The following is a 54,703-nucleotide window of genomic DNA, read 5'->3' as shown; positions in this document are numbered from 1 at the left end:
GGCCAGGGCCGCCTCGTTCAGGGCGAGGACCTCGGGGTCGCGGCTCCCCACGAGCAGCAGCGTCGGAGCCCGCACGCGGGCCAGGGTCGCGCCCGCCAGGTCGGGGCGGCCGCCGCGCGACACGATCGCCCCGACCTGATCCGGCTCGGCGGCGGCCGCAACCAGCGCGGCCGCAGCCCCGGTGCTCGCGCCGAAATAGCCCCGCGGGAGCCGCCGCAGATCCCGCTGGCCGGAGAGCCACGCGGCCACGGAGCGCAGCCGCCCGGCCAGGAACGGGATGTCGAAACGCAGCTGGCCGGTCCGGCGGTCGGCCGTCTCTTCGCTCGGGGTCAGAAGGTCCGCCAGCACCGTCGCGAAGCCCACCGCATTGAGCGCCTGCGCGACGCTGCGGTTGCGCGGACTGAAGCGGCCGCTTCCGGACCCGTGCGCGAACAGGATGACGCCGCGGGGCGTGCGCGGAACGTGCAGGTCGGCCGCCAGGAACGCCGCGGCGGCCGGAATCCGGATCTGCTGCTCGCGCGGAGCGAGGATTTCGTCCATGGCCAGCTCCTCCGCTGGGGAGAGGATCGCACCGGCGGCTCAGAGGCCGACCGGGAAGGTTTCCGGCACCTCGCCCGCATCCCACTCGGCCGTCCGCTCCAGGGGCGTCACCGCGCGTGTCTCGTCGAAGTGGAGGATCGCGTCGAACTGCTCCGGAAGGCAGGCTCGGGCATAATGGCTCTGCAGCTCCGTATCGGGCCGGTAGATGACGCCGATCGCCCGCTCGATCCGGTCGGCCCGGAGGATTTGCTCCGCCTCCCCGCCGAGGGTGAGGGGCAGCAGGAAGCGGCCTATGCCGAGGGCGTGGAACAAGGCCTCGTAGCTGTCGGGTCGCGCTGGACGCACGCGCTTGCGCTCGGCCGGCTGATCCCAGTCGGAGGCGGCCGTCACGGTCCCCACGTAGGTGGTGAAGCCGACGCTCACCACGGCGCGGCCGTGGCGCTCCCGCAGCAGCTGCCCCAGGTTCAGTTCGCCCCGCTCGCCCATCGCAGTGGCGCGGGCGTCGCCGAGATGGGAGTTGTGCGCCCAGACGGCGATCTTCACCGGGCCGGGCCGGCGCTCCAGATGCGCCACCAGCCGCTCCAGGCTGTCGGCCATGTGGCGGTCCCGCAGGTTCCAGGAGGAGACCTCCGCCAGGAACATCGTGCGGTAATAGGCTTCGGCGCTCTTGACGACGCGTGCGTTCTGCTCGGCGTTGAAGAGTTCCTCGCCATCGGCGCTGCCGCTCCAGGACAGGGTATCGGCCGTGCGCCGCTGCAGCGCCAGGAGCTGGGCGACGGCCTGCTCCTGGCAGGATCCGATGCCCTTCAGCCCGGTCATGAAGCCGTAGGCCTGGCCGCTGTCGCCGAACCGGTCGAAGCAGGCGTAGCGCGTACGCGCCACCGCGGCGGCGGCCGGGTCGACGGCTTCCAGGCAGCGGAGCACCGCCTTCATCGAGGCGCGCAGGCTGTAGAGATCGATGCCGTACACGCCCACCCGCGCCTGCGCCGGCAGGCCCTGGTTGTGGATGCGCAGCCACTCGACGAACTCGACCATCTCGGTGTTGCGCCACATCCAGGTGGGGAAGCGGCGGAAGCCGGCGAGCGCCTCGACGGCGTCGAGGTCGTCGCTGTCGCCGCGGACGTAGCGGTTCACCCGCCAGGCATCCGGCCAGTCGGCCTCGACGGCCACGGCCCCGAAGCCCTTGTCGGTGATCAGCCGCCGGGTGATCTCCGCCCGTTCCCGGTAGAACTCGTGCGTCCCGTGGGAGGCCTCGCCGAGGAGCGCGAAGCGCGCGTCGCCGATCAGCGCCAGCAGCGGATCGTAGTCGTCGGGGCCGCCTTCCAGGGGGATCGCCGCCGCGCGCAGGCGGCGGAGGACCGTGGGATCCGGCGCGTCGTCGGCGTGCGCCGCGTCGGGATCGGCCGCGCCCGCGGCCTGCGCGCGCCCGAGCAGCCGGCGCACCTCGTCGTCGCTCGTCTGCGTGAAATCCCGGTACGCGGCGCCCACCGCCCAGAACGGTTCGGGCAGGTCGGCGCAGACGACCGCATCCGCCTCGTGTTTCAGCCGCTCGACCGTCTCGCGGGAGGCGGTGGGCACGGCCACGACCACCTCCTTCGGCTGGCGCTGCCGGATCGCCCGGATGGCGGCCTGCATCGAGGCGCCGGTGGCCAGGCCATCGTCCACCAGGATGACGGTGCGCCCGCGGACATCGGCGGGCGCGCGCCCGCCGCGATAGACGCGCTCGCGCCGCAGGAGCTCCTCTTGCTCCTGCGCGGTGACCGCGTCGATCAGGTAGGGGGGGACCTTCAGGGACGCGACGATGTCCTGGTTGAGAACCCGCACACCGCCGCTGGCGATGGCGCCCATCGCGAGTTCCTCGTAGCCCGGCACGCCGAGCTTGCGCACGATGAACACGTCGAGGGGCGCGTGCAGCGCGTCGGCCACCGCGGCCGCCACCGGAACGCCGCCGCGCGGCAGCGCCAGGATCACGACGTCGGAGCGCCCGGCGAAGGCGGCGAGTCCCTTGACGAGTTCCCGGCCCGCTTCGGCGCGGTCGCGAAAGATGCGCTCGGCCATCGCCACCCTCCCGCTGCGCGGATCCCGGAACAGGATCGTCGTTCTCCGGGGCGGGCGACCCGACGCGTCGGGCCCGCCCCGGGCTCGCGTTCGAATGCCGGCTACGCGGCCTGAACGGCGATCGTCTTCTCGGCCTTCGCCTCCGCGGTCTTCGGCAGCGTCACCGTCAGCACGCCGTTCTTGAGGACCGCCTCGATCTTGCCCGCGTCGACGCCCGGCGGCATGCGGAAGGCCCGCTCGATGGCGCCGAACCGGCGCTCGGACAGGTAGAAGCCCTCGCCCTTGCGTTCCTGGTCTTGCCGCTTCTCCCCCTTGATCATCAGCATGCCGTCGGTGACTTTGACCTCGACATGCTTCTCATCGATCCCGGGAAGCTCGGCCGTGACTTCGTAGCAGGTCGGCTTGTTCTGTATGTCGGCCACGGGAGACAGTTGCCACAGCGCGCCGCCGGTGAACGGCGTGGTGGCCGCCCCGAGGAAATCGAAGGGCACGCGCTTCAGGCTGCGCGCCAGGTCGTCGATGAGATGATCGATGTCCCGGCGCACATTCTCGAACGGACGCCATTCGGCCGGTGCGGACGCGCGCTCCGACCCGTCGCTGCTGACCGACACTTTTGTATCGGACTCGGCCATGGGGAATGCCTCCTCTCAAGAAGTGGTCCGCATCGGTAGGGCCAGCACCCCGATGCGGCACTGATCCACCTCAAGATCAACCGCGCCCGAAGACACGAAAATAAACTATAATCAGAGCACGAATATTAGGAAAAACGACGACATCAACAAGACATCGAGACAGCCCCAGGCTGTCCACGCAGGATCTCCATCCGCACCGCAGGCGCGCGCGGGCGGCCGGGATCCAGCCGTCGGTCCCAGGGCGGCCTGCCCGCGCGCCTTCGTCAGCGATGATGCGCGGAGACGGCGCGCAGAACCTCGCCCGACAGCCCGGCGCCGACCTTGTGGGAGATGTCCCCGAGGCTCACCATGCCGACGAGCTTCTGGTCGGCGTCGATGACCGGAAGGCGGCGGACCCGCTTGTTCTCCATGATCTTGATCGCCAGAGCGAGATCGTCATCCGGAGCGCAGCAGGCGACCCGGGTGGTCATCACGTCGGTCGCGGTCATCGTCTGCGGGTCCTTGCCGTCCGCCAGGGCGCGGCACGCGATGTCCCGGTCGGTGACGATGCCGACCAAGTGGCCGTCCGACTTGACGGGCAGCGCGCCCACATCGGCATCCCGCATCTGCCGCGCAATCACGTCGACGCGCGTCTCGGCCGAGACGAAAGTCGCACCTTTGTGCATGACGTCACGGACTTTCATGAGCTTGGCCTCGTGCTGATGGTTTCGGATCCGCCCCGGAATCGCCTCCGCGCAGATTCTGTCGGAAACCCTCTTCCGGCTGGAATGACCGGCATTGATGCAGGTCAACGGAAGTTTCGTTCAGCTCAAGACTTCGTCCGAAGCTCTTGCCCGAAGCACAGGCGTTCCGCGGGCCCCGGCGACCGGTGCGCGAAACCTTCCGCGGCTCAGTGCGCCATCAGGGTCGGCACCGTTATCCTGCGGAGGAGGTCGCGGCTCGCCCCGCCGAGGAAGACCTCGCGCAGGCGGGAATGGCCGTAGGCCCCCATCACGAGAAGGTCGACGCCGGCCTGGGCGACCTCCGCCAGCAGGGTTTCGCCGACGGTGGTGCCGCTGATGATCGCGCGGTAATCGGCGGCGATGCCGTGGCGACCCAGATGCTTCACCACGCGGGCGCCGCCCTCGCTGACGCCGGCCACCGCCTCCGTCTGCACCGTGAGGACGCGCACGCGCTCGGCCCGGCTCAGGAGCGGCAGCGCATCGGCCAGCGCCCGTGCGGCCGCGGCGCTGCCGTCCCAGGCCACCGTGACGGCGCCGAACCGCGCCGGCCGGCCCCACCGCGCCGGCACCACGAGGATCGGCCGGCCCGCTCCGAGGAGAAGGTCTTCGATATAGGCATCCGCCGGCTTGTCGCGGCCCGGATCGGCCCGCTCGACCACGATGAGATCGGCGAGGCGGGCCCGATCCAGCAGGCGGCTCCGGATGTCGCCCGCGCTCCCGCTCAGGGTTTCCATCTCCATCGGCACGTCGGCGGTTCTGGCGGCGTAGGAAGGGTCGTCGGCGGCATCGCGCACCACCGCGAGGGCGGCCTCACGGGCCGAGAGGGCGAAGCCGTAGGGCAGCTCCGCCAGGGGGGCCTCATCGCCGCCCTCCGGCTGGAGGTACAGGCATCCGGCCGCGGCCCCGACCTCCCGGGCTAGGGACAGCGCGTAGGGCCCGGCGGCCTCTCCGACCGCGTCCGCGACGATGAGCAGATCCTTGATCATGGCGCGCATCCTGTGAGGGCGAACCGGAGGACGATCCGCGTTCCGGTCCAGGCCGCCAGGGTGCGCCGATGGGCACGGCGAGCCTTGATTCATCGCAAAGAGGCCGGACGACCGGCCTTTGATGTCCCTCAATGCCGCGCCCGGGCCCGAGGCGGATCCTGGCGGCTCACTCGGGCACGCGGAGGCGGGCGATGCGTGACGTCCTGGTCGTCTATTATTCGCGCTCGGGCACGACCGATGTGGTGGCCCGGGCGCTCGCGACCGCGCTCGGCGCCGACCTCGATCGGATCACGCCTGCGGTCTCCTATGCGGGGGCGGCGGGATTCGTGAGAGGCCTGTGGCATGCGCTCCGTCGGATCGGGCCGCCGATCCGGAAGCGCTTCGATCCGGCGCCGTTCAAGACGGTCGTCCTGTGCTCACCCGTCTGGGCCGGCCGGCTTCCCGGGCCGGTGCGGACCTACCTCCAGGAGGCCGGGGCGCCGCCGCACCTGCTCGGCGTCGCCGTCTCGGGCTCGGGGGGCGCGCAGGCCGCCTTCTTCCGCGATCTGGAGCAGATCAGCGGCTGCGCCGGCATGCCCACCCTCTCGTTGACCCAACGCCAGGTCCTGACCGGCGCGTATCGCCCGTCCCTGGACGCGTTTGCCCAGACCGCGCGTCGCGGCTTGAGCGACGCGGCCCCGGCCCGGCCCCGCGCGGACGGCAACGCGCCGGATCGGTCCGGTCCGGACGGCCTTCCGGGCGGCGGACTCATCGCCTGAAGGCGGGCAGCAGGGGAAGGAACGTGATCGCGATCTCGAGGGCGATCAGCAGGACGACCACGATCTCCAGGCGCAACGAGCGGTTCGTGTGCATCAGGTCGGTGAGCGCGGTCGCCGTCGCGCCGATCACGGTGAGCTTGCGATTCAGCGTGGCCGTCCGCTCCCGCAGCTCGTACTCGTCCTCGAGGCGCGCGTAGAGGCGTTCCAGGCCGGGCTGATCCCACAGCACCTCGGGCTTCTCCTCGACCGCCACGCGCCCCGACACCCTGTGCTGGACGAGCAGCGTGCTGCCGACATGCTTCAGGACGGCCCGACGGCCGCCCGATGCGCGCCCCGTCTCGGCCAGGCGCCGCGCTAAGGGCTCGATCACGTCGAAGACAGCCGCGACCTCGATCTCGTTCTGCGCCAGCGCCGTGCTCTTGGCGAGGATGTCGGCGATGACGATCAGGCGCCCGGGCGTCAGCTGGCGGATGGCGATCCGGCCGCCGGGCACGACCTGATCGTCGTGATCCGGCCCGATCTCGATCGAGGCGGTCTCCTCTTCCGGCCGCGTCACGGGACCGCGGACGCGCGACAGCAGGCCTGCCGCCATCGCCTCCTCCTCGCTCGGGGACAGCCCGACCGTCACCACGACCCCGTAGCGGAAGACCACCGCGAAACCGCACCCGACCCGCAAGGCGAGCGGGTTGATCGCGAGCGTGTCGTTGCGTTCGAGACCCGCCGTATCGATGCGGTCGCCGAGGATCCGGGCGCGGGCGATCAGGCGTTGCGGTTCGACCGGCAGCGTGTCCTGGCTCAGCGGAACCCCCGACCGCGTCGATCCGATGCCCGGCCGCGAGAGGGACCCGGCGCCCGGTTTGATCCAACGCAAGGTGTCCCGTCGCCCCGCGCAATACGGTCCCGGGCACGGCGGCGACACGCGCGCCGGACCCGTTGAGGGAGCGGATGATGCGCACCATCGACAATCAATCGCAGGACATCTTCCTGAACGGATTGAGTCTCCTGCTGGGCATCGGCCTGATCGCGGCGCCCTGGTATTTCGGATTCGCGTCCGAGACCGCCGCGGCTTGGAACGCCTGGATCTTCGGCACCACGGTCGCGATCCTCGCCGTGCTGGCGCTGATGCAGACCTACGACTGGGAGGTCTACGCCATCGCGGCAGCGGGACTCTGGGTCTGCCTGGCCCCTTGGGCGCTCGGCTTCCAGGAGGCCACGGTGGCGACGTGGGCGCATGTGAGCTTCGGCATCGCGCTGATCATCTCGGCGAGTTCCGAAGTCTGGCGCCTGCGCGAATCCCCGTCGGCCTACGAGGTCTGAGCCGGCGCCGCCCCCCTGGCCCGCACCCCCGCCGTGCCGCGGCCTGCCTCGTCCTCCGGGGGGCAGCCGTTCCGGCCATCGTCGGATCCGGCCCTGGAGGCGTGGCGCCCGCGCCGATGCGCTGGAGCCCCCGTCGGGGATCGACCGTGCGGGAGCGCGGGTCCGCACTCGGTCCGTGGAGGGCCGTGAAGCCATCGTGGTCGTGACGCTCGTAACGCTGCCGTGGCCCCTCGGGGCGCATTCGAGGCGCGGCGCGCCGGCGTTCCCCCCGCTGAGCATCGGATCCATCAGGGCGTCCCGGAGCGGTGGGCGAAGAGCTGCGCCAGGGCGCAGGAGGCCAGCCGCACCTCCGGGCTGTCGGAGCGGCTCGTCAGGATGATCGGGACACGGGCGCCGAGCAGCAGACCGGCGGCGTCGGCGCCCGCGAGATGGATCAGCTGCTTGGCGAGCATGTTGCCCGACACGAGGTCCGGCACCACGAGGATGTCGGCCTCGCCCGCGACCGGCGACACGAGGGCCTTCGCGGCGGCGGCGGCGCGGGAGATGGCGGTGTCGAAGGCCAGCGGCCCGTCGACGAGGCCGTCCATGATCTGCCCGCGCCCGGCCATCTTGCACAGGGCCGCCGCGTCGAGGGTCGAGCCGAGCTTCGTGGAGACCGTCTCGACGGCCGAGAGGATCGCCACCTTGGGCTGCGCGATGCCGAGCGCGCGGGCGAGGTCGATGGCGTTCTGCACGATGTCGCGCTTCTCCTCCAGGCTCGGCGCGATGTTGACGGCGGCATCGGTCAGGAACAGGGGCTTGGGGTAGCTCGGCACGTCGAGGGCGTAGACGTGGCTCATGCGCCGCTCGGTCCGCAGGCCCGTCGCCCGGGCGATGGCGGCCGCCAGGATCTCGTCGGTGTGGAGCGCGCCCTTCATCAGCGCCGTCACCCGGCCGGCGCGGGCGAGGGAGACCGCCTTCTCCGCCGCGGCGTGGCTGTGGGGCGCGTCGACGATCTCGATGCCGTCGAGGACGAGGCCGGCCGCGCGCGCCGCGGCCTCGATCTTCGGCCGCGGCCCCACCAGAACCGGCACGATCAGCCCGGCCTCGCGCGCGGCGCGCGCGCCCTCGAGCGAGACCGCATCGCAGGGATGGACGACGGCCGTCAGCGCCGGGGCGAAGCGGCGCGCCGCCGCAATCATGGGTTTCCAATGCACGCCCCGCTCGTGCAGGTGGACCTCCGGCAGCAGGACGCGCGGCCGGCGCACCTTGTCGGCGGGGGCCAGCACCTCGGCCTCGCCGGTGATGACCGTCTCGCCCTGCGCATTCAGGCAGACGCAGTCGAGGCGAACCCGCTGATCGGCGGCCTCCTTGGCGCGCACGGTGACGCGCGCCGTCACCGTGTCGCCGATCCGGACCGGATGCAGGAACCGCAGGGACTGGCTGAGATAGACCGTGCCGGGCCCGGGCAGCTCGGTGCCGAGCACCGCCGAGATCAGCGACCCGCCCCAGAGCCCGTGCGCGATCACACCGTGGAACCGGTCCGTGGCGGCATAATCCCGATCGAGATGGGCCGGGTTCACGTCGCCGGAGGCCAGGGCGAACAGGCTGATGTCCTGCGCCTGCAGAGTGCGAGTCAGGCTGGCAGTGTCGCCCACCGCGATCTCGTCGAAGGTGCGGTTCTCGATGAAGCGGGGCGGTTCCATCGGGCCACCCGCTCAGGCTTCCAGCACGTAGGCGCCGGGCGCGTCCCCGAGCACCGCGTAGCCCGAGGCCGGTGCGCCCATCGCGGGCGGCGGGGCGGGCGGCCCCGACCGCTCGGCGAGCCAGGCGACCCAGGCGGGCCACCAGGACCCTTCGCACTGCGGCGTCTGCCCGATCCAGGTGTCGGGATCGCGGTAACGGTCGGTCGCCCGCGTGGTGCGGATCCGATGATGGGCCTGCTTCCGCCCCGGCGGCGCGACGATCCCGGCATTGTGGCCGCCGCTGGCGAGGACGAAGGTGACGTCGGTATCGGCGAGGGGGTGGATCTTGAACACCGAACGCCAGGGCGCGACGTGATCGCGCTCCGTGGCCGCCGCGAAGACCGGGACGCGGATGTCGCTGATGGAGACCGGCCGGTCTCCGGCCTGGAAACGCCCCTCCGCGAGATCGTTGTCGAGGAACAGGCCACGCAGATATTCGGCGTGCATCCGCGCCGGCAGGCGCGTCGCGTCCGCGTTCCAGGCCGTCAGGTCTGTCATCGGCTGTCGCCGCCCCAGGAGATAGTCGCGGACGATCCGGGACCAGATCAGGTCGTTCGAACGCAGGAGCTGGAAGGCGCCGGCCATCTGCCGGGCATCGAGGGTGCCCTGGCTGCGCATCAGGCTCTCCAGGAAGCTGATCTGGCTCTCGCCGATGAACAGCGTCAGCTCTCCGGCCTCGGTGAAGTCGAGCTGCGCGGCGAACAGGCTGAGTGAGGCGAGGCGCGCGTCGCCGTCCCGGCTCATCGCGGCGGCCGCGATGGCGAGCAACGTGCCGCCCAGGCAATACCCGGCCGCGTGGATCGGATGGCCGGGAACGATGGCCGAGACGGCCTCGAGGGCCGCCATCACGCCGAGCCGGCGATAATCGTCGAAGGACACGTCCCGGTCCTCCGGACCGGGATTGCGCCAGGAGATCATGAAGACGGTGTGGCCCTGGCCCGTGAGATACCGGACCAGGGAGTTCTCGGGCGACAGATCGAGGATGTAGAACTTCATGATCCAGGCCGGGACGATCAGCACCGGCTCCGGCCGGACCGCGGGCACGGTGGGGGCATACTGGATCAGCTCGATCAGCCGGTTGCGGAACACAACCTTGCCGGGCGAGACTGCCACCGCGCCGCCGACCGGGAAGGCGTCGGCGCCGACCGGCTTCAGACCGTCGGCCGCGCGCAGGGCGTCCTCGGCGGCATTGAGCAGGCCCGTGACGAGGTTCGCGCCGCCGGTCCGCACGGTCTTCGCCCAGCACGACCGGATTGGTCCAGGGCAGGTTCGAGGGCGCGGCGGCATCGAGGACTTGGCGCGCCGCGAAGGCGACCATGGTCTCGTGGGCGCGGCACACGCCGGGCACGCCGGTCGTGGCGTTGTGCCACCATTGCTGGGTCAGCAGGAACGACTGGCAGGCGAGGCTGAAGGGCCAGACCTGCCAGGCCGGATCGTCGAAGCGGTGGTCCTGGGGCAGCGGATCGATGCACGGCGCAGCGTGACCCTGCAGGACGGCGCTGCGGGCGGCGAACTGCGCGAGGCGCACCTGCTTCCGCAGGAGCTTCATCACCAATGTGGCCTGCTTGCCGGGCGAGAAGGCCGCGTGGATGGCCCAGTCGAACCACGCCTCGGCGAGGGCCGCGGGGGAGAGGCCGGCCGTCATCCAGGCGACGGACGCGTGCACGCTCTGATCGATCGCGCGCCGGACCGGCGCCAGATCGTCCTCGTCCTCGGGGGGATCGGGCCGGGATGCCGGGCTGGGGACCTCCGGGATCGGGCGCAGACGCAACCCGGGCCGCGGCGGCTCAGCGGCCGTCTCGGCCCGGTCTCTCACCTCAGCGTCGAGCATGCACGGTCTCCTGCGACGCCGTGCAGGGTACGGCAGGCGCAGCCGCCGTCCCGTGATTCAGATCAAGGTGCGGCGGACGGCCCCCGGCCGCGGTCCCCCGATGTCACGAGAGGGCGACCGTCTTGCGGAACCGCAGGATCGCCGCGACGACGAACACGGCGCCGATCGCGCTCACCAGCACGATGCGGGGCCAGACCGCGTCGAGACCGGCGCCCCGGTAGAGGATCGCCTGCGCGAAGGCCACGAAATGGACCGTGGGGGAGGCCTGGAGGAGCGTGGCGAGCCAGGGCGGCATGCTCTCCAGCGGCGTGTTGCTCCCGGACAGCATGGCGAGCGGCAGGTAGACCAGGAGGTAGATCAGGCCGAGCTGCGGCATCGAGCGCGCGAGGGTGCCCAGGAACAGGCCGATCGCCGTCGCGAAGAACAGGTACGCCGCCGTCCCGACCAGAAACAGCGGGATGGAGCCGATGATCGGCACGTGCAGCAGGCCCCGCACGACGAGGACGAGGGACAGGCCCACGGCCACCAGGATGACGAGGCCGTTGGACCAGACCTTCGCCATGGCGATCTCGAAGGGCGTGACTGGCATCACCAGCAGGTGTTCCAGCGTCCCCCGCTCGCGCTCCCGCACCACCGCCGCACCGGCCAGGATGATGGCCAGCATCGTCACGCTGTTGAGGATCCCCATCACGCTCGTGAACCACGCCGTCTCGGCATTGGGGTTGAAGGCGATGCGCGCGACGAGTGCCACCGGCGCCGGCGCCGCCCCCCCTGCGCGGCTGACGAAGCGGGCGACCTCGTCGGCCACGATCTGCTGCGCGTAGGCTGCGCCGAGGCCGGCCTGCACCATCGCGGTGGCGTCGATGTCGAGCTGGAGCCGGGCTGGCTTCAGACCGAGCAGGTCGGCCTGGAAGCGCGGCGGGATGTCGAGCACGAACGTGTGGGTGCCCGCGTTCAGCGCCGGGACGATGTCCCGTTCGGCGAGGGCGACGGGCGGCTTGAAATGGGGGGGCAGGAAGGCCTGCATGATCTGCCGGGACAGCGTCGAGCGGTCCTCGTCGACGATGGCGATCGCGGCGTTGTGCAGTTCCTGCGAGCTGCTCTGCGCCTGCGCCAGGATGGCGAGGGAGAAGCTGTAGACGACGAGGCCCAGCAGGACGTAGTCGCGCCCGAAGCTGCGCAGCTCCTTGGTCCCGAGCCAGACGATGTTCGCGAGGGTGGCCACGGCGCAGTCCCGTCCGCGATCAGGATTCCTGCCGGGGCATCGCCAGGCAGGCCGCCGCGGTCAGGACGGGGACGAATACAGCCAGGATGGCGAGGCTGCCGGCGAGGTCGGCCCAGCCGAGGCCCTTGGTGAAGGCCCCGAGGCTCACCGGCAGGTAATAGGTCATGGGGAAGAGCCGCCCCAGGATGCGCCCCAGGCCCGACAGGGAGGCCACGGGGACGAGCATCCCGGCGAACATGGTGGCGGGCAGCACGGTCAGGATGGCGGTGCCGAACAGGGCCGCGATCTGGGTCCGCGCGAAGGTCGAGACCAGCATCCCGTAGGCCGTCGTCGCCGTCACGTAGATCAGCGTGCCGACGACCAGGACCGAGGCGCTCCCCTTCAGCGGGACCCCGAAGACGAACCGCGCCAGCAGGACCATCAGCGCGAAATTGACGAGCGCCAAGCCGATATAGGGGAGCTGCTTGCCCAGCAGGAATTCCAGGCGCGTCAGGGGTGTCACGTAGAGATTGGTGATCGAGCCGAGCTCCTTCTCGCGCACCACCGCCAGCGCCATCATGATCGCCGGGATCAGGGCGAGCTGGAGGGCGATCTGCGCCGGCACCATCGCGAAGATGCTGTCGAAATCCTGGTTGTACTTGAAGCGGACCGCGATCTCGGCCTGGGGAGCTGGATCGGCCTTGGCAGGAAATCGCCGCGGATCGGACAGATAGCGCTGGTGCACCCCCGACAGGTAGCCCCGGATGGTCTGCGCGAAGAACGGCCGGGCTCCGTCGATCCAGGCCGCCACCTGCGTCGGCCGCCCGCGGGCCACATCCCGGCCGAAGCCCGGCGGGATCTCGATCGCGGCCGCGATGTCCCCCCGGGCGAGCCGCCGCTCGAGATCGCCGAACCCCGACAGGGGCGGGGTCTCCACGAAATAGCGCGAGCCGCCCATTTCCTCGAGATAGGCGCGGCTCGCGTGGCTCCGGTCGTGATCGAGCACCGCGAAGGCGACGCTGTTCACGTCGGTGGAAATGCCGAAGCCGAAGACCAGCATCAGGAAGGTCGTGCCCAGGACCGCGAAGGCGAGGCGGACCCGGTCGCGCGCCAGTTCCAGCGCCTCGCGACGTGCGCAGGCGAGGAGCCGGCGCGGGCTGAACGGGATGATGCCGTCCGTCCGGGGGCCGGACGGGGGAAGCCGCGCCTCCGTGATCGCGGGCGTCTGCGGGGGCGCTCCGGTGCCGCCGGCTCCGGCCCGTTCGAGGAGGGCGACGAAGGCGTCCTCCAGGGTGGCGGCCCCGCAGCGCGCCACCAGTCCCGCGGGGGTGTCGATGGCCAGGACCCGCCCGGAATCCATCAGCGCGAGGCGGTCGCAGCGTTCGGCCTCGGCCATGAAGTGGGTCGATACGAAGATCGTCACGCCCTGGCGGCGCGCGAGATCGAGCAGGAGAGCCCAGAAGCGGTCGCGTGCCGGCGGATCCACCCCGGAGGTCGGCTCGTCGAGGATGAGGAGTTCGGGCCCGTGGACGACGGCCACCGCCAGGGACAGGCGCTGCCGGATGCCGAGCGGCAGGTCCTCGGCACGCTGATCGACATGGCGGGCGAGGTCGAACTGCGCGACGAGTTCGGCCACCCGGGCGCGCCTGGCCTCGGGGCTGAGCCGGAACAGGCGGGCATGCAGGGCAAGGTTCTGCCGGACGGTCAGCTCGGCATAGAGCGAGAAGGCCTGCGACATGTAGCCGACCCGTCGGCGCGCCGCGATGCCGCCCGCGGCGACCGGCTGCCCGAACAGGAGCGCCTCGCCCTCGCTCGGCGGCAGGAGGCCGGTCAGGACCTTCATGGTCGTGGTCTTGCCGCAGCCGTTCGAGCCGACGAACCCGAAGATCTCCCCGGGCAGGATGTCGAAGCTGACGCGGTCCACCGCCGTGAAGGCGCCGAACCGCCGTGTCAGGTCGCGGGCGGTGATGATCGGCCGGTCGCGCCCGGGGGCGGCCCTGGGCGGCACCGGCGCCCGGGACGGGGGCGCGTCCGCCTGCGGCAGCAGGGCCGTGAAGGCGGCCTCGACGCCGGCCGCGCCGGTCCGCCGCCGCAGCCCCTCCGGGGAGCCCGTGGCGACCACCCGGCCGTCGTTCATGGCGACGAGCCAGTCGAAGGCCTCCGCCTCCTGCATGTAGGCCGTGGCGACCAGCACCGACATGGCCGGGCGCCGCGCCCGGATGCGCCCGATCAGCTCCCAGAACTGCCGGCGCGAAAGCGGATCGACCCCGGTGGTCGGCTCGTCGAGGATCAGCAGGTCGGGATCGTGGATCAGGGCGCAGCAGAGGCCGAGCTTCTGGCGCATGCCGCCGGACAGCTTCCCGGCCGGGCGGTCCGCGAAGGGCGCGAGCCCCGTGGCGGCCAGGAGTTCGGCGATCCGCGCGTCCCGCTCCGCCGGCTCCTGCCCGAACAGGCGGCCGAAGACGTCGACGTTCTCGCGCACGCTGAGGCTGGCGTAGAGATTGCGCCCGAGTCCCTGCGGCATGTAGGCGATCCGCGGACACGCGGCCGCCCGGTGCCGAGCCTGCGCGATGTCGCCGTCGAGCACCGTGGCGCGGCCCGCCTGAACCCGCCGGGCCCCCGCGAGTATCGCGAGCAGCGACGACTTCCCGACGCCGTCCGGCCCGATCAGGCCCACGAGCCGGCCGCCGGGGATCGCCAGCGTCACGTCGTCGAGTGCGACGGTCCGGCCGTAGCGGTGCGTGAGATGCTCGACCCGGGCGACGGTGAGATCCGGCGGCCCCATCACGCGTCTCAGGGCGCCGTGGGGATCGGCGCGGGAGCCGGTGCAGCCGGGGGCGGGCTCGGGAGGAGCGAGGCCGGCCAAGCGGCCGTCTCGTCGGTCCGCACATAGGCGATCCCGGGCAACCCGCTGCGGATGAGGCGCTCGCGTCCACGGAGGCGCTCCGGGTCGATCCGCACCCGGATCCGGAACATCAGCTTGTCGCGCTCGTCACGGGTCTCCACGGTCTTCGGCGTGAACTGCGCCTGGCTCGAGACGAAGACCACCCGCGCCGGGATGACATGCCGAGGATAGGCGTCGAGCACGATGCGCGCCTCCGCGCCGATCCGGACACGGCCCGCCTCCGGCGTCGGCAGGTAGACATCCATGCGGACATCGGCGGCGTCGAGCATCGTGAAGACCTTGCCGCCGGCGCCCAGGACCTCGCCGACATTGGCGACGCGATACTCGATGGGCCCGTCGCGCGGCGCGACGAGGGAATTGTCGGCGATGTTGACCCGGATAAAGGCGGCGCTCTGCGACTGGGCTTCGAGGGCGTGCCGGGCCGCGCCGACCCGCGCGGCCGCCGCCTCCCGGGCGGCCTGCGCCGCGTCGGCGTTCTTCCGCGCGACCTCCAGCGCATGTTCGCCGCCGCCGAACCGCGCCTCGGCCGCGCTCAGCGCCGCGGCCGCCTCGTCCGCCGCCTGCCGGCGCGTGTCGAGCTGCTCGGCGGACGCGTAGCCCCGCGCCGTGAGATAGGTCGAGCGGCTCAGCTCCTGCTGGGTGAGCTTCACGTGGCTCTGCCGCTCCTGGATGTTGGCGCGGGCCTCCGCGACGGCGCGCTCGGCCTGGCTGACCGCCGCCTGGGTGGCGAGAACCTGGGCCTGCTGCTGGACGAGGGTCCGCTCCGCCTCCTCAACGCCCTTCTGGGCCTGGCGGATCTGCGCCTCCGCCTGGCTCAGCTGCGCCTCCAGATCCCGCGTATCCATCACGGCGACGACCTGCCCGGCCCACACCAGGTCGCCCTCTTCGACGAGAAGACGCGCGATACGGCCGGCGAACTTGGTCTCGATGTCGATCACGTTCGCTTCGAGCCGGCCATTCCCGGAGGCGAAGCCCGGCGGCAGCAACGGGCGGTGGGCCTTCCACCATCCGTAGCCGCCCCCGGCGAGAATCAGCAGCACGATGGCGGCCGTGAGCCACAGGCCGCGTGATCGCCGATCCGGCCCGGCGGGGGGGCATGGCGCGGGAGACGGGACGCTGGCCCCGGGCGCGGGGACGACCTTGTCACGAAGCACCTCCGCCGTCCGGTTGCGGGCGCTGACGGAGGGCAGGACGGTGTCCACGCTCATGGGGACGCGCCCCCGATCCGTACGGCGCTGTCGGCAGGCGTGGCGGGATGCGTGGCGGGATGCGTGGCGGGATGCGGTGCGGCGGAATCCTCCGCCCGGGCGTCGTCTGGACCCGGCAGGACCGTGCCGGTGATCGGCTCGACCCACGTCAGATGGTCGCGCAGGGCGACGACGCCCGGAACGCCGTCGACGGCGGCGCGCACCGCGCCCCTTTCCCGCTCGTCGGCGATCCAGCCGTGGAGCTCGACCGTTCCGTGCCGGACGGCGACCGCGATGGTGGCCTTCGGGATGCAGACGGCTTGGTCGAAGGCCGCGAGGATGTCCTGACGGATCTCGACATCACTGCGGTGGCCCGCAGTCCCGTCCGCGTCCAAGGCGGCGCCGAGAGCCCGGACGACATCCGCCCGGCTCACGATCCCGACGACGGCGTGCCCGCGCAGGACCGGCACCCGCTTGATCCGAGCCCGTATCAGGGTCTCGACGATCGCCTTCAGGGGCGTGTCCTCCGTCACGGTGGTCACGGGGCTGGACATCACCGCCTCGACCCGCCGGCCGTGCGCGTGGACATAATCCTCGGCGAGCCGGCCGGGGCTGCGCAGATACGCGATCCAGCGCGACATGCGGTGTTCGGTGCCGAGTTCGACCCGGCGGAGCAGATCGCCCTCCGTCACCATGCCGACGAGCGCGCCCTGCGCATCGATGACCGGCAGGCCGCTGATCTCGGCGTCGAGCATGAGAACGATCGCGCGCCGCAGGGCCGTGTCGGGGCAGACGCTGACGACGGGCGCCGACATGATCTGCCGGGCGCACAGGGGATGCAGCCTCAGGGGCGACCGGTCGCCCGCGGACGGCGACGGGGCATCGGGCCCTGGGGCCTGATCCGGAACGGGGGTGAGCGCTGGCATTCACAACCTCCCCGGCTTGGGATCGGGGCATCGATCAACCGGCATCGGCAGGGCGGCCGGCCACGGAGCAGGGTGCGCAGCCCAACCTTCGGCCCGCCTTGCGCTGGATCAAGCCCGGTCGGACGGAGGGCCCGCCGCGGCCCGGAATCACGTCTGAGCGGGCGTGCCCCGCTCGTCCGGTTTCAGCCGCAGCACCGGTCCCGGCGAGGCCTGCCGGTCCATCACGGACTGGTCGATATCGCGCGCGGCATTCGCGTAGATCTCGAACCGCCGCTGGAGGACGGCCCGCTTGATGCGGTTCTTGCACTTGACCATGGCCGCGCGCGCCTTGTCGGCCCGCCGCCGCAGCTTGAGCGCCAGTTTCTCGTAGGATTTGTCGATGCGGGCGCCGACCCGTTCGGTCTCTTCGCTCAGGTTCGTAGCGAGATCGCGTTTCATGGCTTCACCTCTTCGCAGGTCTGCCATTCATCGCTGTCGGCGCAGCCTGGGCGTTGATCCAGCGCAACGTGCGGGCCGACGGGACGGCGCAGCCGCCGGGGTAAGGCGACAGGCGGCGCCCTCCCCCGTGCGGGACCGGGGTCCCGCGCGCAGGCCGGTGCCGCAGGCTTCGGCCCGGCGGGCCGTGAAACGGCGTCAAGCCATCCGTTCGCTGCTGTGGCTCATCCGGCGCGCGACGTAATCCGTGCGGTGCCAATGCTGGCCGAAGATCAGCCATGCCAGCCCGAAGCCGACGCCGCCGGCGGCGAGCAGCGCCGCCACTGCGGCCGGATCGTGGCCGTTGGCCACCCGGCGGCTCAGCGCGTGTTCGTGCGGTCCCAGATGGATCGCCTGCCGCAGCGCTTCGGGGCTCTTCAGGATGTCCTGCAGGGCCCGTCTCACGTGTTCGCCGATGCGGCCGGCAAGCCGCTCATCCGGATGGGCGCCCTCCCCGCCCCGGCCCTCATGCTCGACGACCTCGTGTGCGTGGCTGTCCGTCATAGCGCGTCTCCATGGCTGGCTGCGGGTTCACGGGCGATCCGGTCTGCCGCTGCCCGGCCGTTCCGTCCAGACGAGAGCGACGATGCGGTCCTCGACGGCCCGGATGCGGGGCGCGGACCCGCGGCAAACTCTGCCCGCCCCCGGCCGGCGAGCCTTGATCTAGCGCAACGGCGACCGGGCCAATGACGACGAGCCCGGCGCCGCACGCGGGCCGAGCCTTGCGATAGGTCAATGCGGGGAACCCGGATCGGTCTGTGATGCCGTCACACGCTCTACCTCTACGGCGGAGGCGGCCATGCGGTATCCTCTCGTTCTCGGATGTTCGATCGCTCTTGCGGTGGTCTCGTCGGCTCTGGTCCGGGCCGGCGACAGGCCGGATTCGATGGATGTTGCGGCCAACCGAAGCGACTACATCGCCAAGAGCGGTGCGACCGTGCCGAAACCGGACAAGGTCGACGTCGACGAGAGCAGCCAGATCCAGCGGCGCACGCCGGAGCAGATCCGCGACGACGCCATCACCCGCGGCATCTGCGTCGGCTGCACCCGGTGACCTCCGGCCGGGCGCGGACGACCCCGGCGCGGATCGGCCCGAACCGCGGCTCCGCCCCCCTCTCGCGCCGAGCCGGTCCCCCTTCGGGCGGGCGGTGCCCTAATACGTCGCGAACAGCCGCGCCACCGCCTCCGGCTCCGTCGTGACGGTCAGCGCCAGGGCCAGCAGGATCCTGGCCTTCTGCGGGGTGAGGTTGTCGGCGCTGAGGATGCCGCGGGTGCGCAGCCGGGTGGTGAGCGGGACGACGCCGCTGCCGGCCCGGGTCGACATCACCACCACGATCCCGGCGGCAGCCGCCGCCTCCAGGGCCTCGGCCTCGGCCGGCGGGGTCATGCCCGGGGCAAGACCGGCCGCGACGAGGCCGCGCGCGCCCGCCGACAGGAAGGCCCGGACCGCGGTGCCGTCCGCGTCGGCGTAGCCATAGACGATATCGACCCGCGGCAGCGCGGGCAGGCTGCGGATGTCGAAGGGCGTGCCCGGTGCGTGCGCCCGCTCGGAGCGGCGATAGTAGCGGACGCTGTCGCCGTCGACATGGCCGAGCACGCCGAAATCCGGCGTCCGGAAGGTCTGAAGCCGGGCCACCGAGGTCTTGGTCACCTCGCGCGCCGCCTGGATCTCGTCGTTGAGCACCACTAGCACGCCGCGCCCGCGGGAGGCCGGCGCCGCGGCGGTGCGGATCGCGGCCACGAGATTGAGCTTGGCGTCGGTGGAGAGGGCGCTCATCGGCCGCTGCGAGCCGACCAGCACCACCGGCAGGTCGATCGTCAGGGTCAGGCTCAGGGCGTAGGCGGTCTCCTCCAGGGTGGCGGTACCGTGCCCGATGACGATTCCCGCGAGATCCGCATGCTCGGCCGCGAGGCGCTCGCACAGGCGCACGAGGTCGCGCCACTCGGCAAATCCGATCGCCGGGCTCGGGACCGCCTGGAACGGGACCGGCACCACCGTGGCGACGGTGGCGAGTTCCGGGACCGCCTCCAGGATGCCGCCGGCTTCGAGGCGCCGGTCGGTGGCGGTGTAGTCGAGGATGTCGAGGGTGTCGCGCCCGAGGGACGAGATCGTCCCGCCCGTGCCGATGAACGCGACCTTGGGCAATCCGGTCCCCGATCCTGCCGCCATGCCGTGCCTCCCGACCCTGTCCGGTCGCGCGAATGCGATGGCGGAGTGATGCCGCGTCGCGCGGCCGAGGTCGACCCCGGCCGCGCGCAGGCGGGCGATGCGTCGGGCGGGCGGCCCCCCTCGGCCGGCCACGCCGGCACCGCCGGCTCAGCTCTGGAAGTCGACCAGAAGGGCCGAGAGGCTGCTGCTGCTGTTGGTGGTGCCGTTGGCGCCATAGCCGGCGCCGACCGACTGGCTGCTCTGGAGCTGCTGCATGAAGGTCGAGAGGAGGTCGTTCGTCGACTGCGTCACCGACGTGGAGGACGAGGTCCCGCTGCCGGTGCTGCCGGAGGCGGCGCTCCCCGGCGGCGGACCGGGCGGGGGGCCGGGCGGCGGACCGTCCGGCCCGGACACGTCGCCGGTGGCGTCCGCGCTCTGAATGCTCTGGCCGTGGCTGGAAAACAGGTTCTTCAGCTCCGTGGCCTGGTCGGCGGTGAGGCTGCCGCTGCTGACCTGATCGGCGATCAGGCCGTCGATCCGATCCTTCATGGAGGACGGGTCGAGCTTGGACCGGGTCGTGGTGCTGCCCGAGGCGGAGCTGTCCGACGACAGGCTCGAATCGATGCTGCTCAGGGCGCTGGTGAGCGCCGTCGCGTCGGTGCTGCTGATCGTGCCGGCCGACAGCGCGCTGCTGATCGTGTCGGACATCTGGGTCTTGGGCGACGGAGGCGGCAACCATCGCTGCGCGGAGAGCTGCGATGTCGCGGTGGATGAGACGGTACTCATGACGGGACTCGGGTCACGGATGAGCCGGATTCGCCCGGCGGCGGGTCCGTGTGCAAATTACCCACGCGAGTCTTAAGGCCGCGTTTCCGGAACCGCCCGGATCCCCGTCGCGGTGCCGGGGGCTGGGATAGCCCGGAGCCGGGGCGCGACCGGGAACCCCGATCGCTGAATTCAGAGGCTCGCGGCCATGCGCAGCGGCGGCGCCTCGGCCGGGCGCGCCGCGGCCTCGGAATGGCCGTAGAGGCCGCGGTGCTTCGGGTTGGGCGACAGCCGGTCGGTGAGGCCGATCACCGTCTCGGCGGCCCCCAGCAGGAGCGCGCCCTCCGGTGCGAGCTGCGCAGCGAGCCGCGCCAGCACGTCCGACTTCGTCGGCGCGTCGAAGTAGATCAGCACGTTGCGGCAGTAGATCACGTCGAACTGGCCCAGCGAGGCGAAGCTGTGCAGCAGGTTGAGCTGGCGGTAATCCACCATGCTGCGCAGGCTCTGGGCGATCTGCCACTGCTCGCCGACCTGGGTGAAGTACTTGATCAGCCACTGCACCGGCAGGCCGCGCTGGACCTCGAAATGGCTGTAGAGCCCGAGCTTGGCCTTCTCGATCACCTCGGTGGACAGGTCGGTGGCGACGATCTCGACCTGCCAGCCGGCGAGCCGCGGCGCCGCCTCCTGGAGCAGCATGGCCAGCGAGTAGGGCTCCTGCCCGGTGGAGGCCGCTGCGCACCAGATCCGCAGCCGGCGGCGGCTGGCATTGCGCGCCAGCACGTCCGGCAGGAGCGTGTCGCGGAACAGGTCGAAGGGGATCCGGTCGCGGAAGAAGAAGGTCTCGTTCGTGGTCATGGCCTCGACCACGGCCCGCTCGATCGTTCCGTTCTGGGCGAGCTTGAGGGCGCCGATCAGGTCGCCCAGGCTCGCAAGCCCGAAGCGGCGGCAGACCGGGGTCAGCCGACTCTCCACGAGGTAGCGCTTCTCCGGCGTCAGCGCGAGGCCGGAGCGCTGCTTCAGGAAGCTGCGCAGGAATTCGAACTCGAGTTCGGTCATGCCGGCTGCCCCGTGATCATGGCGCGGAGCGCCGTCGCGAGTTCGGGCAAGGGCAGCACGGCCTCGGCGAGCCCGGCCCGCGCGACGCTGCCCGGCATGCCCCAGACCGTGCTGGTGGCCTCGTCCTGGGCCAGAACCGGGCCGCCGGCCTCGGTGAGGGCCCGGGCGCCGTTGGTGCCGTCCGAGCCCATGCCGGTGAGGATCACGGTCGCGGTGGCAGCGCCGAACACGACCGCCGCGTCCTTGAACAGGACGTCGACCGCGGGGCGGCAGAAGTTCACCGGCGGGCCGTCGGTGAGCTTGATGATCGGGCCGCCGGCCGCCGCGGCCAGTCCCATGTGGCGGCCGCCCGGGGCCACGTAGATGCGGCCCGGTTCGACCCGCTCGTCGGCCTTGCCCTCGGCTGCGGGCAGCCCGGTACGGGTGGCGAGGTGTTCGGCGAAGACCGCGGTGAAGATCGGCGGCATGTGCTGGACGATCAGGACCGGCAGACGGCGCAGGGCGGCCGAACCGATTCCCTCCAGCATCTCGCCCACCGCCCGCGGGCCGCCCGTGGAGGAGCCGATCAGCAGGGCCCGGGGCTGCGTCCGGTTGCGGACCTTCGGCCGCAGCGTGAAGGGGGTCGCGGGGCGCGCGGCGGCCGGCGCCGGATGCGCCACGACCGCGGGTGCGTGGTGCCCGACCGCAGGCCCGGCGGGGGCGTGCGGGGTGGCCGGCACATGGCCGAAGGCGGGGCGCCGGCTCCGCGCGCGGGCGGAGCCGAACACGCGGACGCGCTCGATCAGCTCGACCCGGAACGTGTCCGAGGTGGTGACGCCACGGCTGCTCTCGGGCTTGGCGATGTAGTCCACCGCCCCGAGGGCGAGGCATTTCAACGAGATGTCGGCGTTGCGCGTGGTCAGCGTCGACATCATCACGACCTGCACGCTCGGGCTCATGGCCAGCATGCGCGGCAGCGCGGTCGTGCCGTCGAGTTCCGGCATCTCGATGTCGAGCAGGACCACGTCCGGGTCGTGCTTGGCCATCAGCTCGAGGGCGATCCGGCCGTTCGAGGCCGTGCCGACGAGCTCGAATCCGGCCTCGCCGATCCAGCGGGCCACGAGGCCGCGCACCACGGCGGAATCATCGGCCACCAGAACCCGGATCGTGGTGGCGGATGCGGTCGTGCTCGGGGTGGTGGGTGTACGGAGCGGAGCAACCGCGGGACTCAGGGCCATGATGCTTGCCTCGGGTACAGGTCGCGGGTGCAGGGGCGTCGGAGCCGAATCGTGCGGTCAGGCCGCGTCGGCGACGAGACCGACCTGTTCGAGCTTGGCCGTCAGGATGTCGCGGTCGAAGGGCTTCATGATGTATTCGTCGGCCCCCGCCCGGAGGGCGCGGGCGATCGCCCCGACATCGTTCTCGGTGGTGCAGAACAGGACCTTCGGCACGCCCCCGCCCTCGCTCTGGCGCAGGGCCTGGAGGAAGGCGTAGCCGTCCATGTTCGGCATGTTCCAGTCGAGCAGGATCGCGTCCGGCATGCTGGCGGCACAGGCTTCCAGGGCGGCGCTGCCATCCTCGGCCTCGCTCACGTTCATGCCGAGATCCTCGATGATCCGCCGGGCGACCTTCCGGATCACCGCGGAATCGTCCACCACCAGGCAGGTGGTCTCGTGGGGCGCCTTCATCGACCTCTCCCTCAAGCCGCCTTGGCGCCGGCGGGCGTGAAGCCGAGGAGTGCGTCCACGTCGAGGATCACCAGGAGCCGCCCGTCGAGGCGATGGACGCAGGTGGCGAGATCGCGGAAGCGCGGATCCAGGTTGATCGGCACCGCCTCGCGGCTGTCGGCCCCGAGCTTCAGCACCTCGCCGACGCCGTCGACCACCAGCGCGAAGGTCTCGCCGGCCTGCTCCAGGCCGATCGCCATCTTCGGGCTGGCCTTGGTGCCGTCCGCCTGGGCCTCCGCGTCGGGCAGGCCCAGCCGCCGGCGCAGGCTCATGGCCGTCACCACGCGGCCGCGCAGGTTCAGGAGGCCGACGATCTCGGCCGGCGCCAGGGGAACCGGCGTCACGCCCGAGGGGACGAAGACGTCGTGCACCCGCTCGATCGCCAGGCCGAACAGCGTCTCGCCGACATAGACCGTGACGAAGTCGTCGGTGGCGCCGGTCTCGACGCCGTTGGTGGTGGCGCCGCTGGTGTTGGCGTTGGCAGCCTGCATCGGAACTCTCCGGATTCGATCGTCTCGATCGTCTCGATCGTTTTGGGGCGGGCGGCGTGCAGGCTCAGGCGGCTTTCGACACCGTGGCGGCGCCGATCTCGGCCAGCGCCGAGATCAGGCCGCTGCGGTCGAACTTCGCCACGAGGTCGCTGATCGCCAGGGCCCGGGCGCGCTCAACCGCATCGGCGCCGATCGCGCCGCTGAGGCCGATCACCGGGAGCCCGGCGAGGCGCGGCTCGGCCCGGCGCATGGCGGCGACGAGGTCGAAGCCGCTGCGGCCCGGCATCTCCAGATCGGTGACCACGACCTCGATCTGCGGATCGGCCTGGAGGGCCGCCAGCGCCGCGTCCGCGCTCGCCGCGGTGACCACCTGGTAGCCCGCCGCCTTCAGCACCGGGCTCAGCATGTCGCGGAAGAAGGCCGAGTCGTCGACCAGCAGGATCGTGGAGATCTGCTCGGGCCGCTTCAGGCCGCGCGCCCAGTCGTCGTAGGCCAGCGGCAGGAAGTGGGCGATGTTGATGATGTCGGTCGCCCGGCCCCGCAGAACCGCCGAGCCGATCAGGTCCGACCGGTCGGCCGCGATCTCGATGTCGAGGCGCTCCTCGACGATGTCGACGATCTCGTCGACCACGAGGCCCATGGCGCGCTCGCCGTCGGAGAACACCACCAGGGCCTGCGTCCCCTCCGACTTGATGGTGATCGCCGCGTCGGCCGGGACCAGGGGCATCAGGCGCCCGCGATACTGGATCAGCGCGCGGCCGCCGAGCCACTCGACCTTGGCGCACTCGATCTCCTCGAGGCGGGTGACCAGCGACAGCGGCACCGCCTTGAAGCTGCCCTGGCCGCCCTTGAACACCAGGAGCGTCGTCTTGGTGTCGGCCATCTCCACCGCCTCGTCGGCGTCGGCGTCGATGTGGCCGCCGCTGCCCTGGACGCCCTGCGCCACCTGGCGGGCCACGCCGTTGGGATCGACGATCAGCACCACGGCGCCGTCGCCGAGGATCGTGTTGCCGGCAAACATCGGGATGTGGCGGAGCTTCACCGACATCGGCTTCACGACGATCTCCTCCGTGTGGAAGACCTCGTCGACGAGGATGCCGAAGCGCTCGCGCCCGACCTGGGCGACCACCACGAAGCCGGCCTGCTCCGCCTCCCCGCCCGGGCTCGACTGGCCGAGCAGGCCGGTGAGCGAGACGATCGGCAGGAGCCGCTCGCGCAGGCGCAGCACCGGCGCGCCGTTGATGTGCTCGACCCGCTGCGCCCCGGCATCGACCCGCACCAGCTCCAGCACCGCCACCTGCGGCAGGGCGAAGCGGTGCTCGCCGGCCCGCACGATCAGCGCGGCGACGATGGCCAGCGTCAGCGGGATCTTGATGGTGAAGGTCGTGCCGCGCCCCGCCGTCGTGGCGATGTCGATCAGGCCGCCGATGGTCTCGATGTTGGTCTTGACCACGTCCATGCCGACGCCGCGGCCCGAGACCGAGGTCACCGCCGCCGCCGTCGAGAAGCCGGCGTGGAAGATGAACTTGGCGACCTGAGCGTCGGTCATCCGCTCGACATCGGCCTGGGAGGCGAGGCCGCGCTGCACCGCCTTCTGCCGGATCGCCGCGAGGTTCAGGCCCTTGCCGTCGTCGGCGATCTCGATCGTGATCGTGCCGCCCTCGTGGTAGGCGGCGAGCCGGATCGTGCCGCGGGCGGGCTTGCCCCCCGCCACGCGCTCGGCGGTCGATTCGAGGCCGTGATCGGCCGAGTTGCGGACCATGTGGGTCAGCGGGTCCTTGATGACCTCAAGGACCTGCCGGTCGAGCTCGGTCTCGTTGCCGACCATCACGAGGTCGATCTGCTTGCCGAGTTCCGCCGAGAGGTCGCGCACCACGCGCGGCAGCTTCTGCCACGCGTTGCCGATCGGCTGCATGCGCGTCTTCATGACGCCTTCCTGCAGCTCGGCGGTGACGTGCGACAGGCGCTGCAGCGGGACCTTGTAGCTCGAATCCTCGTGGCGGCGGGCGATCTCCAGGAGCTGGTTGCGGGTCAGCACCAGCTCCGAGACCATGGTCATCAGGTGCTCGAGCGTGTCGACGTTCACCCGGATCGTCTGGTTCTTGGCGGCGGCGGTCGTCTCACCCTCGGCGCCCTCGGCCTTCTCGGCGCGGGCCGGCTCGGGCTTCTCGGCCTCGACCGGCTCGACCCTGGTCTCGGCCTTCGGCGGCGCGCTCGCCGCGGGGGCAGCGGGCGTCGGGGCCGGCGCGGCGGCAAGGGGGGCCGGCGGCGGGAGGAAATCCGATTCGTCGGGACCCGGGGCCGACAGGAAGGCAGCCTCCAGCTCGTCCAGGGTGACCTCGCCGGGCTTCAGCTCGCGGACCACCGGATCGGGCAGCACCGGCTCGGGCGTCGGCGGGGCGACGGCCTGCGGCTCGGGCGCGCCCTCGGCCATGCGCTCCAGGGCGGAGATGAGGTCGTCATCCGAGCCCGAGGGCTCGGTGCCGGTGGCTTCCAGATCGGCCAGGATCGCCTTGAGCCGGTCCAGCGTCAGCAGGATCAGGGTGACGGAATCCGACGTGGCGGGCAGCCCGTCGCGGAAGCGGCCCATCAGGGTTTCCGCAGCATGCGCCAAGGCTTCGAGCCGCGGAAGGCCGAGGAATCCGCAGGTTCCCTTAATCGTGTGCACGAGACGGAAGATGTTTCGCAGAATAGTCTCGTTGTTCGGATCCTGCTCGAATCGAACAAGTTCTGCATCAACCGTGTCGAGATGCTCCCCGCTCTCGGTCAAAAACTCGCGAAGCAGGTCGTCCATAGGCGCTACTCGTTACGCGGAGAAGGTCTCGCGCAACCTACTTACTCGCGCGGGGTTAGGGAAGCGTTTCCATCCCGGCCCCGCGTCTCGGTTTTTCAGAATTTCACGCCAGGGCCGTGTCCGAAGCCTCGCCGTCGGGGTCTTCGGGCGCTCCGATCACTGCGGGGCTCGCGGCGGGCGTGGCGGTGATAGTCACTTCATCACCCTCGATGGCGAATCGCACATCCATGGCGGCGGCCCGCGCCACGAGGCCCGCGTAGAACGGCAGGATGCCGTGCGCGTCGACGGTGCCGCTCTCGGGGCGGCCGGCCATCAGCTCCTCCACGTGGGGCGGAATGCGGGCATGCGAGCCCTTGGCCTTGAGCACCAGCGTGGGCGCCTCGGCATCGCCGGAGACGACGACGTCGATCACGCCGCCCCGGGGAATCGCCGAGGTGGCGACCATCACGAGGTTGAGGAGGAGCTTGACCTTGTTCTTCGGGAAGAGGGCCTGGGGGGCGCTCCAGGTCAGCTTGGTCTTCTCGTCGGAGAACATGCCCTTGGCCACGCCCTCGGCGTCGGCGAGGTCGATCGAGGCGCCGGCCGAGCCCGCGGCCCCGAAGGCGATGCGGGCGAATTTCAGCCGCGCCGAGGCCTGCCGGGCGCTCTTGCCGATCAGCTCCAGGGCGAAGGTCCGCATCGATTCGTCCTGGTCGTCCTCCAGGACCTCGAGCCCGTTCACGATCGCGCCGACGGGGCTGATCACGTCGTGGCAGACGCGGGAGCAGAGCAGGGCGGCGAGGTCGAGGCCGTCGAGATGCAGGGTGGGCGAGGTCGGGGAGGACATGGTGCGCTCCGGGCGGGCGGATCTGAGGTGCGGACGTCTGCGGGTCGGGGCCCCGATCGAGGCTGCCGGGTTCCGGCCGCCCGGCTCCCGGGCGCCCAGTCCTCGGCCGCCCCTGTGGCGATCGAGTCGCCCGAGGGGGTCCCGCACGGCCTGCAGGTCGGACCGGGGGCGACGACCGGTCCGCACGGATAGACGCCACGGTCAGCTTTGAAAAGCGTTACCGGATCGGACGGAGGGCGGGGCGGCCCCCGATTCCGGATGCGCGCAGCCCAGATCCGCCCAGCCCAGGATCCGCGCAGCCCTGGATCCGCGCGTCCCTGCGCGCGGGGCCGGACACGGGCGGCCCGGTCGGTTACGATGCCGGCCCCGTCGCGCCAGGGAGGATGCGGCATGAGAGACGAGACCGGTCTCCGGAACGGATCGGCCACGACGCTGCGCGCGAGCCTGAGCCCCCGGCTCGGCCTCGCCGATCCGGACGCCGCGCAGGCCCGGCTCGCCGAGATCGCGCCGGCCCTTCCGGCCGGTTTCCTGACGCCGCCGTGCCGGGACCTGCTCCTCGGCCTCGCGGACCATTCGCCCTTCCTCTGGCGGGCGGCCACCCGGTCGCCGGACCGGCTCGTCGCCCTGCTGGAACAGGCGCCGGACGCGGCCAGCCGGGACATCATCGCCCGGCAGCGCGCGGTCGGCGCGTCCTGCGGGGCGAACCCCGACCTCGCCGAGGTCGGCCGGCGGCTGCGCGCCAACCGGGAGGAACATGCCCTCCTGGTCGCGCTGGCCGATCTCGGCGGCGGCTGGGATCTCGACGCGGTGACCCAGGCCCTGTCGGCCTTCGCGGACGCCTCGGTGAGCGGGGCGGTCGAGGCGCTGCTCCGGCAGGGGATGGCGGCCGGGCGGTTCCGGCCCGCGGATCCGGAGGCGCCGCAGGACGGGTCCGGCCTGATCGTCCTCGGCCTGGGCAAGCTCGGCGGCTGCGAGCTGAACTATTCGAGCGACATCGACCTCGTCGTCTTCTACGAGGCCGGCTCCGCCGCCGCGGCCACCGGCGGCGATCCGAAGCCCTTCTTCGTCAAGCTGGCGCAGGGGCTGGTGAAGCTCCTGGCCGACCGGACCGCGGACGGCTACGTCCACCGCATCGACTACCGGCTGCGGCCGGACCCGGGCTCCACCGCGGTGGCGCTCTCCACCGGCTTCGCCTTCGACTACTACCAGACGCTCGGCCAGAACTGGGAGCGCGCGGCCTTCATCAAGGCCCGACCGATCGCCGGCGACATCCCGGCCGGCGAAGCGTTCCTCGCGGAACTGGCGCCGTTCATCTGGCGCCGGCACTTCGACTTCCCGGCCATCGCCGAGATCCACGCTCTAAAGCGGCAGATCCACATGGTCCGCGGACACGAGACCATCGCGGTCGGCGGCCACGACATCAAGATCGGCCGCGGCGGCATCCGGGAGATCGAGTTCTTCGTTCAGACCCAGCAGCTCGTCTTCGGCGGCCGCAAGCCCGCCCTGCGGGGGCGTCGTACGGTCGCAATGCTGGCCGAACTCGTCGCGCAGGGCTGGATCGACGGGCAGGCCCGGGACGAGCTGCGTGCGGCCTACACGTTCCTGCGCACCCTGGAGCACCGGATCCAGATGATCCGGGACGAGCAGACCCAGCGCCTGCCCACCGGGACCGAGGCGCTGACCGCGCTGGCGCTGTTCGCGGGCTTTTCCGACCTGGCGGCCTTCGAGGCGGCGCTGCTCCACCACGCCGGCCGGGTCCAGGCGCATTACGCCCTGCTGTTCGAGGCGGGGCCGGAGGCCGGCGGGGACGGGGCCCCCCTGGTCTTCGGCGCGAGCGAGCCGGAGCCCGCGACCCTGGCGCGGCTCGGCGCCTTCGGGTTCCGGGATCCGCCCCTGGCCTGGGAGACCGTGCAGGGCTGGCATCTCGGGCGCCGCCCAGCCCTGCGGACCGGCCGGGCCCGGGAGATCCTCGCCGAGGTGCTCCCGGCGCTGCTGCGGGCGCTCGGCGGAACCGCCGATCCGGACGCGGCGCTCCTCGCCCTCGACCGGGCCTTCGCGCGGATGCCCGCGGTGGCGGAACTCCTCGCCATCCTGCGCTCGCACGAGCGCCTGCGCCTTCTGTTCGCCGACATCCTGGGGACGGCACCGCGCCTCGCCGACACGGTGGGCCTGAGCCCGCACGTCCTCGACACCGTGCTCGACGCGGATTTCGTGACGCCGACCACCGATCCCGATCAGGTCCGCGCGCAGTACCGGGCGCTCCTGGGACAGCCGGCGAGCCACGAGGAGAGCCTCGACCGCTGCCGGGACGCCACGCGGCAGATGACCTTCGTCACCGGCGCCCGCCTCCTGTCGGGCATCCTCACGCCGCGCCAGGCCGGGGAGGCCTACGCGGCGATCGCCGACGCGACGGTGGCGCTGAGTCTGGAGGCGGAGGAGCGCCGGTTCGCCCTGGACCACGGCACGCTGCCCAAGGGACGCTGCTGCATCCTGGCGCTGGGCCGCCTCGGATCCCGGCAGCTCAGCGCGGAATCCGACCTAGACCTCGTCTTCCTCTACGATTTCGACCCGGAGAATCGCACCAGCGACGGCCGGCGCCCCCTCGACGCCGTGGTGGCCTACAACCGGCTGGCGCAACGCGTGTTCGCGGCGCTCACCACGGCCACGCGGCGGGGGCGGCTCTACGCGGTCGACCTGCGGCTGCGGCCCTACGGCAGCCACAGCCCGCCCGCCGTGCAGCTCAGCGGCTTCGCGGCCTATCACGGCGGCGAGGCGGAACTCTGGGAGCACATGGCGCTCGCCCGCGCCCGGGTCGTGGCCGGCGACGCCACCCTGGCGGTCGACGTCACGGCCGCGATCGCCCGGGTGCTCCGGCAGCCGCGCGAAACCGCCGCCGTCTGCGCCGAGGCGGGCGCGATGCGGGCCCTGGTCGCCCGGGAGCGGGGCCATGCCGGCCCCTTCGACCTGAAGCTCGCACCGGGCGCGCTGTTCGACCTCGACTTCCTGGCCCAGGCCCTCGTGCTGAGCCGGGCCCGCGACTGGCCCGGCTGCATCGGCCTCGGTGCGGAGGCGCTGTTCCGGGAGGCGGCGGCGCGCGGCCTCCTGCCCGCGGCAACGGGCGAGGCCCTCGCCGAGACCTACGGGTTCCTCGACGCCGTCTATCAGTGGCAGCGACTCGTGATGACCGATCCCGCCGCGGAGCCCTCCGAGACCGCGGCCCGGCAGATCGCCAAGGCCGTGGGCCTTCCGGACGCCCGCAGCCTCGCGGCGGAGCTGCGCCGCCACCGGCGCCGGAGCCAGGCTCTGCTGGCGCGGATCCGGCGGACTTTGCGGATGCCGGGCGCCGCGGATGTCCCGCCGGAGCACGGCTGACGGGGCCGTCCCGGCCCGACAGGCCGGCCGCACACCCGGGAGACACGGTCGACATTGCCGGCGGGCTCGGGCATTCAGGGTCGCCTCCGGAGGGACCATGACGAGCGCGACGACGATCTCGGAACCGGAGCGTGAGCGGATCGCCGCGGCGCTCGCCGAGATCGCCTGCGCGGCGGGCGAGATCCTGCGCCGCTACCATCGGGCCCCCTGCCCCCACGCCCTGAAGCCGGACGGCTCACCGTCGAGCGCCGCCGACACCGAGGCCGAGGACCTGATCGTCGAGGCCCTCGCCGGACGCTTCCCGGGGATCGCGGTCGTGGCCGAGGAGCGTTCCCAGACCGACGCGACGCGGCCGGCCGACCTCTTCTTCCTCGTCGATCCCCTGGACGGCACCCGCGACTTCCTCGCCGGGACGCCGGACTACTCGGTCAACATCGCGCTGGTGTCCGGCGCCCGCCCGGTGGCCGCCGCCCTGGCGGCCCCGGGGCTCGGCCGGGTCTGGTGGGCGGGCGCAGCAACCGTCGAGGGCGCGGTGGTCGCCGGCCGGCCGGGGGCCGGGCGGCCGGTCCACACGCGACCGGCGCCGGAGGCCGGCCTCGTCGCCCTGGGCAGCCGGCGGCACGGCGATCCCGAAACCGCCGCCTGCCTCGCGGCGCTGCCCGTCCTGGAGACGCGCCAGGTCGGATCCGCCCTGAAGTTCGGGCTGATCGCCGCCGGCGAGGCGGACATCTACGTGCGCTGCGGCCCGACCATGGAATGGGATACGGCCGCGGGCGATCACATCGTCGCGGCATCGGGGGGCTGCGTGGTGGTGCCCGGCGGTGGCCCGATCCGCTACGGGCAGCACGGGCCCGATCATCGCAACGGGCCCTTCGCGGCCCTGGGCGATCCCGCCCTGGCCCCGCGCCTCGCCCTGCCGACCAGCAGGCCGACGGTGCCGCTCAGCGCGGCGCATCCATAGGCGGGACGTCCTGCAGGGATCGCAGGGCCGGCCACGCCGCCTCCGCCTGCCGGACCAGGTCGGGCTCGGCCAGGAACCGGGCGCGGCGCTCGGCATTCCGGAACAGGTAGAGGCGCTCGCCGATCACCGCGAAGACCAGGGGATCGGCATCCACCAGCCGGCCCTCGAGGATTCCGGCAGCGTCGTAGCCCCCGAGGCGCGGGGCGTAGACCGGCGGATCGTCCCGGAAGGCCTCGCGGTTGGCGCCGCTGGCGAAGCGCCAGACCCGGCCGTCCCAGGACAGTTCGAACCGGGCCGCCCCGGCCTGCGGCCCGCCCTCCAGGAAGTAGCTGACGGGGTCGAAGCCGTTGAGCGTCAGCAGCGCGATCCGCGTCTGGGACGGCAGGCCCTCTTCGGCCGCGGCGCGGCGAGGGCCGACCTCCGGCAGAGGGGCCAGCGTGGCCGTCAGCGCGAGGGCCAGCGTGATCGTCAGCGCCGCCCCCGGGATGATCGCCGCGGCCGCGGGGTCAGGACGCGTTAACCACATCTTGCGAATTCCCTCAGAAGCTGGTCCGACTCATCCGCCCGGGTTCGCGGGACGCACGGCCCGGATGGATGGCGGCGCCCCGGCCGATCCGGGGCGCAGGCGCGGCCGCTGCCGGCCCGGCGGGACGAGAGCGGCCCAGGTCCATCGCACGAACCGTTAATCGAACCGGGCGAGGAGACAACGATGATGGCACGAGACGATCGCGGCACCGACCGCCGCACCCTGCTGCGGGCGGGCCTCGGCCTGGCTCTCGGCGCGCCCTTCGGCGCCTCTCTCGCCGGCCTCGCCGCCGCGGAGCCGGCCCGGGCGGCCGGCGAGGACCTCGACACGCCCGAGACCTTCCGCCCCGGCGAGATCGTGGAATCCGGCCACCGGTTCTTCGGCACCGTGTCGCGCGGCCTCGCGCTCACCGTCGAGGAGGCGGGCCGGCGCTGGGGCGAGCCCAACGGCTATATCCTCGGACAGGAGGGCGGCGGCGCCCTGGTGGCGGGCGTCCGCTACGGCGAGGGCACCCTCTACACGCGCAATGCCGGGCAGCGACGCATCTACTGGCAGGGCCCGTCCCTCGGCTTCGACGTCGGCGGCGACGGCGCGCGCACCATGATGCTGGTCTACAACCTGCCGAACGTGCGCAACCTGTATCGCCGCTTCGCCGGCGTCGACGGCTCGGCCTACCTCGTGGGCGGCTTCGGGATGACCGCGGTGGTCAACGACCGGACCATCGTCGTGCCGATCCGCAGCGGCGTGGGCGCGCGCCTCGGGATCAATGTCGGTTATTTGAAGTTCACCCGTGAGCCGACCTGGAACCCGTTCTGATCAGGAATCCGTTCTGATTGACCGGTGCCGCAGGATTTCACCCCCGCGGCCAACCTGGGCTAGAGTGGACTTGGGTCGGGTCTTCCGGCCGGATGCGCGGACTGCACCCTCGTGATCGAAACGGTGATGATCTTCGCGCTGGGCTTCCTGGCGGCGAGCCTGTGCGGCCTGCTGCTGCTGCCGGCCCTCAATGGGCGTGCCGCACGCCTGGAGCGACGCCGGGCCGAGGCGCGCCTGCCCCTGTCGCCGGCCGAGATCGCGGCGGAGCGCGACTTCCTGCGCGCGCAGTTCGCCGTCCAGCAGCGCCGCCTGGAGCGCCGGGTCGAGACGGTCGAGGCGCGGCGGCAGGCCGACATGGCGGCGATCGGAGCCGGGACGATGCGGGTTGCCGCCCTGGCACGCGATGTCGCGGCCCGCGATGCCGAAATCGCCCAGGTCCAGGCCAAGACCCGGGAGCTCGAGGCCGAACTGGCTATCGCCCGCGAGGACGGCACCGCGAGCCTCGCGACGCTCCAGGCCCTCGAGGACGCCCATGCCGACCTGCTCGACAGCCTCCTGACGCTCCGGCGGGGCACGGCCCCGGCACCGGACGCCGCCGCGCTGGCGGCCGAGCGCGACGATCTGCGCGCCAGCCTGAAGGCGGCCGAGGAGGCTCTGGCCCTGACCCTGGCCGACCGGCAGCCGGACCGGCAACCGGATCGGCAAGCCGGGATCGAGCGGGAGAACGCCGATCTGCGCCGGCGAATCGTCGAGGTCGCCGACGCCCTCACGGGCCCGGGCCGGATGCCCCGCGCAGCCGCGCCGATGCCGCAGCACGAACGGGTTTGAGCGGATCCGCCTCCGAAACGGGGCCTCTACCACCAGAACCGGACCGAAAACCTGCGACGACTGCCTTGTTTCGACCACGCAAAGGCATCATCGCAACGTCGACGCGTCACGCATTCACAACTTCGACAGATGGTACGGATACCCATGCGCCTGAAGCCGATCGCCCTCGCCGTCGCGGCGTCCGTTGTCCTGACGCTGCCGGCGGCGGCGCAGCAGACGAAGCGCGGCAACGAGACCCTGAAGAAGTACTGCACCGGCGATTACCTGACCTACTGCGGCAATCTGGCCCCCGACGATCCGGCCACCGACGCCTGCTTCCAGAAGAACTGGAAGAAGCTGAGCGAGAACTGCCGCCGGGCGATCGACGCCTACGAGGCCGAGCAGCAGCAGAACGCCCCCGCCAAGAACCGGCAGGGTTCGCAGGGCGGCAAGGAGCGGCGGGGCTGACGCCTCTCCGCTGACAATCCTCGGCCGAAAGTCCCCCGAGCGGGCCATCGGCCGAGGACCGAGCCCGGCCTGTGGCGGGGGCGCGCTCGCGCCGGGGCTCGGCAACGGCTAAGGTAGCGCTCCCGCCGGCCCTCGCGTGCCGGTGCCGAGCCCGCCGGACCCTCGCGCGATGTTGTCGAAACCCGCCCTGAAACTCCTCGCCGTGTCCGGCCTCGTGGCCCTGGCGGTCTCCGCCTGCGGGCGGCGTGGCGCCCTGGAACCGCCGCAGACGGCGGCCCCGGCCGCCGCGCCGGCGAGCGGGGGCGCGGCGACCGGGCGGCGGACGCTGCCGGTCTCCGTCGGCCTCGGCGGGGGTGCCCCGGAGCCGGATGCGGCCTCGGTGCGCGCCGGCGACGAACTCTCCGTGGCGGCAGTGCCGCCGGGCGGCACCGATGCGCCGGTGGAGACCAGCCGCGGCGCGCGGCGGGGCTACCGCGTGCCGAAGGAGCCTTTCATTCTGGATCCGCTGCTGTAGAGGGCTGAGGCCGGCACGGCGCCACGCCGCCGGCAGGCCGTCGTGGTGCTCCGCGCCCGGTGACCCGGTCGGATCCGGTCGTCGGCGTGCGCCCGCGTCGACCTGCGGCGGGGTGTTTCACGGGAAACAGGCCGCGCTCCGGCGCGCAGACGAGACACGGCCGAGATGCACCATTTCCACTATCGCGACGGCCGCCTGCACGCCGAGGCGGTCGACCTGACCGGCCTCGCCGCGGAGGTCGGGACGCCGTTCTACTGCTACAGCACCGCCACCCTCGAGCGGCATTACCGCGTCTTCGCGGAGGCCTTCGCGGCCGACGACGCGCTGGTCTGCTTCGCCATGAAGGCGAATTCGAACCAGGCCGTCCTGCGCACCCTCGCTTCCCAGGGCGCCGGGATGGACATCGTCTCGGGGGGCGAGCTGCAGCGGGCGCTGGCGGCCGGGGTGGATCCCGGCAAGATCGTGTTCTCCGGTGTCGGCAAGACCCGCGCCGAGATGGAGGCCGCGCTCAAGGCCGGCATCTTCTGCTTCAATGTCGAGAGCGAGCCGGAACTCGGGGTCCTGTCCGACGTGGCCGTGGGCCTCGGCCTCAAGGCCCCGGTCTCGATCCGGGTGAATCCCGACGTGGATGCCGGCACGCACGCCAAGATCTCCACCGGCAAGTACGAGAACAAGTTCGGCATCCCGATCACCCGGGCGCCGGCGGTCTACGCCACTGCCGCCGCCCTGCCGGGGATCGCGGTGCACGGCGTCGACATGCATATCGGCAGCCAGATCACCGATCTGGCGCCCTTCGCCGACGCGGCCCGGCTGCTGGCGGACCTCGCCCGGACGCTCATGGCGGCCGGCCATCCCCTGCGCCACATCGATTTCGGCGGCGGCCTCGGGATCCCCTATCGCGACGACAACGCGCCGCCGCCGGATCCGGCCGCCCTGGCGGCGACCCTGCGGCCGCATTTCGCCCCGCTCGGCCTGCGGCCGGTCTTCGAGATCGGCCGGATGATCGTCGGCAATGCCGGGATCCTGGTGACGCGGGTGCTCTACGTGAAGCACAGCGAGGGGCGCACCTTCGTGATCGTCGACGCGGCGATGAACGACCTGATCCGCCCGACCCTGTACGAGGCCTATCACGCCCTGCGGCCGGTCCTCGAGCCAAGCTCCGGGACGCCGCGCCTCGTCGCCGACGTGGTGGGTCCGGTCTGCGAGAGCGGCGACTATCTCGCTCTCAACCGCGACATGCCGGCGGTGGCGGCGGGCGACCTGATCGCCGTGATGAGCGCCGGCGCCTACGGGGCGGTGCAGTCCTGCACCTACAACACGCGGCCCCTGGTGCCGGAGGTTCTGGTGCGGGGGGACCGGGCGGCCGTGGTGCGACCGCGCCTCGACGTCGACGCGCTGATCGCCCTCGACCGGGTGCCGGACTGGCTGGCGTGAGCGGCGCGCCCGCGTCCCCGTCGGCCGCCGCGGCCGACCGGCGGCTGCCGCTGTCGGTCTTCATCATCGCCCACAACGAGGTGGACCGGATCGGCGCGACGATCCGGGCGGTGCGGGGCCTGACCGACGATCTCGTGGTGGTCGATTCGGGCTCCACCGACGGCACGCAGGCGCTGGCGGCCGCGCTCGGCGCGCGGGTGATCCACAATCCCTGGCCGGGCTACGGCCCGCAGAAGCGGTTCGCCGAGGAGCAGTGCCGGCATGTCTGGCTCCTGAACCTCGACGCCGACGAGGTGGTGCCGGACGATCTCGTCCGGGAGATCCGGGCCCTCTGGGCTGCGGGCGAGCCGCGCCGGCCGGCGTGGCGGATCGGCATCGCGGAGATCTTTCCCGGCGAGGGCCGTCCGCACCCGCTCGCCTACACCCTGACGCCGGTCCGGCTCTACAGGAAGGACCGGGGCCGTTACGCCGCCTCGCCGGTGCACGACCGGGTGGCGCTGGAACCCGGCGTCACGCCGGGGCGGCTCAGGGGCGTGATCCATCATTTCTCGGTGCGCTCGCTCGGCGACCAGCTCGACAAGCTGAATCGCTACTCCGACCAGCAGGCGGAGGACTTGGAGACGCGGGGTGTGGTGATCCCGACCTGGCGGGTGTTCGTGGAACTGCCGGGTAACTTCCTGAAGGCCTATCTCGGGCGCCGCCACTTCGTGCGCGGCACCTACGGCTTCCTGACGGCGATGAACTACGCGATCTCGCGGCATCTGCGCGTCGCGAAGCATGTCGAGCGCCGCCGCGTGGCCGCCGCCCGCCAGGATCGGGTTGACCCGCCGGATGCGACCTTCTAGAGCCAGAGCGCCGGAGACGTGGCCGAGCGGCTGAAGGCACTCGTTTGCTAAATGAGCATACCCAGAAATGGGTATCGAGGGTTCGAATCCCTCCGTCTCCGCCACCTATGTGGCTTAAGTTGCTGTTTTAATTTTCGAAATCGGAAGGGCTGAAGTTGTCAGCCCACGTTGCGCCCCACATTTCGCATCGGCTTGTACCGGCCTATTTCGGATGTTGAAGGACCGTGGCCGCGCGCGCGGAAGGGCTGATGCCCCACCTCGGTAGGGGGATGTGGCGTGCAGGAGGTTCGAGAGCCGGCACGTGGCGGCCACGCTGATCCGGTTCAGAGCCTAGCGGAACCGTCGCGGGCGTGAGAAGTCGATCTGGACAACGGTCGGCCCCTCGGGAGTGGCCCGGCGCAGGCTCGCCACGGCCGGCGTCTGACAGTTTGTCCCGCTTGGAGGTGCGTCCCACAACCGGCGCGCGAAGGGTGTCCGCACCCCTGCCTCGATCAGCCTGCGAGCCTCCGGATTCTGCGGAACCATGCCCTCGCGCATCAGCGTGTCGATGACCTCGCCCAGAATGCGCGCAGAGTCGTCGAAGCTGATCTGGTCCGCGCCGGGATAGCCGCAGCGGTGCTGCTCGAACAGCCAGTCGTGAACGATGTAGGCCGGCCCATACCCCCAGGGTGAGAAGCCAGGGATGGGTTGGAGGATAGGCGGGATCGAGCCGCCATCGGTGTACATTGGCTGCGGGATGATGGCTCGGTTGTCGGTCGTCACGAAGGTGAGCGGGTCCTTCGGGTCCGGGAGGTAGGCGAACCGGTTCTCACCCTTCCATTCCACGATGAGCTTACCCTTCAGCCGTCCGCCCGGCCCCGGTTGGGCAAGAGTCGCGCAGGCCGCCAGCGCAGCCGCGCTCAAGCTGACTGCCACGCTGCGGAGAAGGAAGCGCGCGAGATCGGATTGGTGAGCCCGCTCGGGGGCTCTGGTGCTTGGCCCTTCGGTCACTGCTCATCCCCCGTTTGTCGCAAGCTTGACCATAACGAGCGTGGGGACGCATCCCTCAGATAGGGCACGCGCTCGCATTCAGCCTTAGCGAGCAAGCATTCTATGATCGGTGATGAACCGACCCAGGAGGTGGCGTTGATTGAGTTCGCGGTCGCGCACATCGGTGCCGAGGATCAATCTCAGCCTCACTGATGCCGTTGGGATGTCGGGGCCGCCGAGCCGCGTCAGTATGGCCCTCGCTCGCGATGGCGCAGTTGAGTTACCGCCCGCACAAACTCTCCACAGTCCGATCTTGGGATCGCGGGCGCGGGGCGGCCCGATGGATCGGCTCAGGGGCGGAAAGGGGCTGCGCGGATGTCGGTCAGCAGGATGGATCTCGTGGACGCGGGCTCGCCGGAGGCGCTCGTCAAACGCATCCTAAAGGCCGAGCCGAACCTTCCGGTGCCGGTGCCGATCCAAGAGCTCTGCGCGCGGCTCGGCATCCGCCGGATCGAAGACATCGACAGCGACGAGTTCGAGGGCGGCCTCGTTACCGACGCGAAGCGGTCTGATGGCACCATCCTCGCCAAGCGCGTGGGCGAACCGCGTCGCCGCTTCACCATCGCGCACGAACTCGGCCACTTCCTCATGGCGCACCACGTCCCGGATCAGCCCGGCCGGTTCCTGTGCAAGAATTCTGACCTGCTCTGCGTCTGTCAGGCGACACGGCAAACTGACCCCCTGACGCCATGAGGATCTGACCCCCTCGATGAGCGAGGAGGTCGAGATGATCAGGAACGAGGCTCAGGCTCTGACGCGGATGGACGATCCGTGGAGGGCCGAGATGAAGACGCCGGACGACGTGTCGGCGATGATGCGGCTGCAGGCGCTCGGCTGGGGCGCGAAGCGGATCGCAGCCGAGCTTGGCTGTTCGAAGAACACGGTGAAGCAGTGGCTGCGACGGGGGGATTGGCGCCCCTGCGCGACGCCCTCGCGCTCGAAGCAGCTCGACGGCTTGGCGGACTGGCTGGTCGAACGCTTCCGGCAGCATGCGGGCAACGCCGACGTCGTGCGCCAGGATCTGGCGACCGAGAAGGGCATCCACGTCAGCCTGCGCACGGTGGAGCGGGCGGTCGCGCCGTTGCGGCGGGATCTGGTGATCGCCGCGCGGGCGAGCGTGCGGTTCGAGACGCGGCCGGGCGAGCAGATGCAAATCGACTTTGGCGAACGGCGCGTCGAGATCGGCGGCGTGCCGACTCGGGTCTCCCTGTTCGTAGCGACGCTCGGCTACTCGCGCCGCCTGCACGTGCGTGCCTTCGGCCACGAACGGCAGGAGGACTGGTTCGCCGGGCTGGAGAGCGCTTTCCGGGCTTTCGGCGGCGTGCCACACGAGGTGTTGCTCGACAACGCTCGCGCCCTGGTCTTGCACCACGACCCTGTGAGCCGCGAGGTCGTCCTGCACCCGCGCCTGCACGCCTTCTCCCGCCACTGGGGCTTCCGGGTGCGGGCCTGCGCCCCGTACCGGGCGCGCACGAAGGGCAAGGACGAGCGCGGCGTCGGCTACGTCAAGAACAATGCCGTGGCCGGCCGCCGCTTCGCGAGCTTCGCAGCCCTGGAGGCGCATCTCGATGCCTGGACGCGGGACGTCGCCGACCGGCGCGTGCACGGCACGACCGGCGAGGCGCCGGGCGAGCGGTTCGCCCGCGACGAGGCTCGGGCGCTACGGCCGCTCGCGGGCGTGCCGCCGTTTTCCGCCGCGCGCGATCTCGTGCGCCGGGTCGGAGCGGACTGCGCGGTTGCGGTCGACGGCAACGCTTACTCGGTACCCTGGCGGCTGATCGGTGAGCGGGTGCGGGTCACCGTGAGCGGAGCGGTGGTGCGCGTCCACCACGGCGGACGGGAGGTCGCCGCGCATGCCGAACTGAAGGGACGTCACGGCCGTGCGGTCGACGACGCTCATCTGGCCGGGCTCGTGGGTAGCCGTGAGCGACCGGCTCATCGGCGCGACCCGCCTCCTCTCGTGGCGACGCCGGAACTGCTGCGTCCGCTCGCCGAGTACGAGGCTGTCGCCGGGGGAGGCTTCTGATGAGCGAGGAACACGATCACCTCACCGTACTGCTCGACCGCCTGAAGCTGACGGCCATGCGTGACCAACTCGACAGCCTGATCGACGAGGCCGGCCGGGGCGAACTGACGATCCGCGAGGCGCTGACGCTGTTCTGCGAGCGGGAGATCGCCCGGCGCGATCAGCGGCGCATCGACATGGCCTTCGGGCTGGCCCGCTTCCCGTTCGTGCGCGACCTGACCGGCTTCGACTTCGGCGCACAGCCCTCGTTGGACAAGGCGCAGATCCGCGAGATCGCCACCGGCCGCTTCATCGCCAACGGTGAGGCGGTGCTGCTCCTCGGACCACCCGGGGTGGGCAAGACGCATCTGGCGGTGGCGATCGGGCGTGCGGCGATCGTGGCCGGCTACGGCGTGTTGTTCACCCCAGCCACGACGCTCGTGGCGCAGTTGGCCAAGGCGCACGCCGAGGGGCGGCTGGAGGAGCGGCTGACGCACTATGCCAAGCCGAAGCTGCTGATCATCGATGAGCTCGGCTACCTGCCGTTCGAGCCGGATGCCGCGCACCTGTTCTTCCAGCTCGTCAGTCGCCGCTACGAGCGCGGCGCGATGCTGGTGACCTCGAACCGGGCGGTGGGCGAGTGGGGCAGCGTGTTCGGGGACGCGGTGGTGGCCACCGCCATCCTCGACCGGCTGCTGCACCATAGCCACGTCGTCACCATCCGCGGTGACAGCTACCGCCTGCGCGAGAAGCGTCGCAGCGGACTTCTACAGAGGGCCGCTATCGTCCCCAACCCCACGCCCGTCTAGGCGAGGAAACCGGCATGGGGGTCAGATCCTCGTGACGCGAAGGGGTCAGTTCCGGTTGTCGCTTGAAAGCGTCACAGCGAAGGAGGGCGATCAGCGGCAACGCAGGGAGGTGGAGGCCAACCGCTTCGCCACTCTCATACTGATGCCTCCGCACCTCCTGCGGGGAGCCATGGCGGCCTTTCGCGAGCCCGATCTGCAACACGTTCTTGTGCTCGCGCGCGACTTCGCGGTCAGAAAGGAGGCGGCGGCTCGGGCCTACGTGCAGTACCATCCTGAGCGGATTGCCATCGTCGTGGCGGGCAACGGCCGGGTGCAGCGATGCTACCGTAGCCTCTCCTTTCCGACCATCATCCACGCGGCCGGCAACCCGGTTCCGACAGGCTCGCTCTATCACAGCAGTCCGAACCAGCCGAATATCGCGAGCGACACCGTCGCGTGCAGTGCCGATCTTTGGATCGATGTGAAGCGCGACCTCCACGCTCCGGACCTCTATGAGCAGGTTTACCTTCAGAAGAACGGCTTTGCGATGATCCTGCTGCGTCTGGACGCTGTCCCGGAGGAGAGCGCTGAGGAGCGCAGGCTCAATGAGGGCTGGCGTCACCGCTTCCACTCGGGGCGACGGTAGGCGAGATCCGCCCTGACGGAACAGCCCTGACGGCCACAGCCTGCCGCTTCGTCAGAGCGGGCTGTACCGTCGTCCCCTTGCTGATCCGACGCACACCTTAAGCCGGCAGAGCAGCAATGAGGGCCGGGAATGGCGGGAACTGATGACGACCTTCGGCTGAGCCTGGATCAGGCTGCGGCAAAGGAAACGTTCCTCGACCGTGTCGGCCGCGCTGAGGACACCGAGCTGAACACTACGGGCACCGCGCCTGAAACGTCTCCTGCCTTGTCGCTGATGATCACGAACCGGCAGCGGGCGGCGCTTCGTGAGCTTGGCTTTTCCGAGGAAGCCATTCGGCAGATGACGCCCGCCGAGGCGCACGTGAAGCTGGGCTTGGCCTAGCTACCGGCATCTGAGCGCAAATTGCGCGCTTAGAAGCCGCTGCCGACCCCATCCGAGAAGCGGGCACGCTCATCATCGGGGCCGCCTTCGCTGCCGATGACCGCCGAAATCCGGGCTCTCGTATATTGGGGATGGTGGCGCCAAAGCGCGCGATAAGGCGAGATCGACCCTGGATTTTGTTCCTGATTTGTTCTAAATAACCTCACGGATCGAGCCTCTATTCAACCCCTCGGTTGCTCCGAGCTGCCCCGTGTCATGGCCGATACCGAAATCCCGCCACTGAGCCCCGACGACGCCAAGCTGATCCGCAATGAGCGGGCGAAGCTGACGGCGATGTGGGTCAACGGCGTCGCAGTCGCTTCCGTGGCTGTCGGCGGTATCTCTCCGTCAGTGGCGATTTTCTCGGGCACCGCCAGCGCGCTGACAGCTAGCGCTCTCCTGGTTGGTTGGAGTCTCCTGGCAGGCATACTACATCTGGTGGCCAGACGCCTGCTCGGAGCCCTGCGCGCGTGAGCCTGACGCTCGCACAGATGGTTGTTCTTTTCCTCGGCCCGCTCGTCCTAGCGACGATGGTCGGCGTTGTCCTGTGGCTGACGCATGAGAAAGAGTCCGACCGCATCAAGCGCGCCGAAGTTGATCGTGCGATGTGGCTCAAATATCAAGCCGAGCAGAAAGTGCCCGGAGATTAGCCGCTCTATTCGCCTGACAAGCAGTTATCGTATAAATTTTTACTATTTCTGATTTCACGAATGCGAAGAGCTTAGCTTGCGACGCCTCGCGCTCATGCTTCGCCAGTCCGTCGTGAGATTCTTCACAGACCGCAGGTCTTCAACCCAACAGGATCCCCATGGCCGGCCTCAAGGACAAGCGTGGCTTCATCGACAAGGACCGCCTCGATCTGTCGGAACGCAAGGCTGTCGAGTTCTGGATGAAGCGCTGGGGTGTCACGCACGACCAGCTTACGGCCGCGCATCGCAAAGTCGGGCGAATGACCAAGGACATCGCGGCCGAGCTGGGCAAGAAGCGTTAGGTCGCGAACCCAAAATGGCTGGCACGGTTGAACCGCGCCATCGTTAGCCCTCTGAGCAGGAGGGGCGTGGATGGCGCGGTTTGACCTGACGGATGCGGAGTGGGCGGTGATCGAGCCGCTGTTGCCGACGGACGTGCGCGGCAAGGAGCGCGTGGATGACCGGCGGGTGCTCGACGGCATCGTCTGGCGGCTGCGCACGGGCGCACCCTGGGCCGACATCCCGGCGCGCTACGGCCCGCATACCACCTGCGGCAACCGCTTCCGGCGCTGGCGCAAGCGCGGCATCTGGGGTCCGCTTCTGGATGCCGTGTCAGATGCTTACGAGGGCGACCTGCAGATGATCGACGCCACCAGCGTGCGGGTGCACCAGCCCGCTGCCTGCGCCCCAAAAAAGACGGCCGATCCGGTGGCATGGGTCGCTCGCGCGGCGGCCTGACGAGCAAGATCCACGCGCTGGTGGATGCCGAGGGCCGTCCGGTGGTGCTCAAGATCACGGAAGGCCAAGCGCATGACGGACGCGCGGCGGCCGACATGCTGGGCGGGTTGGGTGCAGCTCAGATCCTGTTGGGTGACCGGGCCTACGACAGTGACGCGCTACGTGCCCGGATGGCGGAGCAGGGCGCGTGGGCAAACGTGAAGCCGATGCCCAACCGTCAGCAGGTCCTGGCGTTCAGCCCGTTCCTGTACGAGTGCCGCAACTCAGTCGAGCGCTTCTTCAGCAAGATCAAGCACTTCCGCGCCGTCGCCACCCGCTACGACAACGACCCCGACAACTTCCTCGCCAGCGTCAAGCTCGCAGCCCTGCGGGTCTGGCTGCGGACTTTATGAGTCCACGACCGAGCTAGGCCCACCGCCAGCGTCCCGTCATCGCCGTCTTCTCGAAAAGCGGCATGCACGCGCCGCTGGGTTACGCCAACGACTCAATGCCGTAGTCGCGCCAGATGCAGCAACTGAGGACGCGAAGAAAATCCACTAAATTTCATTTCACCAAACATCTACGTCGGCAATAGCGAGTGGCAGCATACACTTGGATGCTCATGCCGGAGAAGTGATTGCCGAGCGCTGGGCAAGCCGGAACGGCTTTATGGCGGGTGGTGTTTCCGGCGGCGCTTCCGTCCGCGCTTCTTCGGGGGCGGGCCGCGCCGTGCAAGGAAGGATTCCGTCGATGGACAAGACAGTCGCTGGCCTGATCGGGGCCGTCACCCTGCTCGCGGCCGCCGACCCGGCGCAGGCCGCGATGCCCGCCGAGACCAGGCTGACTGCGGCCATGCAGGCCGAGAGCTACGCCGACCTGCTCAAGCCCATCCCCAACGCGGTTGCGCTCCTCAAGGAGGCGGACGAGGCCGCGGCGAAAGCCGAACTGCTACCGGCAGCCTCCGAGAGCGAGGCCACGGTCCAGCAGGCGCAATACTACTATCATCATCATCACCATCATCACGGCTTCTACCCGCCGTTCTATCACCATCACCATCATCACCACCGGTACTACCGGCGGTACCACCACCATCACCATCACCATCATCACCACGGCTACTACGTGCCGTACGGGTACTGAGCCGGCTGCGGCGGGGTGGATGGTTCCCACCCCGCCCGGCCTCACCGCTGGCTCTTGGCGGCGCCCAGGATGCGCCGGTAGGTTCCGTCGAAGACCGTGTGGGTCGCCGAGGTCCACTGCGAGTCCGCCGCCAGCGTCTCGCGGCTGGCGTAGATGCGCCGCGATTGGAGTTCGCGCTCGGCCGCCTCTTCCTCGGACATGGGCACAAGCTCGAAGTCGGCCTCGGCCGGGACGACGGTGACCTGCATGAACGGCTCGTCTTTCCGGAACACGTGGGTGCGGCCCTCGTCCGGGGACTTGAACACCATGAAGTACATCATCGGCCACCAGTGCCGGATCAGGGCCGGTACCGCGACCGGCACGGTTCCGGTCCGGTCGGTGTAGAAGCGAGGGTGGGTCTCGGTCTTGATCGCCCAACCTTCATCCACCTTTAGGTCGATGAGGATCTGGTAGGTGTAGTAGGCGTCGCCGAAGCTCCGGAACGGCGGCCCTTGCGGCCCTGGTTCGCCGGGCTCGGCGAACGCTCCCTCGAAGACCAGCTTTCCGTCCCGAGTGCTCACGCGCAGCTCGCTGTCGTAGGGGTAGAACAGCTCGATCCCGCCCTTGGCCGCCTCCGAAAAGGGGATGCAGTGCCAGGCATATTCCTGCGAACCGTTCGTGCGGGGCTCGGGATCGCCCGCCCAACCGGGGATTTCCAAGCGCGTCCGCCGGGGGCGCAGACCCGACTCCATCAGCCTGACTTTCACCTGTCGCATTCTCGACCGTCCCTTCGATGTCGCCCATGAAGATAGGGGAATCGGAGGTACGGTTCGGCGTGAAGCACCACCATGTGATCGCACGCGTGGCTTTGCCGACAAACCGCGCCGCCACGACGCTGAAGACCTTCAATGTTAGACGCGCTCCCGCACTTGGGTCGAAACGGAAGTGGCCCTGGGAGTTCGGTGCGGCCGACGCAGGGGCGGACGCCGGTCGTGATGCAGGTCTCCGGGCGGCTCGCAGAGCTTCGAGGGTCGCCGATGCGTAGCCTGCCAGGACGGCCCGCTTGTATGCACGAACTGTCCAAAAGCGGACTAGCAGGTATCCAGCCATCGGAGGCAGTCGGAGGCGCGTTGGCGCCGCGGGAGCTGGCCGAGCGCTACCAGCTTGCTTTGGGGAATGGCCCTCAGCAAAGCGGACGCACTTCTGCAGCCCCGCGCACGGCTTCAGTCCCTCACGCGGGCGATGACCGCTACCGGCCCGCCGCCATCCGGCCCCTGATGCTCAGCGCCGCCGGAGACGAACAGGTCCGTCCGGCCGATCGCCGCAGCGGCCACGCCGCCGACCAAGGCGCGGGCGTGCCGGGTGGCGTTGATATCGCTGTCGTCGTTCATGATGTGGCGACGTCCCCGGATCAGGCCGTCATGGGAGGGCTCGGCTTTGGCGAGCAGGGCGATCACGCGCTCCGAGTCATGAGGCGGCAACTGCCCCGCTTCCAGGAAGCCGAGGTCGGTGAGCACCCCCCGAATCGCGGGCAGGTCGATGCCGTCGTCCATGACCCGGTGGGCGATGGCGAGCGGGCCTGTCCAGCCCTGGGAGTTGCCGAGCACGATGATCTCGTTGCGCATCAGCTCGATCCCCGCCGAGCAGCTGGCGCGGCCGGAGAAAAGATCGCGTCGGGTGCCGATGGCGGAATCCGTAAGATGTTCGCGGTCGACCTCCCCGAGGGCGAGGGCGATGCCGAGCGCCGAGGCGCCGCGGGATAAGCCCATCGAGGCGTAGGTGTCGTGTGTGGCAACGCCGTGGCCCCGGGCGGCCGCCTCGGCGATCCGAGCGCTCGTCAGGAGCGGGCACTTCACCTGCACGAAATGCACGTCGGCGGGATCGGTGAGCCCCGCCTCTGCCATGGCCCGGCCGACCGCCGCCGCAGTCGCCTCGACCTGCGCCATCCGGCCGATCTCCTCCGCCCGGAACGCCTGGGTGAAGGCCGTGCCGATGGCGAGCGCCTTGCCCACCGGCACCGCGGGGCCGTCACGCCGGGCGAGGACGAGGAAGTGCGGCGACAGCCCGCCTTCGGTGCCGCCGGACATGACGAGGGCGATCCGCGCTCCGACCTCCGCCGCCGTGCAGCCGAGGGCGGTGGCGAGTGCCGTCTCCAGGGCCATCACCGCAAGCTGCCGGGTGAAGTCATTCACGCAGCCGTTGCCCTCGGTCTTGCCGAAGATCGCGACAATCTCGGTCACCTCCACCGCCCCGGAAGCGACGAGGCCCATCACCTGGGAGACGTCGGCGGGATGCTGCGCGGGCACGCGGAAGACGAGGCATTCGGGCATGGGGGCACCGGGGTGGAATAAGAAGGGGCGCCGCCCTTCCATTGGGGGCAAACCCATCGTCCGGCCGCGCGCCCAGCGACGACAGGGACCGACACGATCGGGTGGCCAGCAGGGGCAAGCACAGACCGGACCATCTTCGGAGAGTCCCTGAGCCTTCTACCGCGCGGGACGAGCAATTCGTCGATCGGCTCCCGACTCCGAACCAGCACATTGGCCCGATCTGCAGTAGAAGCAGACCGTCTCGAGACCACTCCATGCCGCCGTTCCGGAAGCGACCCTACCCAGTCGTCCAGTCAGCCGTCAGCGGTTTCCGAAAGCGGCCATTCGCCGGCTGTCCAGCAGCGCTCTTCCCTCAGCCTGTTCGGCTGCCTCCTGACAAACTGCCGACCCGTTCCGCCGCGAAGCGCTCGCGGAGCCATGCCGCGGCGGGGCCGCAGGGGCGCTGCTTGTGCCAGACCAATTCCAGGGCGATCGGCCAGTCGCCTTTGTCGAACTGCAGGTCCGGAGTGACAAGGTATGGCGCGGTCAGGGACGCGGCGATGACGTGATCGGTGACAAAGGCCCAGCCGATCCCGTGCTTCACCATTTCCAGAATGACCCAGTGGCTCTCCACCCACCACACCTCGGCCGCCACACGCAGACGGCGCTTCTCCGGCCCGTCGCTGCGCGCGGCGACGAGGATCTGGCGGTGGCGCTTGAGCTCTTCCCAATCTACACGCGCCTTCGCCAGCGGATGGTCGCGCCCGCAGACGAGCTTCAGGGGCACCCAGCCGATGGTCTGAAAGCCGAGCTCTGTGGGCAGCACCTCCTGACGCCACATCACGCCTAGGTCGGCGGCTCCGGACTGGACCATGCGGCTGACATCCTCCATCAGCGGGAAGAGCAGCTCCAGTTCCACGAAGGGGAAGCGCGCGGCGAAGTCGGCGAACAGAGCGCCGAGGGCATGCTCGGGATAGAGTTCGTCGATGGCAACAACCAGCCGGCTCTCCACCCGCTGTTCCAAGCTGCTCGCCACGCCGATGAAGTGCTCCCTCCGGTCGAGCACGACCCGCGCCTCCAGCAGCAGCCGCTCCCCTGCCAAGGTGAGCACTGGGTTCCTGCCCGTCCGGCTGAACAGGGTGAGACCCAAATCCGCCTCAAGGTTCGCCACCTGTGTACTGACGGCCGACTGCGCCTTGCGCAGCACCCGGGCCGCCCCAGAAAACGATCCGGCCTCGGCCGCCGCGACGAAAGCCTGAAGTTGGTCGAGAGAGACGGCCACCTATCTGACTTCCAGATGCCTTCTAACTTGTTGGTCGACGTATCACAGATAGAAGGCAGCGGACCAGAGACGCTTTCCAGGCAAAATTATGCGCAGCACACGCGACCGTATCCGCCACGCCATCCTGTTCGAGGTTGTCGGGCTCGCCCTCATCATTCCGCTCGGGACCATGCTGTTCGGCCTGCACGCCTCCGACATGGGCGTGATCGGCATCGGCAGCGCCCTTGTGGCGACGGCGTGGAACTACGCCTACAACCTCGGCTTTGATCAAGCGATGCAGCGGCTGGTCGGGCACACGCGCAAGAGCCTCGTCCTACGGGTCGGTCACGCCGTGCTGTTCGAAGCGGGGCTGCTCCTGATCCTGCTGCCCCCGATCGCTTGGTACCTCGGCATCGGCCTCTCCCAGGCCTTCGTCATGGATATCGCGATCGCGGCCTTCTACGTGGCCTACGCCTTCCTCTTCAACCTAGCCTACGATCGAACCTTTCCCCTGCCGGACTGGAGCGCGGTCGCAGCAGAGCCTTCCCGCTGAGCAAGTCCGAAACGCGCATTCGCCGTCCAGAAGCAGACGGGCAGAAAACCACCCCGAGCGGCTCTTGCAGCTTGCGATCGCTCGCGAAGAAAGCTGTCAAGCATAGGCGCCCGACCGGATTGCATGCAGCCCGATCGGGAACTCCGCCGGCACCGGTAGGCCGAGCGGCGACATGCGCCCATGCACTAGGCAGAGCATCGCGAGCGGCACGTCGAGGATGATCGGCATCGAGCCGTCGTAAGTGTCCCTGACGAGACAGAGGTGGTAACGCCGGTCACTCGGCTCCCCATGGGGATTGTCGATCAGGTCGGCGGTGGCCGCAGCCTCGAGCGCATCCTCTACGACCGCCCAAGAGAACAACGGATCAGCCGCAGCGATGGCCGCGGCGTTGAGCCGTGCCAGATCGGAAACGAAGCTGAACACGAGATCCGCACCCGCGCGGTCGCTCGCAAACCAGCGGGCGCGCGGCGGACCGACCTCGCCATCGCCCAGTACGGGGTCGAAGGGGCGGTGCGGGACCCAGCCGGCAAGCCACGCATCGATCCGTCGACCCTCCGCCAGCGCTGCTTCGTCGCCCTTCAGCACGGCAGCTCCGTCAAGCCCTTCTCGGGCGAGCCAAGAGACGAGGACGGCGATCCGGTTGGGGTCGCGGGCGAGAAACTGGGCTAGGTTCTCGGCGCGTTGCTCCGGCATCAGTCCCCTGGGATCACCGCGATGGAGCGGCGTGTCGGGCGGGTAGTCGCCAAGCCGAGCCGAGAGAAGGGCATAGGGTTCGCCGGGCGCATCCCCAGCTGTCATATTGGAATGCGCCGCGACGCCAGGGCCACGCTGTTCGGACGACCTACGGTTGCTGAGCCAATCGAAGATGCCGGGCATAGCTCCGATCTTACAACAGGCGCCCGACGAGACCACCAACCACCGCGCCGAAATCTGCGCTGCTGAATGCCCAGAAGCAGGTCCCTTGGGAGCTGGCACGGCGTCGGAAGCGGGCACGGCAGCGACGTCCGCTTTGATGCTTCTCCGTCCAAAAGCGGACCGTCGCGAAACCACCCCGAGCCGCCGTTCCGGAAGCGACCCAACGCAGTCCTTTAAGAGCGTTTGTGCGGCTCCTGTAACCGAACGCCAGTTCCGCCTCTAAGCTGGCAGTGACGCGCCCTTTGTGGCCACACAGCCAGCTCTCGCAGCCTCTCAAATGTGGACGTTCAAACTCTTCGGCGCGGGTGAGCCGGGACCTGTCGCCCTCGCCGGTCATTGCGCCAGCGTGCGCAGCTCCCCGCGGGCGAGTCCGACGAGGGTCCGGGCGAGCAGCCATCCGATCACCGCCGTTGCGAGCGTGAGCAGGCCGACAGCGAAGATGTCGATCGCCGCGCCCGGTTGCGCCGTCGCGACCCGCAAGGTCGCGACGGATGCTGCGGCGAGGGGGAAGCTCACGCCCCACCAAGACACGCGGAAGGGGCAGCTCCGCCCGAAGCGGGCAAGCTTCGGCAGCAGTACGGCGAGGAGGAACACGGCGACCGCGAAGAGCGCCTCCGCAAACAGATCCACCGTTCCCGTCGTGGCCACATATGCCGAGAACCCCACCGCGAAGGGCGCAACGAGGATCAGGAGCGACGGCTGCAAGGCGGCAGGGAGCGGGGGCTCGAACAGCAGGCGGGACAGGATCAACGTGAACAGGGGCACGGCGAAGAACAGTCCCACGGCCAGTGAGAACACCATCACGCCCGGCATCGGCGGCAGGCCCAGAACCGGAAGGGCAAGGGGCACGTCGAGGAGGCCGACGACCGGCACAATCCAGGCCGGCGTCGCATGCGCGGTCTGCTGCCGGTCGCTCAGCCATCGGGTCACGACCCACCACGCGAAGAGGGTCATGCCGAGGGCACCCACGATCCAGAGCAGGCGCGCGAGGGTGAGGCTCAAGGGCGCCAGGGGGATCGGCAGGAGGAGCAGGCTGATCAGCGGCGTGCCGAACAGGTTGCCCGCGATGGGATGGCGGAATTCGGCCTTCACCGCCGGGGCGGCGATGACAGCCTTGGTGCCGTAGCCCGCCGCGAGGGCGACAAAAGCGGCGCAGGCCATCAGCCCGATGGATTTGCCGAGCCAGAGGGGGACGCCGTACCGGGTGTGCGCCATCGTCCAAGCGACACTCAGGCCGGTCAGGCCCATCACCGCCGCAAACAGGCCGATGGGCAGGGCCTCCACCTGCCGCCAGCCGCCCGGACCCTTCGGTCGCTCCGGCGGACGATGGGCGATCAGGGTGGCTTCGGAGTCCGACGTGCTCTGCTCTTCCAAGACGACCTGCAGCATCGAACGTTCGTCCTCCACGCAGGCCCCGTAGGCCAGTGCTGTCAGCCGAAACCGTATCGGGCGGCTGGCGCCCGGCGAGACAGGTTCGGGCCGAGATGGAACCGGGCGGCCTCGAAGGCCTGCCAATCGGCAGGATCCGGCAGAGAGGGTATCGTCACAACCTCGCCCGCGTCGAGCCCGGCAAGGGCCGCCGCCACGAGGTCGCGGGCTTCCATGATCATCTCCGCGGGGATCTGCCCGATATCCGCGCCTGCCCTGTCGAAGAACTCGGTGCGGGTGACGCCGGGCAGCACTGCCTGGAGCTGCACGCCTTTGCCGCCGATCTCGGCCGCGAGCCCCTGCGTCAGGGCGAGCACGAAGGCCTTCTGGGCGGCGTAGCCGGCGTTGAAGCGCTCCGGGATGAGGGCCACGACCGAGGAGACGTTGACGATGGCGCCCCTGCCGCGGTCTGCGAAGGCCTTCGCCGCCGCGAAGGTCAGGGTCTGCAAGGCCCGGACGTTGAGGTCGAGCATCCCGTCGTAGAGATCCGCAGGACTGTCGAGCGACGGCCCGAGAGGCCCGAGCCCGGCGCAGTTCACGAGGAGCGCGAGGCGCGCGTCCGTGGCGACGCGATCCCGGACCGTTGCGAGGTCCGCTGGTCGCGTCAGGTCGGCGGGCAGGACCTCGACGGCCACGCCGGTCGCCTGCCCGATGCGCTCGGCCGCCGCCCGCAGGCGGGCGGCGTCACGGGCAACGAGGACGAGGTCGTGGCCTCTGGCGGCCAATTGATCGGCATAGGTCGCGCCGATCCCCGACGATGCGCCCGTGACGAGGGCCGTGCCTGTGTGCGGTGTCATGGTCAAAACCTCGTCAGGCAGCGGTGAGCTTGCTGTTGGCGACCGGCAGCGCGCGGATCCGCTGCCCGGTGAGCGCCGCGATGGCGTTGAGCACGGCGGGCGGCACGCCCGGCAGGCCTGGTTCACCGACCCCGCCCATCGGCGCGCCGCTCTCGACGATGCGCACATGGACTTTCGGCATGTGTTCCCGCCGCAGGACAGGATAGGTGTCGTAGTTCTGCGATTGCCGCACGCCGTCCCGGTAGACGATCTGCTCGAACAGCACCGAGGACAGGCCGAGCGCCGCCGCCGATTCCACCTGCGCCTTGACGATGGCCGGGTTCACGATGCTGCCGGGGTCGAAGGCGATCCAGAGGTTGTGGACGCGGGCTTCGCCGCCCTCCACTGACACCTCCGCGATGGTCGCCGTCTCCGATCCGAAGGGCGAGGCCATGGCGAGGCCGCGGGCGCGCATCACGCCCTCCGCGCGGTAGGGCCCGCGCTGCCAGCCGCCGGACATCTCGGCCACCGTCGAGAGGAGGGTGCGGTGCCGGGCGCTGCCCTGGAGGAGCGCCATGCGCAGGGCGAACGGATCCTGCCCGCCGGCCTGGGCGACCTCGTCCAGGAAGCTCTCGTAGAACGCATCGTTCATCGAGTGCCCGACCGAGCGCCAGAACGCGATGTTGACCGGATGGGCGACCTTCGTGAAGGTCATGCGCCGGTTGGGCACGGCGTAGGGCTTCTCGACGATGCCCTCGACCGCCGACGGGTCGACGGGCGTCTGCATCATCATGCCGAAGTAGCGACCGATCGGGCCTTCCCCGACCGTGCGCGCCTCGATCGCCGTCGGCTGGCCCGAGGCGTCGAGGGCCGCGCGGAAGCGGCTGAAGCTCAGGGGGCGCACGGCGTCGCGGCTGAATTCCTCCTCGCGCGACCACAGCACCTTCACGGGGCGGCCGGTAGCCCTGGCGAGCAGGATCGCCTGCGGGAACGGGTTGCCGGCGTCGTAGGTGAAGTGCCGGCCGAAGAAGCCGCCGAGCATCGGCGAGTGGATGCGGACCTGGGCCGGCTGCAGCCCGGCGACCTTCGCCGACACGGCCTGGAACACCTCCGGCATCTGGTTCGGAAGCCAGACATCGAGGGTTCCGTCACGGTCGAAGCGCGCGATCGCCGAGGGCGGTTCGAGCTGCGCGTGGGCGAGGTAGGGGGCTTCGTACTCCGCCTCCACCACCTTGGCGGCCTTGGCGAAGGCGCCAGCCACGTCGCCCTCTTCCTCGGCCACATGGCCCGGATCGGCCGAGGCCTTGAGGGCCGCGAGCATGCCGTCGGACGAGAAATCCGCAGCGACCGTGTCGATGCCGCTGGGCTTGGCGGCCGACCATTCGACCTTCAGCGCCTCGACCGCCTTGCGCGCCCGCCACCAGCTGTCGGCGGCGACCGCCACGGCGCCGGGCACGCGGTGCACCGAATGGACGCCTGGCATGGCCCGGATTTCGGCCTCGTTCGCGAGACTCATCGGCTCCGTGCCGAGGCGCGGCGCGTGCTGCACGGCGGCGTAGAGCATGCCCTCGACTGTCTGGTCGATGGCATAGATCGCCCGGCCGGTGGACTTATCGCGCACGTCGAGGCGAGGGACCGGCTGGCGGATGTAGCGGAATGTCTTGGGATCGCGCAGCGGAACGGTATCGTTCGGCTTCAGCTTCAGGGCATCGGCAGCGAGGTCGCCGTAGGACAGCGAGCTGTTCGTAGCCGCGTGCAGCACGACCCCGTCGCGGGTGGTGAGTTCGCCGTCCTGCACCTTGAGCCGGGCCGCCGCCGCGCGGATCATCAGGTCGCGGGCGGTGGCGCCGAGGCGGCGCATGGTCTCGTAGCTCGACCGGGTCGAGAAGCTGCCGCCGGTCATGCGGATGCCGTTGACGACGGCGTAGTCCGGTCCGGGCGGCGCGCATTCCACGACGAAGCGGGAGGGCGGCACGTCGAGCTCCTCGCCGACGATCTGCGCCATGCCGGTGGCGATGCCCTGGCCGCCCTCCACGAAGGGGCTGAGCAGCCTGATGGTGCCGTCCGGGTGGATCTCCAGGAAAGCGGCCACCCGCGTCCCCGGCTTAGGCGCGAGGGCACCGGCGCCCTCGGCGGGACCCTGCGCCTCGGCGCGGACCGCGCGCGCCGGCAGGAGGGCACTGAGGACGAGGGCGCCTCCCGCACCGGCAAGGAAGCGGCGGCGGGAGGGGGCTGCCGGGTGGAGGAGCGGGTGCATGGCGGGCTCCTCAGGCAGCGGCCTGCCGCACGGCGGCGGCGATGGCGTTGTAGGTTCCGCAGCGGCACAGGTTCGTCATCGCCTCGGCAATTTCGCCGTCGGTCGGGTGCGCGGTCTGCTTCAGCAGGGCGGTGGCGGCCATGACCTGGCCGGACTGGCAGTAGCCGCATTGCGGCACCTGCAGCGCGACCCAGGCCTCGACGACCTTCCGGCCGACGTCGTCCTGCTCGATTGCCTCGATGGTCGTGACGGCCTGGGTGCCGACGCTCTCTAAAGGCACCTGACAGGATCGCGTCGCCTGTCCGTCAAGATGGACCGTGCAGGCCCCGCATTGGGCGATGCCGCAGCCATATTTTGTGCCGGTCAGGCCGAGCGTATCCCGTAGGACGAAAAGCAGCGGAGTATCGGGCTCGGCGTCGACGGAATAGTGGCGACCGTTAATCGTCAGGCTCACCATGACCGCGACTCCCCGACAGTAAGTAGACCCTAAGGCCATGCTTAAGCAGAGGTCTCGGCACCCACTACGTCATATTTGCCTCGTTTTCGGACATGCCGCCGCGTCAGACGACGGCGAGCGGACCCGCAGTCCGGCGGATCGCCCGCGGGACGTCGCCCTGGACACGCAGGAATGCCCGGCGCATCCGCTCGCGGTTGGCGAAGCCGGCCGCGGCGGCGATCTGCTCGATGGGCAGGCGGCTCTGCTCCAGCATGTGCTTGGCGGCCTCGACGCGCATGGCCTCGACGGCCTTGGCCGGCGAGACGCCGGTCTCGGTCCGGAAGGCCCGGGTGAACTGGCGTGGGCTGAGGCAGGCGACCGCCGCGAGATCCTCGGTCGTCAGCGGACGCCGCAGGTTCTGGCGCGCATAGGCGAGGACGCTCTGGATCCGGTCGCTCGGCGCGTCGAAATCGAGCAGGGCCGAGTGCTGGGCCTGGCCCCCGGCGCGACGGCGCTCCATGACGAGGCCCCGCGCCACGGTGCGGGCCACCTGCCGGCCGT

General features: G+C 70.6%; 54 protein-coding genes, 1 tRNA gene and 1 pseudogene (2 of these 56 cut by a window edge). 23 read left to right on the top strand and 33 right to left on the bottom strand.

The features are described 5' to 3' along the window. From ABC766_RS19045 to ABC766_RS19025, 5 genes are all read right to left on the bottom strand, one after another. A protein-coding gene (locus tag ABC766_RS19045; RefSeq protein WP_345819243.1) for a dienelactone hydrolase family protein crosses the window boundary here: on the bottom strand, positions 1–540 show its 5' portion. Its footprint begins 156 nt before the window's first position; the window shows 540 of its 696 coding nt (coding positions 1–540); its start codon is at positions 538–540; its stop codon lies beyond the left edge, outside the window. 39 nt (positions 541–579) lie between these two features. Then, positions 580–2,598, bottom strand: a complete 2,019-nt coding sequence (locus tag ABC766_RS19040; RefSeq protein ID WP_345819242.1) for an erythromycin esterase family protein — start codon at positions 2,596–2,598, stop codon at positions 580–582. Positions 2,599–2,699: 101 nt separating this feature from the next. Continuing rightward, positions 2,700–3,230: an Hsp20/alpha crystallin family protein gene (locus tag ABC766_RS19035; RefSeq protein ID WP_345819241.1), complete on the bottom strand. Its 531-nt coding sequence runs from the start codon at positions 3,228–3,230 to the stop codon at positions 2,700–2,702. A 263-nt stretch (positions 3,231–3,493) separates the two neighbouring features. After that, the gene (locus ABC766_RS19030) at positions 3,494–3,913 is read right to left on the bottom strand and encodes a CBS domain-containing protein (RefSeq protein WP_043352646.1); all 420 of its coding nucleotides are present in this window, start codon (positions 3,911–3,913) and stop codon (positions 3,494–3,496) included. Positions 3,914–4,119: 206 nt separating this feature from the next. Then, a complete protein-coding gene (locus ABC766_RS19025) occupies positions 4,120–4,938 on the bottom strand; it encodes a universal stress protein (RefSeq protein WP_345819240.1) in 819 nt (272 codons plus the stop codon). 191 nt (positions 4,939–5,129) lie between these two features. Here ABC766_RS19025 and ABC766_RS19020 point away from each other — a divergent pair, with 191 nt between their 5' ends. Further along, positions 5,130–5,696, top strand: coding sequence for a flavodoxin family protein (locus ABC766_RS19020; RefSeq protein ID WP_075380915.1), 567 nt, complete (start codon positions 5,130–5,132; stop codon positions 5,694–5,696). On the opposite strand, the gene ABC766_RS19015 is transcribed toward ABC766_RS19020, so the two are convergent. Then, positions 5,686–6,495 (bottom strand): RMD1 family protein, encoded by an 810-nt coding sequence (locus tag ABC766_RS19015; RefSeq protein ID WP_345822804.1) that lies wholly within the window; start codon positions 6,493–6,495, stop codon positions 5,686–5,688. The two genes, ABC766_RS19020 and ABC766_RS19015, sit on opposite strands and share 11 nt — an antisense overlap. A gap of 146 nt (positions 6,496–6,641) precedes the next feature. Between ABC766_RS19015 and ABC766_RS19010 the strand changes: the two genes are divergently transcribed. Next, positions 6,642–7,013: an SPW repeat protein gene (locus ABC766_RS19010; protein ID WP_345819239.1), complete on the top strand. Its 372-nt coding sequence runs from the start codon at positions 6,642–6,644 to the stop codon at positions 7,011–7,013. Positions 7,014–7,300: 287 nt separating this feature from the next. On the opposite strand, the gene ABC766_RS19005 is transcribed toward ABC766_RS19010, so the two are convergent. The 8 genes and pseudogenes from ABC766_RS19005 to ABC766_RS18970 all read right to left on the bottom strand — a co-directional run bounded on the left by ABC766_RS19005 (position 7,301) and on the right by ABC766_RS18970 (position 17,768). After that, positions 7,301–8,698: a bifunctional enoyl-CoA hydratase/phosphate acetyltransferase gene (locus tag ABC766_RS19005; RefSeq protein WP_274926676.1), complete on the bottom strand. Its 1,398-nt coding sequence runs from the start codon at positions 8,696–8,698 to the stop codon at positions 7,301–7,303. Between the two features lie 12 nt (positions 8,699–8,710). Then, a pseudogene (locus ABC766_RS19000) lies at positions 8,711–10,568 on the bottom strand (PHA/PHB synthase family protein). A 103-nt stretch (positions 10,569–10,671) separates the two neighbouring features. Then, positions 10,672–11,793 (bottom strand): ABC transporter permease, encoded by a 1,122-nt coding sequence (locus ABC766_RS18995; RefSeq protein WP_345819238.1) that lies wholly within the window; start codon positions 11,791–11,793, stop codon positions 10,672–10,674. A gap of 19 nt (positions 11,794–11,812) precedes the next feature. Further along, positions 11,813–14,557, bottom strand: a complete 2,745-nt coding sequence (gene rbbA / locus ABC766_RS18990) for a ribosome-associated ATPase/putative transporter RbbA (RefSeq protein ID WP_345822802.1) — start codon at positions 14,555–14,557, stop codon at positions 11,813–11,815. Between the two features lie 8 nt (positions 14,558–14,565). Continuing rightward, positions 14,566–15,885, bottom strand: a complete 1,320-nt coding sequence (locus ABC766_RS18985; protein ID WP_345819237.1) for an HlyD family secretion protein — start codon at positions 15,883–15,885, stop codon at positions 14,566–14,568. After that, a complete protein-coding gene (locus tag ABC766_RS18980; RefSeq protein WP_345819236.1) occupies positions 15,882–16,790 on the bottom strand; it encodes a CBS domain-containing protein in 909 nt (302 codons plus the stop codon). Before ABC766_RS18980 ends, ABC766_RS18985 begins: the two co-directional genes overlap by 4 nt. Before the next feature lie 147 nt (positions 16,791–16,937). Continuing rightward, positions 16,938–17,228 carry a hypothetical protein gene (locus ABC766_RS18975; RefSeq protein ID WP_051044756.1) on the bottom strand — a complete coding sequence of 97 codons (291 nt, stop codon included), beginning with the start codon at positions 17,226–17,228 and terminating at the stop codon, positions 16,938–16,940. Between the two features lie 195 nt (positions 17,229–17,423). Next, on the bottom strand, positions 17,424–17,768 hold the full coding sequence (locus ABC766_RS18970) for a hypothetical protein (protein ID WP_043759339.1): 345 nt from the start codon (positions 17,766–17,768) through the stop codon (positions 17,424–17,426). Between the two features lie 295 nt (positions 17,769–18,063). Here ABC766_RS18970 and ABC766_RS18965 point away from each other — a divergent pair, with 295 nt between their 5' ends. Continuing rightward, positions 18,064–18,318, top strand: coding sequence for a hypothetical protein (locus ABC766_RS18965; RefSeq protein ID WP_345819235.1), 255 nt, complete (start codon positions 18,064–18,066; stop codon positions 18,316–18,318). Between the two features lie 99 nt (positions 18,319–18,417). On the opposite strand, the gene ABC766_RS18960 is transcribed toward ABC766_RS18965, so the two are convergent. From ABC766_RS18960 to chpT, 8 genes are all read right to left on the bottom strand, one after another. Further along, positions 18,418–19,434 (bottom strand): asparaginase, encoded by a 1,017-nt coding sequence (locus ABC766_RS18960; RefSeq protein ID WP_043386909.1) that lies wholly within the window; start codon positions 19,432–19,434, stop codon positions 18,418–18,420. Positions 19,435–19,581: 147 nt separating this feature from the next. After that, positions 19,582–20,121 (bottom strand): hypothetical protein, encoded by a 540-nt coding sequence (locus ABC766_RS18955; protein ID WP_345819234.1) that lies wholly within the window; start codon positions 20,119–20,121, stop codon positions 19,582–19,584. Positions 20,122–20,370: 249 nt separating this feature from the next. Then, positions 20,371–21,234, bottom strand: coding sequence for a CheR family methyltransferase (locus tag ABC766_RS18950; protein WP_043386914.1), 864 nt, complete (start codon positions 21,232–21,234; stop codon positions 20,371–20,373). Then, a complete protein-coding gene (cheB, locus tag ABC766_RS18945) occupies positions 21,231–22,451 on the bottom strand; it encodes a chemotaxis-specific protein-glutamate methyltransferase CheB (protein WP_043386917.1) in 1,221 nt (406 codons plus the stop codon). Before cheB ends, ABC766_RS18950 begins: the two co-directional genes overlap by 4 nt. Positions 22,452–22,508: 57 nt before the next feature. Continuing rightward, entirely contained in the window at positions 22,509–22,901 is a 393-nt protein-coding gene (locus ABC766_RS18940) for a response regulator (RefSeq protein ID WP_043352407.1), read from the bottom strand. Between the two features lie 11 nt (positions 22,902–22,912). Beyond that, positions 22,913–23,431 (bottom strand): chemotaxis protein CheW, encoded by a 519-nt coding sequence (locus ABC766_RS18935; protein WP_043386919.1) that lies wholly within the window; start codon positions 23,429–23,431, stop codon positions 22,913–22,915. Positions 23,432–23,495: 64 nt separating this feature from the next. Then, complete coding sequence (locus tag ABC766_RS18930; protein WP_345819232.1) at positions 23,496–26,225, bottom strand: hybrid sensor histidine kinase/response regulator; 2,730 nt, start codon at positions 26,223–26,225, stop codon at positions 23,496–23,498. Positions 26,226–26,328: 103 nt separating this feature from the next. Then, positions 26,329–27,051, bottom strand: a complete 723-nt coding sequence (gene chpT, locus ABC766_RS18925; protein WP_043352403.1) for a histidine phosphotransferase ChpT — start codon at positions 27,049–27,051, stop codon at positions 26,329–26,331. 390 nt (positions 27,052–27,441) lie between these two features. Here chpT and ABC766_RS18920 point away from each other — a divergent pair, with 390 nt between their 5' ends. Then, the gene (locus tag ABC766_RS18920) at positions 27,442–30,423 is read left to right on the top strand and encodes a bifunctional [glutamine synthetase] adenylyltransferase/[glutamine synthetase]-adenylyl-L-tyrosine phosphorylase (protein ID WP_345819231.1); all 2,982 of its coding nucleotides are present in this window, start codon (positions 27,442–27,444) and stop codon (positions 30,421–30,423) included. A gap of 97 nt (positions 30,424–30,520) precedes the next feature. Beyond that, a complete protein-coding gene (locus ABC766_RS18915; RefSeq protein WP_345819230.1) occupies positions 30,521–31,384 on the top strand; it encodes a 3'(2'),5'-bisphosphate nucleotidase CysQ in 864 nt (287 codons plus the stop codon). On the opposite strand, the gene ABC766_RS18910 is transcribed toward ABC766_RS18915, so the two are convergent. Continuing rightward, on the bottom strand, positions 31,365–31,910 hold the full coding sequence (locus tag ABC766_RS18910) for a YHS domain-containing (seleno)protein (RefSeq protein ID WP_345819229.1): 546 nt from the start codon (positions 31,908–31,910) through the stop codon (positions 31,365–31,367). The genes ABC766_RS18915 and ABC766_RS18910 overlap by 20 nt on opposite strands. 183 nt (positions 31,911–32,093) lie before the next feature. Between ABC766_RS18910 and ABC766_RS18905 the strand changes: the two genes are divergently transcribed. The 7 genes from ABC766_RS18905 to ABC766_RS18875 all read left to right on the top strand — a co-directional run bounded on the left by ABC766_RS18905 (position 32,094) and on the right by ABC766_RS18875 (position 36,898). After that, positions 32,094–32,726: a DUF1134 domain-containing protein gene (locus ABC766_RS18905; protein WP_043386928.1), complete on the top strand. Its 633-nt coding sequence runs from the start codon at positions 32,094–32,096 to the stop codon at positions 32,724–32,726. Between the two features lie 111 nt (positions 32,727–32,837). Next, the gene (locus ABC766_RS18900; protein ID WP_345819228.1) at positions 32,838–33,554 is read left to right on the top strand and encodes a hypothetical protein; all 717 of its coding nucleotides are present in this window, start codon (positions 32,838–32,840) and stop codon (positions 33,552–33,554) included. Between the two features lie 144 nt (positions 33,555–33,698). After that, a complete protein-coding gene (locus ABC766_RS18895; protein WP_043352393.1) occupies positions 33,699–34,001 on the top strand; it encodes a hypothetical protein in 303 nt (100 codons plus the stop codon). A 169-nt stretch (positions 34,002–34,170) separates the two neighbouring features. Beyond that, a complete protein-coding gene (lptM, locus tag ABC766_RS18890) occupies positions 34,171–34,515 on the top strand; it encodes an LPS translocon maturation chaperone LptM (RefSeq protein WP_043352391.1) in 345 nt (114 codons plus the stop codon). Positions 34,516–34,680: 165 nt separating this feature from the next. Then, the gene (gene lysA / locus ABC766_RS18885) at positions 34,681–35,949 is read left to right on the top strand and encodes a diaminopimelate decarboxylase (protein WP_345819227.1); all 1,269 of its coding nucleotides are present in this window, start codon (positions 34,681–34,683) and stop codon (positions 35,947–35,949) included. Beyond that, positions 35,946–36,794, top strand: a complete 849-nt coding sequence (locus tag ABC766_RS18880; RefSeq protein ID WP_345819226.1) for a glycosyltransferase family 2 protein — start codon at positions 35,946–35,948, stop codon at positions 36,792–36,794. Before lysA ends, ABC766_RS18880 begins: the two co-directional genes overlap by 4 nt. 12 nt (positions 36,795–36,806) lie before the next feature. Then, positions 36,807–36,898: transfer RNA gene (locus tag ABC766_RS18875), tRNA-Ser, on the top strand. A gap of 226 nt (positions 36,899–37,124) precedes the next feature. Here the strand turns inward: ABC766_RS18875 and ABC766_RS18870 are convergent. Then, positions 37,125–37,784 (bottom strand): hypothetical protein, encoded by a 660-nt coding sequence (locus ABC766_RS18870; RefSeq protein ID WP_345819225.1) that lies wholly within the window; start codon positions 37,782–37,784, stop codon positions 37,125–37,127. Positions 37,785–38,162: 378 nt separating this feature from the next. Here ABC766_RS18870 and ABC766_RS18865 point away from each other — a divergent pair, with 378 nt between their 5' ends. The 10 genes from ABC766_RS18865 (at position 38,163) to ABC766_RS18820 (ending at position 44,228) form a co-directional block, all read left to right on the top strand. Further along, positions 38,163–38,516: an ImmA/IrrE family metallo-endopeptidase gene (locus tag ABC766_RS18865; RefSeq protein ID WP_345819224.1), complete on the top strand. Its 354-nt coding sequence runs from the start codon at positions 38,163–38,165 to the stop codon at positions 38,514–38,516. A 34-nt stretch (positions 38,517–38,550) separates the two neighbouring features. Further along, a complete protein-coding gene (gene istA, locus ABC766_RS18860) occupies positions 38,551–39,849 on the top strand; it encodes an IS21 family transposase (protein ID WP_427902312.1) in 1,299 nt (432 codons plus the stop codon). Continuing rightward, positions 39,849–40,637 carry an IS21-like element helper ATPase IstB gene (gene istB, locus ABC766_RS18855; protein ID WP_127991182.1) on the top strand — a complete coding sequence of 263 codons (789 nt, stop codon included), beginning with the start codon at positions 39,849–39,851 and terminating at the stop codon, positions 40,635–40,637. Before istA ends, istB begins: the two co-directional genes overlap by 1 nt. Positions 40,638–40,806: 169 nt before the next feature. Then, the gene (locus tag ABC766_RS18850; protein ID WP_345819223.1) at positions 40,807–41,262 is read left to right on the top strand and encodes a hypothetical protein; all 456 of its coding nucleotides are present in this window, start codon (positions 40,807–40,809) and stop codon (positions 41,260–41,262) included. Positions 41,263–41,391: 129 nt separating this feature from the next. Next, positions 41,392–41,643, top strand: a complete 252-nt coding sequence (locus ABC766_RS18845) for a hypothetical protein (protein ID WP_043352373.1) — start codon at positions 41,392–41,394, stop codon at positions 41,641–41,643. 255 nt (positions 41,644–41,898) lie between these two features. Beyond that, positions 41,899–42,156 carry a hypothetical protein gene (locus tag ABC766_RS18840; protein ID WP_053622063.1) on the top strand — a complete coding sequence of 86 codons (258 nt, stop codon included), beginning with the start codon at positions 41,899–41,901 and terminating at the stop codon, positions 42,154–42,156. Then, on the top strand, positions 42,153–42,332 hold the full coding sequence (locus tag ABC766_RS18835) for a hypothetical protein (protein ID WP_043352371.1): 180 nt from the start codon (positions 42,153–42,155) through the stop codon (positions 42,330–42,332). The genes ABC766_RS18840 and ABC766_RS18835 overlap by 4 nt, the downstream gene beginning before the upstream one ends. Positions 42,333–42,490: 158 nt before the next feature. Further along, positions 42,491–42,673, top strand: a complete 183-nt coding sequence (locus tag ABC766_RS18830; protein WP_345819222.1) for a DUF3606 domain-containing protein — start codon at positions 42,491–42,493, stop codon at positions 42,671–42,673. A 70-nt stretch (positions 42,674–42,743) separates the two neighbouring features. Beyond that, positions 42,744–43,501 (top strand): IS5 family transposase gene (locus tag ABC766_RS18825; protein ID WP_342143861.1). Its coding sequence is split into 2 segments (ribosomal slippage): positions 42,744–43,059 and positions 43,059–43,501, totalling 759 coding nucleotides; the frame shifts between segments, so codons are not numbered across the junction. 337 nt (positions 43,502–43,838) lie between these two features. Further along, entirely contained in the window at positions 43,839–44,228 is a 390-nt protein-coding gene (locus ABC766_RS18820; protein ID WP_345819221.1) for a hypothetical protein, read from the top strand. A 41-nt stretch (positions 44,229–44,269) separates the two neighbouring features. On the opposite strand, the gene ABC766_RS18815 is transcribed toward ABC766_RS18820, so the two are convergent. The 3 genes from ABC766_RS18815 to ABC766_RS18805 all read right to left on the bottom strand — a co-directional run bounded on the left by ABC766_RS18815 (position 44,270) and on the right by ABC766_RS18805 (position 47,798). Continuing rightward, on the bottom strand, positions 44,270–44,983 hold the full coding sequence (locus ABC766_RS18815) for a DUF6065 family protein (RefSeq protein WP_342143859.1): 714 nt from the start codon (positions 44,981–44,983) through the stop codon (positions 44,270–44,272). A gap of 447 nt (positions 44,984–45,430) precedes the next feature. Continuing rightward, complete coding sequence (locus ABC766_RS18810; protein WP_342143858.1) at positions 45,431–46,537, bottom strand: ring-opening amidohydrolase; 1,107 nt, start codon at positions 46,535–46,537, stop codon at positions 45,431–45,433. A 352-nt stretch (positions 46,538–46,889) separates the two neighbouring features. Next, a complete protein-coding gene (locus tag ABC766_RS18805; RefSeq protein ID WP_043356184.1) occupies positions 46,890–47,798 on the bottom strand; it encodes a LysR substrate-binding domain-containing protein in 909 nt (302 codons plus the stop codon). A gap of 88 nt (positions 47,799–47,886) precedes the next feature. On the opposite strand from ABC766_RS18805, the gene ABC766_RS18800 reads away from it, so the two are divergent. Next, positions 47,887–48,330, top strand: coding sequence for a PACE efflux transporter (locus ABC766_RS18800; RefSeq protein ID WP_342143856.1), 444 nt, complete (start codon positions 47,887–47,889; stop codon positions 48,328–48,330). 96 nt (positions 48,331–48,426) lie between these two features. Here the strand turns inward: ABC766_RS18800 and ABC766_RS18795 are convergent, their stop codons facing one another. From ABC766_RS18795 to ABC766_RS18770, 6 genes are all read right to left on the bottom strand, one after another. Beyond that, positions 48,427–49,206: a hypothetical protein gene (locus ABC766_RS18795; protein ID WP_345819220.1), complete on the bottom strand. Its 780-nt coding sequence runs from the start codon at positions 49,204–49,206 to the stop codon at positions 48,427–48,429. A 372-nt stretch (positions 49,207–49,578) separates the two neighbouring features. Continuing rightward, positions 49,579–50,634 (bottom strand): SLAC1 anion channel family protein, encoded by a 1,056-nt coding sequence (locus ABC766_RS18790; protein ID WP_345819219.1) that lies wholly within the window; start codon positions 50,632–50,634, stop codon positions 49,579–49,581. 41 nt (positions 50,635–50,675) lie between these two features. Further along, entirely contained in the window at positions 50,676–51,470 is a 795-nt protein-coding gene (locus ABC766_RS18785) for an SDR family NAD(P)-dependent oxidoreductase (RefSeq protein WP_043352356.1), read from the bottom strand. 13 nt (positions 51,471–51,483) lie between these two features. Then, complete coding sequence (locus ABC766_RS18780) at positions 51,484–53,706, bottom strand: xanthine dehydrogenase family protein molybdopterin-binding subunit (RefSeq protein WP_345819218.1); 2,223 nt, start codon at positions 53,704–53,706, stop codon at positions 51,484–51,486. Between the two features lie 10 nt (positions 53,707–53,716). Continuing rightward, entirely contained in the window at positions 53,717–54,163 is a 447-nt protein-coding gene (locus ABC766_RS18775; protein WP_345819217.1) for a (2Fe-2S)-binding protein, read from the bottom strand. Positions 54,164–54,266: 103 nt separating this feature from the next. Continuing rightward, positions 54,267–54,703, bottom strand: the 3' portion of a protein-coding gene (locus ABC766_RS18770; RefSeq protein ID WP_043352351.1) for a helix-turn-helix domain-containing protein. Its footprint extends 520 nt past the window's final position; 437 of the gene's 957 nt are visible here — the last part of the coding sequence; its start codon lies beyond the right edge, outside the window; its stop codon occupies positions 54,267–54,269.

This window comes from Methylobacterium fujisawaense (genome assembly GCF_039619325.1).
Taxonomy (GTDB): Bacteria; Pseudomonadota; Alphaproteobacteria; order Rhizobiales; family Beijerinckiaceae; genus Methylobacterium; species Methylobacterium fujisawaense.
Note: the sequence above shows the minus strand (reverse complement) of the source record. Positions and strands in the feature narration are given on the sequence as shown.

Bases quoted from the DNA above. Each gene is read 5' to 3' on its own strand.
- ABC766_RS19040 (WP_345819242.1), bottom strand. From the start codon at position 2,598: ATGGCCGAGCGCATCTTTCGCGACCGCGCCGAAGCGGGCCGGGAACTC.
- ABC766_RS19035 (WP_345819241.1), bottom strand. From the start codon at position 3,230: ATGGCCGAGTCCGATACAAAAGTGTCGGTCAGCAGCGACGGGTCGGAG.
- ABC766_RS19030 (WP_043352646.1), bottom strand. From the start codon at position 3,913: ATGAAAGTCCGTGACGTCATGCACAAAGGTGCGACTTTCGTCTCGGCC.
- ABC766_RS19025 (WP_345819240.1), bottom strand. From the start codon at position 4,938: ATGATCAAGGATCTGCTCATCGTCGCGGACGCGGTCGGAGAGGCCGCC.
- ABC766_RS19020 (WP_075380915.1), top strand. From the start codon at position 5,130: ATGCGTGACGTCCTGGTCGTCTATTATTCGCGCTCGGGCACGACCGAT.
- ABC766_RS19010 (WP_345819239.1), top strand. From the start codon at position 6,642: ATGATGCGCACCATCGACAATCAATCGCAGGACATCTTCCTGAACGGA.
- ABC766_RS19005 (WP_274926676.1), bottom strand. From the start codon at position 8,698: ATGGAACCGCCCCGCTTCATCGAGAACCGCACCTTCGACGAGATCGCG.
- rbbA (WP_345822802.1), bottom strand. From the start codon at position 14,557: ATGGGGCCGCCGGATCTCACCGTCGCCCGGGTCGAGCATCTCACGCAC.
- ABC766_RS18985 (WP_345819237.1), bottom strand. From the start codon at position 15,885: ATGAGCGTGGACACCGTCCTGCCCTCCGTCAGCGCCCGCAACCGGACG.
- ABC766_RS18980 (WP_345819236.1), bottom strand. From the start codon at position 16,790: ATGCCAGCGCTCACCCCCGTTCCGGATCAGGCCCCAGGGCCCGATGCC.
- ABC766_RS18975 (WP_051044756.1), bottom strand. From the start codon at position 17,228: ATGAAACGCGATCTCGCTACGAACCTGAGCGAAGAGACCGAACGGGTC.
- ABC766_RS18970 (WP_043759339.1), bottom strand. From the start codon at position 17,768: ATGACGGACAGCCACGCACACGAGGTCGTCGAGCATGAGGGCCGGGGC.
- ABC766_RS18965 (WP_345819235.1), top strand. From the start codon at position 18,064: ATGCGGTATCCTCTCGTTCTCGGATGTTCGATCGCTCTTGCGGTGGTC.
- ABC766_RS18960 (WP_043386909.1), bottom strand. From the start codon at position 19,434: ATGGCGGCAGGATCGGGGACCGGATTGCCCAAGGTCGCGTTCATCGGC.
- ABC766_RS18955 (WP_345819234.1), bottom strand. From the start codon at position 20,121: ATGTCCGACACGATCAGCAGCGCGCTGTCGGCCGGCACGATCAGCAGC.
- ABC766_RS18950 (WP_043386914.1), bottom strand. From the start codon at position 21,234: ATGACCGAACTCGAGTTCGAATTCCTGCGCAGCTTCCTGAAGCAGCGC.
- cheB (WP_043386917.1), bottom strand. From the start codon at position 22,451: ATGGCCCTGAGTCCCGCGGTTGCTCCGCTCCGTACACCCACCACCCCG.
- ABC766_RS18940 (WP_043352407.1), bottom strand. From the start codon at position 22,901: ATGAAGGCGCCCCACGAGACCACCTGCCTGGTGGTGGACGATTCCGCG.
- ABC766_RS18935 (WP_043386919.1), bottom strand. From the start codon at position 23,431: ATGCAGGCTGCCAACGCCAACACCAGCGGCGCCACCACCAACGGCGTC.
- ABC766_RS18930 (WP_345819232.1), bottom strand. From the start codon at position 26,225: ATGGACGACCTGCTTCGCGAGTTTTTGACCGAGAGCGGGGAGCATCTC.
- chpT (WP_043352403.1), bottom strand. From the start codon at position 27,051: ATGTCCTCCCCGACCTCGCCCACCCTGCATCTCGACGGCCTCGACCTC.
- ABC766_RS18920 (WP_345819231.1), top strand. From the start codon at position 27,442: ATGAGAGACGAGACCGGTCTCCGGAACGGATCGGCCACGACGCTGCGC.
- ABC766_RS18915 (WP_345819230.1), top strand. From the start codon at position 30,521: ATGACGAGCGCGACGACGATCTCGGAACCGGAGCGTGAGCGGATCGCC.
- ABC766_RS18910 (WP_345819229.1), bottom strand. From the start codon at position 31,910: ATGTGGTTAACGCGTCCTGACCCCGCGGCCGCGGCGATCATCCCGGGG.
- ABC766_RS18905 (WP_043386928.1), top strand. From the start codon at position 32,094: ATGATGGCACGAGACGATCGCGGCACCGACCGCCGCACCCTGCTGCGG.
- ABC766_RS18895 (WP_043352393.1), top strand. From the start codon at position 33,699: ATGCGCCTGAAGCCGATCGCCCTCGCCGTCGCGGCGTCCGTTGTCCTG.
- lptM (WP_043352391.1), top strand. From the start codon at position 34,171: ATGTTGTCGAAACCCGCCCTGAAACTCCTCGCCGTGTCCGGCCTCGTG.
- lysA (WP_345819227.1), top strand. From the start codon at position 34,681: ATGCACCATTTCCACTATCGCGACGGCCGCCTGCACGCCGAGGCGGTC.
- istA (WP_427902312.1), top strand. From the start codon at position 38,551: ATGATCAGGAACGAGGCTCAGGCTCTGACGCGGATGGACGATCCGTGG.
- istB (WP_127991182.1), top strand. From the start codon at position 39,849: ATGAGCGAGGAACACGATCACCTCACCGTACTGCTCGACCGCCTGAAG.
- ABC766_RS18850 (WP_345819223.1), top strand. From the start codon at position 40,807: ATGGCGGCCTTTCGCGAGCCCGATCTGCAACACGTTCTTGTGCTCGCG.
- ABC766_RS18845 (WP_043352373.1), top strand. From the start codon at position 41,392: ATGGCGGGAACTGATGACGACCTTCGGCTGAGCCTGGATCAGGCTGCG.
- ABC766_RS18840 (WP_053622063.1), top strand. From the start codon at position 41,899: ATGGCCGATACCGAAATCCCGCCACTGAGCCCCGACGACGCCAAGCTG.
- ABC766_RS18830 (WP_345819222.1), top strand. From the start codon at position 42,491: ATGGCCGGCCTCAAGGACAAGCGTGGCTTCATCGACAAGGACCGCCTC.
- ABC766_RS18820 (WP_345819221.1), top strand. From the start codon at position 43,839: ATGGACAAGACAGTCGCTGGCCTGATCGGGGCCGTCACCCTGCTCGCG.
- ABC766_RS18815 (WP_342143859.1), bottom strand. From the start codon at position 44,983: ATGCGACAGGTGAAAGTCAGGCTGATGGAGTCGGGTCTGCGCCCCCGG.
- ABC766_RS18810 (WP_342143858.1), bottom strand. From the start codon at position 46,537: ATGCCCGAATGCCTCGTCTTCCGCGTGCCCGCGCAGCATCCCGCCGAC.
- ABC766_RS18800 (WP_342143856.1), top strand. From the start codon at position 47,887: ATGCGCAGCACACGCGACCGTATCCGCCACGCCATCCTGTTCGAGGTT.
- ABC766_RS18795 (WP_345819220.1), bottom strand. From the start codon at position 49,206: ATGCCCGGCATCTTCGATTGGCTCAGCAACCGTAGGTCGTCCGAACAG.
- ABC766_RS18790 (WP_345819219.1), bottom strand. From the start codon at position 50,634: ATGCTGCAGGTCGTCTTGGAAGAGCAGAGCACGTCGGACTCCGAAGCC.
- ABC766_RS18785 (WP_043352356.1), bottom strand. From the start codon at position 51,470: ATGACACCGCACACAGGCACGGCCCTCGTCACGGGCGCATCGTCGGGG.
- ABC766_RS18780 (WP_345819218.1), bottom strand. From the start codon at position 53,706: ATGCACCCGCTCCTCCACCCGGCAGCCCCCTCCCGCCGCCGCTTCCTT.
- ABC766_RS18775 (WP_345819217.1), bottom strand. From the start codon at position 54,163: ATGGTGAGCCTGACGATTAACGGTCGCCACTATTCCGTCGACGCCGAG.